This window comes from Sphingobacterium sp. SG20118, assembly GCF_044740685.1.
In the GTDB taxonomy this organism is placed as follows: Bacteria; Bacteroidota; Bacteroidia; order Sphingobacteriales; family Sphingobacteriaceae; genus Sphingobacterium.
This window is the reverse complement of record NZ_CP172826.1, coordinates 3,171,931-3,229,601: the sequence shown is the minus strand read 5'-3', so window position 1 is coordinate 3,229,601 and position 57,671 is coordinate 3,171,931. Positions and strand designations below refer to the sequence as shown.

39 protein-coding genes (2 of these 39 only partly in view) are annotated in these 57,671 nt (G+C 39.3%); 32 read left to right on the top strand and 7 right to left on the bottom strand.

Features of this window, described 5'->3' with window-relative positions:
• The 3 genes from ACFX5U_RS14970 to ACFX5U_RS14960 all read right to left on the bottom strand — a co-directional run.
• Positions 1-559, bottom strand: the 5' portion of a protein-coding gene (locus ACFX5U_RS14970; protein WP_051959969.1) for an FUSC family protein. It extends 494 nt beyond the left edge of the window; 559 of the gene's 1,053 nt are visible here — the first part of the coding sequence; it begins with the start codon at positions 557-559; the stop codon falls past the left edge of the window.
• Between the two features lie 43 nt (positions 560-602).
• The gene (locus ACFX5U_RS14965; RefSeq protein ID WP_400263606.1) at positions 603-833 is read right to left on the bottom strand and encodes a DUF3861 domain-containing protein; all 231 of its coding nucleotides are present in this window, start codon (positions 831-833) and stop codon (positions 603-605) included.
• 275 nt (positions 834-1,108) lie between these two features.
• The gene (locus ACFX5U_RS14960) at positions 1,109-1,285 is read right to left on the bottom strand and encodes a PLDc N-terminal domain-containing protein (protein ID WP_400263605.1); all 177 of its coding nucleotides are present in this window, start codon (positions 1,283-1,285) and stop codon (positions 1,109-1,111) included.
• Between the two features lie 559 nt (positions 1,286-1,844).
• Here ACFX5U_RS14960 and ACFX5U_RS14955 point away from each other — a divergent pair.
• The 17 genes from ACFX5U_RS14955 (at position 1,845) to ACFX5U_RS14875 (ending at position 29,799) form a co-directional block, all read left to right on the top strand.
• A complete protein-coding gene (locus ACFX5U_RS14955) occupies positions 1,845-3,038 on the top strand; it encodes an FAD-dependent monooxygenase (protein ID WP_400261235.1) in 1,194 nt (397 codons plus the stop codon).
• A gap of 262 nt (positions 3,039-3,300) precedes the next feature.
• Positions 3,301-4,944: a DUF6377 domain-containing protein gene (locus ACFX5U_RS14950; RefSeq protein WP_400261234.1), complete on the top strand. Its 1,644-nt coding sequence runs from the start codon at positions 3,301-3,303 to the stop codon at positions 4,942-4,944.
• 224 nt (positions 4,945-5,168) lie between these two features.
• Entirely contained in the window at positions 5,169-6,575 is a 1,407-nt protein-coding gene (locus ACFX5U_RS14945) for an SGNH/GDSL hydrolase family protein (RefSeq protein WP_400261233.1), read from the top strand.
• Between the two features lie 10 nt (positions 6,576-6,585).
• Positions 6,586-9,132, top strand: coding sequence for a glycoside hydrolase family 38 C-terminal domain-containing protein (locus tag ACFX5U_RS14940; RefSeq protein WP_400261232.1), 2,547 nt, complete (start codon positions 6,586-6,588; stop codon positions 9,130-9,132).
• Between the two features lie 25 nt (positions 9,133-9,157).
• Complete coding sequence (locus tag ACFX5U_RS14935) at positions 9,158-10,999, top strand: GH92 family glycosyl hydrolase (protein WP_400261231.1); 1,842 nt, start codon at positions 9,158-9,160, stop codon at positions 10,997-10,999.
• Positions 10,887-11,495: a glycoside hydrolase domain-containing protein gene (locus ACFX5U_RS14930; protein WP_400261230.1), complete on the top strand. Its 609-nt coding sequence runs from the start codon at positions 10,887-10,889 to the stop codon at positions 11,493-11,495. The genes ACFX5U_RS14935 and ACFX5U_RS14930 overlap by 113 nt, the downstream gene beginning before the upstream one ends.
• Positions 11,496-11,529: 34 nt before the next feature.
• Entirely contained in the window at positions 11,530-14,637 is a 3,108-nt protein-coding gene (locus ACFX5U_RS14925) for a discoidin domain-containing protein (RefSeq protein WP_400261229.1), read from the top strand.
• Positions 14,634-16,919 carry a GH92 family glycosyl hydrolase gene (locus ACFX5U_RS14920; protein WP_400261228.1) on the top strand — a complete coding sequence of 762 codons (2,286 nt, stop codon included), beginning with the start codon at positions 14,634-14,636 and terminating at the stop codon, positions 16,917-16,919. The genes ACFX5U_RS14925 and ACFX5U_RS14920 overlap by 4 nt, the downstream gene beginning before the upstream one ends.
• Before the next feature lie 217 nt (positions 16,920-17,136).
• A complete protein-coding gene (locus ACFX5U_RS14915) occupies positions 17,137-18,864 on the top strand; it encodes a RagB/SusD family nutrient uptake outer membrane protein (protein WP_400261227.1) in 1,728 nt (575 codons plus the stop codon).
• 9 nt (positions 18,865-18,873) lie between these two features.
• Positions 18,874-19,320: a DUF5004 domain-containing protein gene (locus ACFX5U_RS14910; protein ID WP_038699632.1), complete on the top strand. Its 447-nt coding sequence runs from the start codon at positions 18,874-18,876 to the stop codon at positions 19,318-19,320.
• A gap of 5 nt (positions 19,321-19,325) precedes the next feature.
• On the top strand, positions 19,326-20,318 hold the full coding sequence (locus tag ACFX5U_RS14905; protein ID WP_400261226.1) for a DUF4961 domain-containing protein: 993 nt from the start codon (positions 19,326-19,328) through the stop codon (positions 20,316-20,318).
• Positions 20,319-20,377: 59 nt separating this feature from the next.
• On the top strand, positions 20,378-22,822 hold the full coding sequence (locus ACFX5U_RS14900; protein ID WP_400261225.1) for a SusC/RagA family TonB-linked outer membrane protein: 2,445 nt from the start codon (positions 20,378-20,380) through the stop codon (positions 22,820-22,822).
• Positions 22,797-23,474 (top strand): hypothetical protein, encoded by a 678-nt coding sequence (locus ACFX5U_RS14895; RefSeq protein ID WP_400261224.1) that lies wholly within the window; start codon positions 22,797-22,799, stop codon positions 23,472-23,474. The genes ACFX5U_RS14900 and ACFX5U_RS14895 overlap by 26 nt, the downstream gene beginning before the upstream one ends.
• Positions 23,475-23,490: 16 nt before the next feature.
• Entirely contained in the window at positions 23,491-25,176 is a 1,686-nt protein-coding gene (locus tag ACFX5U_RS14890; protein ID WP_400261223.1) for a RagB/SusD family nutrient uptake outer membrane protein, read from the top strand.
• A 30-nt stretch (positions 25,177-25,206) separates the two neighbouring features.
• Positions 25,207-27,807: a SusC/RagA family TonB-linked outer membrane protein gene (locus ACFX5U_RS14885; protein WP_400261222.1), complete on the top strand. Its 2,601-nt coding sequence runs from the start codon at positions 25,207-25,209 to the stop codon at positions 27,805-27,807.
• Positions 27,740-28,255: a hypothetical protein gene (locus ACFX5U_RS14880; protein WP_400261221.1), complete on the top strand. Its 516-nt coding sequence runs from the start codon at positions 27,740-27,742 to the stop codon at positions 28,253-28,255. The genes ACFX5U_RS14885 and ACFX5U_RS14880 overlap by 68 nt, the downstream gene beginning before the upstream one ends.
• Positions 28,256-28,677: 422 nt before the next feature.
• Entirely contained in the window at positions 28,678-29,799 is a 1,122-nt protein-coding gene (locus ACFX5U_RS14875; RefSeq protein ID WP_400261220.1) for an acyltransferase family protein, read from the top strand.
• A 173-nt stretch (positions 29,800-29,972) separates the two neighbouring features.
• Here ACFX5U_RS14875 and ACFX5U_RS14870 read toward each other — a convergent pair whose 3' ends face one another.
• Complete coding sequence (locus tag ACFX5U_RS14870; RefSeq protein WP_038699622.1) at positions 29,973-30,659, bottom strand: phosphoribosylaminoimidazolesuccinocarboxamide synthase; 687 nt, start codon at positions 30,657-30,659, stop codon at positions 29,973-29,975.
• 431 nt (positions 30,660-31,090) lie between these two features.
• Between ACFX5U_RS14870 and ACFX5U_RS14865 the strand changes: the two genes are divergently transcribed.
• The 13 genes from ACFX5U_RS14865 (at position 31,091) to ACFX5U_RS14805 (ending at position 49,636) form a co-directional block, all read left to right on the top strand.
• Positions 31,091-32,374 carry a Gfo/Idh/MocA family oxidoreductase gene (locus ACFX5U_RS14865; RefSeq protein ID WP_280566341.1) on the top strand — a complete coding sequence of 428 codons (1,284 nt, stop codon included), beginning with the start codon at positions 31,091-31,093 and terminating at the stop codon, positions 32,372-32,374.
• Positions 32,375-32,741: 367 nt separating this feature from the next.
• Positions 32,742-32,915, top strand: coding sequence for a dihydrodipicolinate synthase family protein (locus ACFX5U_RS14860; protein ID WP_400261219.1), 174 nt, complete (start codon positions 32,742-32,744; stop codon positions 32,913-32,915).
• Positions 32,875-33,642, top strand: a complete 768-nt coding sequence (locus ACFX5U_RS14855; protein ID WP_400261218.1) for a dihydrodipicolinate synthase family protein — start codon at positions 32,875-32,877, stop codon at positions 33,640-33,642. Before ACFX5U_RS14860 ends, ACFX5U_RS14855 begins: the two co-directional genes overlap by 41 nt.
• An 8-nt stretch (positions 33,643-33,650) precedes the next feature.
• Positions 33,651-35,111: an aldehyde dehydrogenase (NADP(+)) gene (locus ACFX5U_RS14850; RefSeq protein WP_400261217.1), complete on the top strand. Its 1,461-nt coding sequence runs from the start codon at positions 33,651-33,653 to the stop codon at positions 35,109-35,111.
• 19 nt (positions 35,112-35,130) lie between these two features.
• Entirely contained in the window at positions 35,131-36,129 is a 999-nt protein-coding gene (locus tag ACFX5U_RS14845; RefSeq protein WP_400261216.1) for a 4-hydroxyproline epimerase, read from the top strand.
• Positions 36,130-36,157: 28 nt separating this feature from the next.
• Complete coding sequence (locus ACFX5U_RS14840; protein ID WP_400261215.1) at positions 36,158-37,420, top strand: NAD(P)/FAD-dependent oxidoreductase; 1,263 nt, start codon at positions 36,158-36,160, stop codon at positions 37,418-37,420.
• 30 nt (positions 37,421-37,450) lie between these two features.
• Positions 37,451-39,223 (top strand): DUF885 family protein, encoded by a 1,773-nt coding sequence (locus ACFX5U_RS14835; protein WP_400261214.1) that lies wholly within the window; start codon positions 37,451-37,453, stop codon positions 39,221-39,223.
• Positions 39,224-39,227: 4 nt separating this feature from the next.
• Entirely contained in the window at positions 39,228-40,652 is a 1,425-nt protein-coding gene (locus ACFX5U_RS14830) for an APC family permease (protein WP_400261213.1), read from the top strand.
• Positions 40,639-42,876: a DPP IV N-terminal domain-containing protein gene (locus tag ACFX5U_RS14825; RefSeq protein ID WP_400261212.1), complete on the top strand. Its 2,238-nt coding sequence runs from the start codon at positions 40,639-40,641 to the stop codon at positions 42,874-42,876. Before ACFX5U_RS14830 ends, ACFX5U_RS14825 begins: the two co-directional genes overlap by 14 nt.
• Positions 42,877-43,176: 300 nt before the next feature.
• On the top strand, positions 43,177-46,314 hold the full coding sequence (locus tag ACFX5U_RS14820) for a SusC/RagA family TonB-linked outer membrane protein (protein WP_400261211.1): 3,138 nt from the start codon (positions 43,177-43,179) through the stop codon (positions 46,312-46,314).
• 4 nt (positions 46,315-46,318) lie between these two features.
• Positions 46,319-47,932 (top strand): RagB/SusD family nutrient uptake outer membrane protein, encoded by a 1,614-nt coding sequence (locus ACFX5U_RS14815; protein WP_400261210.1) that lies wholly within the window; start codon positions 46,319-46,321, stop codon positions 47,930-47,932.
• An 18-nt stretch (positions 47,933-47,950) separates the two neighbouring features.
• Positions 47,951-48,634 (top strand): hypothetical protein, encoded by a 684-nt coding sequence (locus tag ACFX5U_RS14810; RefSeq protein WP_400261209.1) that lies wholly within the window; start codon positions 47,951-47,953, stop codon positions 48,632-48,634.
• Positions 48,635-48,643: 9 nt separating this feature from the next.
• Positions 48,644-49,636 (top strand): hypothetical protein, encoded by a 993-nt coding sequence (locus ACFX5U_RS14805; protein ID WP_400261208.1) that lies wholly within the window; start codon positions 48,644-48,646, stop codon positions 49,634-49,636.
• Between the two features lie 63 nt (positions 49,637-49,699).
• Here ACFX5U_RS14805 and ACFX5U_RS14800 read toward each other — a convergent pair whose 3' ends face one another.
• The 3 genes from ACFX5U_RS14800 to ACFX5U_RS14790 all read right to left on the bottom strand — a co-directional run bounded on the left by ACFX5U_RS14800 (position 49,700) and on the right by ACFX5U_RS14790 (position 53,552).
• Positions 49,700-51,370 carry a M1 family metallopeptidase gene (locus tag ACFX5U_RS14800; protein ID WP_400261207.1) on the bottom strand — a complete coding sequence of 557 codons (1,671 nt, stop codon included), beginning with the start codon at positions 51,368-51,370 and terminating at the stop codon, positions 49,700-49,702.
• A 9-nt stretch (positions 51,371-51,379) separates the two neighbouring features.
• On the bottom strand, positions 51,380-52,111 hold the full coding sequence (locus ACFX5U_RS14795; RefSeq protein WP_400261206.1) for an alpha/beta hydrolase family protein: 732 nt from the start codon (positions 52,109-52,111) through the stop codon (positions 51,380-51,382).
• A 193-nt stretch (positions 52,112-52,304) separates the two neighbouring features.
• On the bottom strand, positions 52,305-53,552 hold the full coding sequence (locus ACFX5U_RS14790; RefSeq protein WP_400261205.1) for a DPP IV N-terminal domain-containing protein: 1,248 nt from the start codon (positions 53,550-53,552) through the stop codon (positions 52,305-52,307).
• Between the two features lie 759 nt (positions 53,553-54,311).
• On the opposite strand from ACFX5U_RS14790, the gene ACFX5U_RS14785 reads away from it, so the two are divergent.
• Positions 54,312-55,193 carry an AraC family transcriptional regulator gene (locus ACFX5U_RS14785; protein ID WP_400261204.1) on the top strand — a complete coding sequence of 294 codons (882 nt, stop codon included), beginning with the start codon at positions 54,312-54,314 and terminating at the stop codon, positions 55,191-55,193.
• Positions 55,194-55,372: 179 nt separating this feature from the next.
• Positions 55,373-57,671, top strand: partial view of a SusC/RagA family TonB-linked outer membrane protein gene (locus ACFX5U_RS14780; protein WP_400261203.1) — the 5' portion only. Its footprint extends 944 nt past the window's final position; 2,299 of the gene's 3,243 nt are visible here — the first part of the coding sequence; the start codon lies at positions 55,373-55,375; the stop codon falls past the right edge of the window.

Genomic DNA, 57,671 nt, shown 5'->3' with positions numbered 1-57,671 from the left:
CAAAAATCAAGGATTCAACGATATTGGTATAGCCAGATTTATGATGGATCAAATTTTCTGGTTCCTTATTTTTCTTAAGCGTGAGCAGACTGTATATTAAACCAATACCACATGTTAAGATCGTCCCAATAGCGAGATATCCAATTTTTTCAGGTATGCTTTCTAGATGAAATGGGGTACAGATCGCGGTAGAGGCCAACATTATAAAAAAGAAGTTGCCCGGAGGTCGAGTCAGTTGAAGCTTATGTAATGAGTAATGTACTCCGAATGACAAAAGCCCAAATGCAATTGGTGCTATAAATGAATTGAATGAAAAAAATAATCCTATTGTAAAAGAGACCATGATTCCAAAGCAACAGGTCATGAGTAATATCATTCGTTCGACGAGCTTATCCGATTGAATGTATAAAATTGATAATCCGGCTAATGACGCGAGTTTACCGGCTTCGATATTATCAATGTACCATCCCAAAATCATAGGTATGCCTACGCTTAGCCCTGCTACTATGGGTAGGTGCCACTGTCTGTTCGATTTATTAAGTTTAAAAAATGAATCCATTAGCTCTTTCTTTATACTGTTAGTGCCTAATAGCGTTAGTGGATTAGCTTTTAAGTTTTTTCATAAATTCAATGAAAGCAGGGGAAAAATTTTCAAAAAGAGGATTAGTCTTGTTCTTTAGCATAACCTCACTGAACATTTTCAAACCTATAGCAAATTCTACAGATTGGTTTTCATCATTGAAAAGATTCTTTTTGCGCAATACTTCTATTATATTGAAAATCTCATCGTGGTTCTCAAATTCTAATACGATTGGTTTCGGACAGTGTAGCATCATCTTTTCTCACAGAAACCTGCTCTAAAGTGAGCTTATATTTATTTGTTTTTTTTCCCATATTATTTATATTATATACAATATTGCGATTATTTTATGGTATTTGTATCAATCCATTTTGAAAATTAGTTTATAAAATTCAACGCAACGGATGTCGCAATAGGAATTTGTGTACAATTTATATTTTCCAAATCAGAACGCAATATCTAGTAAAAGATGATACTAGGAAAATCAGGTGATGTAAATTGATCCTTTCATTTATTTTTGAATATATATCATATATTCTTTGATTTATCTTTCCCGAACCACCAATAAAATATGCATCCGACGAAGTTGAACAGTAAAACTGCGATTATCCATAATGGTTTTTTGTTGCCTGGGATATTATTATTGGTGATAATGTGATAAATGGTGTAAATAACGAATATGAAAGGAATCAATAGAAAATACATTTCTGTTGTTCCGATGTTGATGAATGATAAATTCATGTTCTATTAGTTTTGGATTGGTTAATTTCTAATGTATTAAACCTTGAAAAAGTGAAATAAGTTTTAAGATTACAGCTAAAATAAAGAAAATACCGCTATGAAGTGCTATTCCTGTTCGGAAAGCGACTTGATAATATAGGAAGAATATTGGGATAGGAAAAAGAGCAAAATTGCAGAAAAATACAATGCCATGCTTTATTTTTGGCAATGTGTTATGCACAGAGCCATCATGTTGAAGTTAATAGTGGAGCTCTAAAAGGAGCAGCTCTATTCAGTCTTCTAACAATCTGAAATGACTTGAATGATTTTGTAAATGTGCTTTTCCTGTTATATCTTGTACAGATTATCTGATCTTCAAACAATATTTCAAAAAATGGACAACTAAATTTGATGAGAATGATGTTTTGGTATCTAAAATAAATGGACAATTTTATTAGGTATATGGATAGGATAACGGATCAAAATATAAGTTGTAAATAGCAGTAACTTCCCATGCATGTCAGAATTATATAAACATAGATAAATGAAAAAAAGAACGGTACTTGTATCAGGAGCTAGTATTGCTGGGCCTACCTTAGCATTTTGGTTACATCGATTTGGTTTTGACGTAACCATCGTAGAACGTGCCGACGAGCTAAGATTGGGCGGTCAGAATATTGATGTTAGAGATGAAGCACAGAAAATAGTTCAGATGATGGGCTTGGAGAGTAAAATCCGAGCGGCAAATACGGGGGAATTGGGCGTCCGTTTTGTTGATGCAAATCATCATATCAAAGCAGAATTTCCTAAGGGAAACTCAGGCTTCGGAACCACAGAGCTTGAAATCCTACGCGGAGATCTTGCTAAAATTCTGTATGATGCGACCAAAGAAAATGTTTCATATATTTTCGGTGACTACATTACCGCTATAGAAGATGCCGAAAATGAAGTTACAGTTACCTTTAAAAATACTTCGCCACGTTCCTTTGATTTAGTCATTGCGGCGGATGGAATACGTTCGACAACTAGGAAATTGATGTTTGGAGATGAACCTGTGGTGAAATACATTGGTGTTTACTGTTCATATTTGACCATCCCACGTATTGAATCAGATAATGCTTGGGCTTACTGGTATAATGCCCCCGGGTCAAGGGTTTTGAACATACGTCCGGATAATGAGGGAACCACCCGTGCTTCATTTTCTTTTCTCTCTCCGGAAAAAGGTTATGAAAAGCTCGATATAACTGAACAAAAAGAAATTCTTAAACAAAAATTTACCGATGCTGGTTGGCAATCAGTCCGGATTTTGGATGCTCTGATAGCGAGTAAGGATGTTTATTTTGATAGTATAAGCCAAGTGAAGGCACCAAGATGGACCAAAGGAAGGTGTGCAATGGTAGGAGATGCTGCTTATTGTCCAACTCCGATGACAGGAATGGGAGCAAGTCTTTCCATAGTCGGGGCCTATGTATTGGCTGGTGAATTGTCTAAATATAAGAATCATCATGAAGCCTTTGAAGCATATGAGAAATTATTGCGGCCTTATGTTCAAGATATTCAGAATTTGCCTCCAGGAGTACCTTGGATGGCGCATCCTAAAACAAAGATGGGGATTGCAATATTCAATACTGTCCTTGGTATAGCATCTAGTAAAATGGTAAAGAAAATTTCTAAACTATTTAGTGGTAAAGAAAAAAAGAAATCAAAAGAGCGAATCCAGTTGCCAAAATATGACTAATCAAAAGCGATTAAGTAAAAATTATCTTTTACTTAATCGCTTATCTCTGATAATGAGGTATAGATTGTGTATTGAGCTTATGTTGATATATCTAAATCTATATGATATTCGCCACTTGCTAATTCCGATACCTGTACATCCTTAACTTTCTGACCATTCGACTTGCGTAAAATAGTCTTTTCAGGTGGAGGGAAGGAACATGTGGCTCTCGTTTATTAATAACGAATATGTATTGTGTATTTAACCAAATTTATCTAAGTTTATGCACAACCATTTTTATAGACCAGTGAAGGGTAACATTAGAACAGTATTACTAGCCATTTTTTGTATTATATTTTTCTGCCAAAATGTCTATGCAACTAAGGAAATAGATTCATTATTAAAGGTGTTGGACAAGACCATTGCAGACCGCGAAGGCTATACGGCCAGCAAGGAAACACGTATTGATACGATAAAGAAGAAACTGAAAAATCAGGGTTCTCTGGAGGATCAATACCGACTAAACGACGATATCATATTAGAATACCAATCCTTTAAATGCGATTCGGCACTTGCGTATATTGAACGCAATATTCAGATAGCAAAGGATTTAAACCATGCAGATTATCTTTCAGAGAGTAAGCTGAAACTGGCTTTTATTTCTGCTATGTCGGGACTATTCACGCAGGCGGCAGAAATTTTTGATACCATTCATTATGACAGTCTTCCTCTTCACCTCAAAGTGCTGTACTGGTGGAGCCATATCCGTTATAATGAAAATCTTGTCAAGTATAGCGATAGTCAAAAGTTTGAGCGGGTATATGAACAGGAAAATAAAAATTCAAGAGATGTATTAATGGGTCTATTGGATCCAAAAGGAGAAATGTACCTCAAAGAGATGGCCTTTAAACTAAAAGGCGATGGTGATTATACCGCCTCGGCTAAGATACAGGAGCAGCTCTTTAAACTTGCAGAACCAAATTCGCATGGGTATGCCATGAGTGCAATGGGGCTGGCTATGGTCAATAAAGAGTTGAACAATGCTAATCTCGAAGAAAAATATTTGATTCTTGCTGCGATAACCGATACTAGACTTGCTGTCAAGGAAAATGAATCATTATTGACCCTGGCTATACATCTCTACAATAAAGGTGAGGTTAATCGTGCATATAATTATGTCCGGGCCTCTTTGGAGGATGCCAATTTTTATAACTCTAGGTTCAGGAATGCAGTTATTGCGCGTACACAGCCAATCATTGAGGCTACTTACCTAGCTAAGATAGAACAGCAGCGCAAGAATCTGCATCTGTACGCGCTGTTAATCAGTATATTTGCCGTTGTACTGATTTTGTCCCTGTACTTTCTCTATCGGCAGATTAAAGTCGTTTCTGCAGCAAAAAAGAGTCTCAGTCAAACCAATAATCAATTGATTTCAGTGAATCAGCGTCTAGACGAAGCTAATCTCATTCGCGAAAAATACATTGGTTATTACATCAATCAATGTGCTGTTTATCTGGATAAATTGGATGAATATAGACGCAATGTGAATCGAAAAATAAAGGCAGGGCAAGTCGAGGCTTTACAAAAACTGACCACCTCGACCAGCACCCTGGAAAAAGATGCACAGGAGTTGTATCAGGATTTTGATAGTACCTTTTTGGAGGTGTATCCTACCTTTGTCGACGAGTTGAATCTTTTACTACGGGAAGAAGAGCGTTTTAGTCTGAAAAAGGGACAATTAAATACGGAGGTTCGCATTTTGGCACTCATACGGCTGGGTATTACGGATGTCAGTCAGATTGCTACTTTTTTACGTTATTCAATACAGACCATCTACAATTATAAAAGTAAGATGAAAGGAAAAGCACTTGCTGAACATGATAATTTTGAAGATAGGGTGAAGAAAATTGGCAGTTTTGTCCAATAGAATTTTCTATTTCATTTACTAAGTGGCTCTTTTTTGATGATTGTAACATGTTGTTTTAGTGTTTGTTGTGTGTTTTAATTCTTTAAAATAGTTTACCGAGACGCCTACCTGTATATACAGGTAGGCGTTTTGATGTATAGCTTTGTTTTACACTTGCTTCGGAATGGAAGGGAACACCTTCAAACAGCAAGATGAGGACCATTTTATAAATTATAAACCATAGCATGAAAAAAAACTATTCAACCTCTTGGTGTTTAGTCATCAGTTTTTCCGTTTTACTGCTGAACGGATTTGTCGGAAAAGCCCAACAGATTACTCCATTTAAGCAGGGAGATCGGGTGGTATTCTTAGGCAATAGCATTACCGATGGCGGACATTACCACGCGTACATCTGGCTGTATTATATGACCCGTTTTCCGAATATGAATCTGGAGTTTCTAAATGCAGGTATAGGTGGTGATAAGGCCAGCGATATGGTGAAACGCCTGGATGGTGATGTCTTTAGTAAAAAGCCAACCGTTTTAGTGAGTACTTTTGGTATGAACGATTCGGGTTATTTTGAATACAACGAATCGGAACCCGAAAAGTTTGCCAATGAAAAAGTGAAAGAATCTCATGATGCTTTCAAACAGCTGGAAAAACGCTTTAAAGAGCTTCCAAAAACCAGGATTGTCTTGGTGGGCAGTTCGCCATATGATGAAACTGCAATGATTGCAGGCAATACTGCTTTTAAAAATAAGAACAAGGCGATGTTGCGTATCGTTGATTTCCAAAAGCAATCGGCACAAGCTAACAAATGGGAGTTTTTCGACTATAATACGCCTATCACAGCCTTAAATAAACAGTTTCAGCAGACAGATCCTGAGTTTACAATCTCGGGTAATGATCGCATCCATCCTGATAATGATGGCCACATGGTGATGGCTTACCTTTTTCTAAAGGCGCAGGGATGGGTTGGGCAAAAGGTAGCGGCTATGTCGTTGGATGCTAAAAACATGAAAGCTTCTGCAGTGGAAAACTGTAAGATCTCCAATATTAAGAAAGCTTCGGACGGAATGAGCTTCGATTATCTTGCTGGATCGCTTCCTTACCCTTTGGATACGGTAGCTCGTGGATGGGGTAGTAAAAAGAGCCAATTTATGGCCACCAAGGTTGTGCCCTTTATGGAAGAAATGAATCAGGAGCTTTTGACAGTTAAAGGGTTGGAAGGATCTTATCAGCTTTTTATCGATGAGGAGACTATTGGTACGTGGTCTGCAGCTGATTATGAAAAGGGGATCAATCTAGCCAATTTGAACCAGACTCCACAGTATCAGCAAGCGATAAGGATTATGCATCTGAACGAGGAACGTTGGGAGATTGAACGCCGTTTTCGCGACTATGCCTGGGTGCAATACAATTTCTTTCAACCTAAAGGTTTGCTAGATGCCAATAACCGAAAAGCCATTGAAGTCTTGGATCAATATAAAGAAAAGGATGGTTGGCTGAATGCAAAACGCGATTTGTATAGCAAAGCGATGTTCCCTGAAGTAAGAAAGGCATGGCAGGGGGAAATGGATGTTTTATTAGCGCTGATAAAGGAAACCGGACATCCATTAAAGCGGAAGTTTACACTCGTGAAAGTCAGCTAGTCAGCATAGGATGATGAAACGTATATTATTTCTAATATTAGGTTGTTATTTGCTTCCGATTCGTTCGGAAGCACAAAAAGCCTATTTTGTGGATGGTTATCATGGTGGAATCTATGGGCACTACCCACTTTGGGTAACGCAGTTTATGGTCGATAACCTGGCGAAGCATCCGGAGTGGAAGCTGGGACTTGAAATTGAACCCGAGACCTGGGATTCTGTAAGGGTACAGTCGCCAGTGGATTATGCCAACTTTAGCCGTATAGCATTGGATAATCGGATTGAATTTACAAATCCGACCTATGCACAGCCCTATGCTTATAACATTTCTGGTGAAAGTCTTATACGTCAATTTGAATACGGTATCAAGCGCCTGCATGAGCATTTTCCCGGATTGACATTTAGTACTTATGCGGTGGAAGAACCCTGCTTTACGAGTAGTTTACCACAGCTTTTAAAGCAATTTGGTTTTAAGTATGCTGTGCTTAAATCACCCAATACCTGTTGGGGTGGTTATACACGGGCTTATGGTGGACAGCTGGTCAATTGGATAGGACCTGAAGGCAGCAGTATTTTGACAGTACCACGTTATAAAAGTGAAGCGCTGGAAGAAAAATCTACCTGGCAAACCACCGCTTGGAACAATTCAACGACCTTTTTGCAATCGAGTTATGCTTCTGGTATCAATGATCCTGTAGGGATGTGCTATCAAGATGCCGGATGGAAAAATGGTCCATGGTTGGGATATGGTGATAATATCAAAAATCAATCTACCTATGTGACCTGGAAAGAATATTTTGAAGAAATTTCTGCGGGTAAAACGGATGATAACTGGCGTTTCTCTCAGGAGGATGTACTAGTCAACCTGATGTGGGGCAGTCAGGCTTTACAACGAATAGGGCAGCAGGTGCGTAACGCAGAAAACATGATCGTAAGAAGCGAAAAAATAAGTGCGATGGCCAACATAGATCATCAATACAAGCCTACAGAGGATATGTTTTTTGATGCTTGGCGCACTTTAATGATGGCACAGCATCATGACTCTTGGATTGTACCTTACAATCAGTTAAATACCAAACAAAACTGGATTCAGGCTATAAAAGGTTGGACTGATCATACCCATGCAATTGCGGGTCAGATCGCGGATCAGGCTATAAATGGTTTTGCCACAGTGACCAAAACAGGGGCATCTGGATTAGGTTTTATTCGGGTTTATAATAGTATAGCGAGTGCAAGATCTGAGGTGATTTCGTTACCCCTTCCAGATAGCCTTGCTTCGGACAATATAGATATCTACAATAGTAAAGGTGAGTTGGTTTTATCTACGATGAGGCTACAGGATACTGTTCCTGTCGTGACATTCCAGGCAACAGTACCCGCAATGGGGTATGCAACCTATCAGATTCGAAAAAGTAAAACGAAGCAGAAAAACGGAAAACATGTGATCTTCGACTATAATGGTAACTGCGTTTTGGAGAATGATCAGTATAAAATGGTACTGGATAAATCTAAAGGTGGAATAATCAAAACGCTGATTGCTAAGCACGTGGATGATAAAGATTTTGCTGGTCAAGATAAAATTTATGATATGGGTGAAATATCTGGGTTTTTCTATGAGGATCAACAGTTTTATTCTTCCAAGCAAACTCCCGTCAGTATCGTCGTGCTGGAAGATAATGGGTTAGTGACTAAGGTGGAAGTTCGTGGGACAATTGCTACGCATCCATTCAGCCAGATTATTACACTTGAGGCGGGACAAAATCGGATTGATTTTGATCTGACTATCGATTGGAAAAATAATGTTGGTATTGGTGAATATAAGCAGGGGTCCAATTGGACGGATAATAGACGGGCCTATACCGACGATCGTTATAAACTGAAAGTGATGTTTCCAAACAGTCTAGGTAAGACTAAGCTGTTTAAAAATGCACCTTTTGATGTCTGTGAGAGTATATTGGACAACACGTTTTTTGGCCAATGGGATTCCATAAAGCACAATGTTATCTTGAATTGGGTAGATATCAACCAGCAGGATGAAGCCTACGGCTTGGCCTTATTGTCCGATCATACGACCTCTTATTTGCATGGTGAAAATTATCCTTTAAGTCTGACAGTACAGTATTCGGGTATTGGACTTTGGGGTATGGATTATAAAATCAATGGGCCGACAAAGATGAAATATGCGCTGATTCCGCATCGCGGAAAATGGGACGATGCTCAGGTAGCAAGCCAAAGTACCTATTGGAATGAACCTTTAGTAGCTATGTATCAGCCAGCGGTTGCACTACAAGATCATTCTTTCGTTAAAATATCTGGGTCGGGTTACGAGGTAACTACTATGAAGGTGGTTGATGGGGATATTTTACTTCGACTTTTTAATGCGGAAGCCGATGCTTCCCCAAAAATGATTGCCTTAGGTTTTCCAGCAACTGCTGTTACTGAGGTTTTACTTAATGGTGATCAAGTGCAAGATTTATCGCTGACCAAGATAGGTCTGGAGCAAACCTTTACCGTGCAACTGCCACGCTACGGAATAAAAACATTACGGATAACTAAATAAACGATAAGATCTTAAGTTGATATTGATGCTGAACAGAATTATTTTATATACGATTTTTTGCCTATTTCTTTTTGGAGTTTCTTGTACTGCTAAAAAACAAGGAAATTCTATTTTTCCGAGCGCCTATGTAAATCCCTTTATTGGGGCGAGTACGAGTGTTGGCGCTGCAGGAGTATATCATGGTCTGGGAAAAACATTTCCTGGTGCTACGACACCTTTTGGTATGGTGCAGGTGAGTCCGAATACCATAACAGGAGGGGATAATAGTCCCGGCTATAGCGACGAACACCGTACAATCGAAGGATTTGCATTTACACAGATGAGTGGAGTTGGGTGGTATGGTGATCTTGGGAATTTTTTAGTCATGCCGACGACAGGTGCGATGAAGACTATCGCAGGTAAGGAAGATGGGAGTATCGCAGGGTACCGATCTGCTTACAATAAAGCAACAGAAGTTGCTCAGGCGGGATACTATGGTGTAGATCTGGTGGATTATAGGATTAAGGCTGAAGCAACAGCCGCTCCACATAGTGGAATGCTTAAATTTACATTTCCACAGGATAAGTCCTCCCGGATTCAGATTGATCTGGCGCGACGTGTTGGAGGGACTTCTATCGAGCAGTACGTCACTAAGGTCGATGAGCATAGCATCAAAGGCTGGATGAAATGTACGCCAGAGGGCGGAGGCTGGGGAAATGGTGAAGGTAAAGCTGATTATACCGTTTATTTCTACGCATACTTTAGTAAACCATTGACGAACTACGGTTTTTGGCGTGCAGATATCCCTGTTAACCAGTCCCGTAAACGTGATGATGTAGTGAGCATACCCTACCTGCAGAAGGTCGAAAATGCCGAGATTATCCACGGAAAGGATGAGCTGCAAGGAAAGCATTTGGGGTTCTTCTCGGATTTTGCTACGAGGCAGGATGAAGTGGTCACGTTACAGGTAGGTATTTCTTTTGTGGATATGGATGGTGCTGAACGAAATTTTAGAGATGAGATTAAAGGTAAAGCATTTGAACAAGTACGTGAAGAGGCAAAACAATTATGGGATCGCGAATTAGACCGAATGCAGGTAAAAGGAGGAACGGAGGAGCAGAAAACAATCTTCTATACTGCCCTGTACCATACGATGATAGACCCACGTACTTTTGCAGATTTGGATGGTCGTTACCGCGGTGGTGATCAGGAAATCCATAGCAATACCACTTTTACAAAACGTACCATATTCAGTGGTTGGGATGTATTTCGGAGCCAGTTTCCTTTGCAGACTATTATCAACCCGAGACTGGTCAGCGATCAGTTAAATTCATTGATTACATTGGCTGAGGAATCTGGACGTGCATATTTTGAGCGTTGGGAATTATTGAATGCCTACTCAGGTTGTATGATTGGTAATCCAGCCTTGTCGGTGTTAGCGGATGCTTATGTCAAAGGAATTCGGGATTATGATGTAGAGAAGGCTTACGCATACGCGAAAAATACATCAAAGTTATTTGGGAACGATAAATTGGGCTATTCTGGTCCGCCACTCAGTATTTCGAATACGCTTGAATACGCTTATACCGATTGGTGCATCGCGCAGGTGGCCAAAGGTTTGGGCAAGATAGAAGAAGCTAAGGTTTTCGAGCAAAAGGGGCAGGCCTACCGGAATATTTTTGATACAGAAAAAGGTTGGTTTCGACCACGCTTGGAAGATGGTTTCTTGGGAACCATGGCCTGCAGAAGGTCGTGTCAAGGAATGGTACGGTACAATGGAGTCGAATGCCTACCAACAAGGTTGGTTCGTACCTCAAGATATACCGGGGATGATAGTGCTTATGGGGGGCAGAGAAAAGGTGTTGGCCGATCTTACGGATTTTTTTAACAAAACACCTGAGAACCTATTGTGGAACGATTACTATAATCACGCCAACGAGCCCGTGCATTTGGTACCTTTTCTTTTTAACCATCTTGGTGCCCCTTGGATGACCCAAAAATGGACCCGTCATATTTGCGAGAAAGCGTATAAAAATGGTGTTGAAGGAATTGTGGGGAATGAAGATGTAGGGCAGATGTCTGCTTGGTATGTGCTGAGTGCTTCGGGCATTCATCCTTCTACTCCAGGAAGTACCCGCTACGAAATTACCAGCCCCGTTTTTGATGAGATTACTTTTCCGTTGGATAGGGCTTATTATACCGGTAAGGATTTCGTCATCAAAGCACATAATAATTCCGAGAAGAATATTTACATCCAGAAAGCTCTGCTGAACGGAAGACCTTACGATCAATGTTACCTCGATTTTAAGGATATCGTATCGGGGGGGAAATTGGAGCTGTTTATGGGCGAACAGCCGAATAAGGAATGGGGACTAATCAAATAGAGTCAAGGAGACGTCAAACTTGCTTAAAAAAACTATGAGAAGAGTAACGCTGTTATTACTAAACCTGATGTTGATAAATCTATATTGTATGGGACAACTGAAGAAAATATCGCTAAATAGCGACAATCCAGATATCGTCTGGCAAGTGAAACCGCAAGCGGAATTGCCGTATACTGGACAGGAAATATCTCGTCCGGATTTTAAGATGGAGAAAGCGGTAAAAGGTGTTGTGCCGGGCGTCGTTTTCACGGCTTATGTAGAAGCAGGCCTTGTACCTGATCCTAACTTTGGCGACCACATCCATCAAGTCGATGAAACGTACTACAACCGTCCTTTTTGGTATCGAACAAATTTTAAATTGCCGGCCAACTACAAATCGGGAGAAAGGCTTTGGTTGAAGTTTGACAATACCAACCGCTATGCTGATTTTTATGTCAATGGTGTCAAACTATCAGGAACTGCTGGCTCGACGAAAGATGTTTCGGGTCATATGTTACGAACGAAATACGAAATCAGCCATCTGGTTAAGTTAGGGGAAGAAAATGCGGTAGCAGTGCTGATCACTGATGCTGATCAAAAGAAAACCCGACATGCCAAAGATCCTTTTGGGATAGTGGCTAGCCCAACTTATCTATCTGCTGCTAGTTGGGATTGGATGCCTTATGTCCCTGGTCGATTGGCAGGTATCACCGGTCATGTATCATTGAATACAACCGGTGATGTAACCATGGAAGATCCCTGGGTACGGTCTGAACTGGAGTCTAACGATATTGCTTACCTATTTTTATCTACTGAGCTGAAAAATAGTGGAGATCAAGCGAAGGAGGTAATGCTTTCCGGTGTGATTCAACCTGGAAATATTCGTTTTAACAAAAAAGTTAAAATTGATGCTAATAGCAGTACAAAAGTGTACCTGAGTCGTACTGAAGTCAAAGAATTCATACTCCGTAAACCAAAACTATGGTGGCCAAATGGATATGGCGAACCTCATTTGTACACGTGTACTTTATCCACGACCAGCGATGGACAGCTTTCGGATCAAAAGGAAATCAGTTTCGGAATCCGTAAGTATGAATATCAATATGTAGCTAACAAGGCGGGTTGGCCAGTGCTTACTTTTTTGATTAATGGGCAAAAGATTTTTCTGAAAGGTGGCAACTGGGGGATGAGCGAATACTTGCTGCGCTGTCATGGTGAAGAGTACGAAAAGAAAATTAAGCTCCACAAGGATATGAACTACAACATGATCCGTCTGTGGACAGGAACGGTTACTGACGACGAGTTTTATACCTATTGTGATCGTTACGGTATCATGGTATGGGATGATTTCTGGCTGTATGTAGCCTACAATGATGTCGCTAATGATGATGATTTTAAGGCTAATGCGCTGGATAAAGTTAAAAGATTGCGTAATCACCCAAGTATAGCATTGTGGTGTGGGGCGAATGAAACGCATCCAAAACCGGAACTAGATAACTACCTGCGATCAATTGTGGCTTTGGAAGATCATAACGATCGTATGTATAAGTCCAGTTCTAATCAGGACGGACTTTCGGGAAGTGGTTGGTGGGGCAATCAACCTCCTAAACATCATTTCGAAAGCTCTGGGAGTAACCTAGCCTGGAATGATCCAGCTTATCCTTACGGATCGGATCGTGGTTATGGCCTGCGGACGGAAATCGGTACAGCAACCTTTCCCAATTACGAGAGTGTGAAGGAATTTATTCCTGCCGATAAACTCTGGCCCTTGCCGACAGATGAACAATTGGAAAAGGAAGAAGACAATGTATGGAACAAGCATTATTTTGGAAAAGAAGCTTCCAATGCGAGTCCAATCAAATATAAACAAGCCGTCAATACTCAATTTGGGGAATCCAATAATCTGGAAGCATTTTGTGAAAAGGCACAGTACCTGAATCTGGAAGTGATGAAGGGTATGTATGAAGCCTGGAATGATAAAATGTGGGACGATGCTACCGGTATGTTGATTTGGATGAGTCAGTCGGCATATCCATCTTTTGTATGGCAGACCTATGATTATTATTACGATGCGACAGGTGCATACTGGGGTGCAAAGCAAGCCTGTGAACCTTTACATATTCAGTGGAATGCATCAAACAACAGCGTTAAAGCAATCAATACTACGGCTAAGGATCTGCATGGCGCTTATGTCACTGCGCAGGTCTACAATATAGCAGGTAAAGAATTGCCGATGTATACTGCAACGGCTAAATTGGATTTGCCTGCCAGCAATCGAAAAGAAGCTTTCCGACTGAAATTTAATCAGGGAAATTTGGCTTTTGAAAAACCGGCTTATGCTTCTTCTGAGCAAGGTAACGGAAAATCCAGTTTTGTAACTGATGGGGCGAGTGCTAGCCGATGGGAGAGCAATTCTACGGATCAAGAATGGATTTATGTGGATTTGGAAAAATCACAAAAACTGGAGACCGTAAGGATCAAATGGGAGCAGGCCTATGCGAGTAAATATATGCTGCAAGTATCTCATGATGCGAAGAACTGGAAAACTGTTCATCAAAATGAAAATGCGAAAGGCGGGACGGAAGACATCGCTTTAAATGGCGTAAAAGCCCGCTATGTAAAAGTTTTGGCAACCAAGCGCGCATCAGATTATGGATTCTCTATTTTCGAAATTGAAGTTTTTGGAAAGGAGAAACAACATATCGAATTATCGCCCTTACATTTTATAAAATTACAGCTTAAGGATAGCCTAGGTATGGTGCTGTCTGAGAATTTTTATTGGAGAAATGGAGAGAAGGATCTGGATTATACCGATCTGAATGCTTTGCCGCCTGCACAATTGACTTTTGAGCTTCTTGAACTGACTGTGGGGGAAAGTTCAAAAGTGCGGATCAAGAATGCAGGGACTACAGTAGCTTTTGGAAATCGTCTTCGCTTGCAGGATAGTCATACGGGTGAACGTATTTTACCGGTGCTCTTCTCGGACAATTATTTCACTTTATTGCCAGGTGAAGAAAAGATCATCAGTCTTGATGATCTGAAGCCGGTGCAGTTAGAAACATGCGTCATTGTTATGGAAACAATACGGTCAGGCGGAACAGACGATGTTACAATTGGGCAAATAATAAAAGTATGTTTTATAGAAACACAAATCATCAAATGAAAAGAAATATTATATTTTATTTTGCAGTTCTATTCTTAGGGTTGACCCCAAGTTATGCGCAACAGACAGATCTGGTTAAGTATGTCAATACTTTGCAGGGTACAGATTCGGAGTGGTCCCTCTCTTATGGGAACACCTATCCGACAGTAGGTTTGCCTTTTGGCGTACACTTTTTCTCCGCACAAACAGGTAAGAATGGAGACGGTTGGAAATATCAGTACAAGGCTAATACCATCCGTGGCTTTCAACAGGTACACCAATGCAGCCCTTGGATGGGAGACTATGCGGTCTTTTCGCTGATGCCTGGAATGGGTAAGCTACAAGTAGAGGAGGAAGCGCGTGCCCTGTCCTTTAGTCATGATCATGAAGTGGCTAAGCCTAATTATTATGCGGTCAAGTTTGATAATGGTATTCAGGCAGAGGTCAGTCCTGTAGAGCGAGGTGGACATATGCGGTTTAGTTTTCCTAAAAAGGAAAATGCCTATCTGATACTTGATGGTTTTATCAAGGATAGTGAAGTAACGATTATCCCAGAGGAACGCAAAATCGTCGGTTATGTCAACAATGGTCGTTTCGTACCCGAGAATTTCAGGAACTATTTCGTACTCGTTTTTGATCAGGATTTTAAGGCTTATGGCACTTGGGAAAATACCGATAACAGTACCGAAGGAGGAAATAACCATGCCGTAGGAAAAGGTGTCGGTGCTTATCTGGAGTTTAAGCAAGGGACAAATGTGGAGGTAAAAATTGCATCTTCCTATATTAGCGCAGCGCAGGCAGAACGTAATTTTGAACTTGAATTGGCTGGTAATAAGAATTTTGAAGTGACTAAAAAGAAGGCTTTTGAAACTTGGAATTCATTGTTGAATAGAGTGTTGGTGGAGGGTGGTACAGAAGCGGAAAAGGCAACTTTTTACTCCTGCCTATTCCGTGCAAATCTCTTTTCGCGAAAGTTTTACGAGGTAGATGAACAAGGGAAACCATATTATTTTAGTCCTTACGATGGCAAGATACATCAAGGTTATATGTATACTGATAATGGCTTTTGGGATACTTTTAGGGCTCAGTTTCCTTTGAGCAATATCTTGCATCCAGAAATGCAGGGGCGCTATATGCAATCTTTGCTGACAGCGCAGCAACAGGCCGGTTTTTTTCCGACTTGGTCCAATCCAGGGATGTCAGGAGTGATGATTGGTAACCATGCCATTTCTTTGCTGGCAGATGCATGGGTAAAGGGTATTCGTACTTTTGATCCAGACAGTGCCTTGAATGCTTATTATCATGAAGTAACGAACAAAGGGTTTTGGGGTGGATCCAATGGTCGCCAGGGATGGGAAGATTATTTCACAAAAGGCTATATCCCGTATAGTGAAGATAACCATGAAAGTACGGCTAAAACATTAGAGTATGCATATGATGATTTTTGTGCTTACCAATTGGCCGATCTGACCGGTAATGAATTTTATAAAAATGTTTATGCCCGTCAAATGTACAACTACAGAAATGTTTTTGACCCAGCTGTAAATTTTGTTAGTGGACGCTTGCCTAATGGTGACTGGATACCAAATTTTGATCCCGTTGAATGGGGAGGAGCTTTTACAGAAGCAAACGCCTGGCAATATACCTGGTCTGTACTCCACGACATCAATGGATTGATTAATCTTGTCGGTGATGAGAAGCGCTTCAACGCCAAGCTCGATTCTTTCTTTACTATGGAACAGACGATAAAATATGGCTCCTATAAACAGGAAATCCATGAAATGCGGGAAATGTTACTGGCCAAGATGGGACAATATGCGCATGGCAATCAGCCGACACAGCACGTATCTTATCTATATAATTTTAGTGGACAGCCTTGGAAATCGCAAAAACAAGTACGTATGGTAACTTCTCAATTGTACAATGCAACTGAAAGAGGATATCCAGGGGATGAAGATCAAGGTCAGATGTCTTCTTGGTATGTCCTTAGTGCATTAGGCATCTATAGTGTATGTCCAGGTACCGATCAATATGTTATCGGAAGTCCTGTCTTTCAGAAAGCGACTATTACATTGGAAAATGGTAAACGTTTTGTAATCAACGCTAAGCAAAACAATGCTAAGAATGTATATATACAAACTGCACGTCTGAACGGAGTTATCTATGATAAGAATTTTATTACTTACAAGGATATCTCTGAAGGCGGCGAATTGAACTTCGAAATGGGAGATGCGCCAAACTATAATAGAGGAGTCACGCAAGAGTCTAAACCATTTTCACTGAGTCAATTAAAAGAAAAGTAATGATAAGCAAAATAAAGAAGCTGACGACACATCGCATGAGTATGTGCCGTCACCATTATGGTGGACCATAAAAGATGGGACGACGGGTACAGTCTGATTTGATGGTAGCTGTCTAATGATGTACATAACCATTTTCATTTTTGTGTGTTCCAATTGATTTGAATAAAACCAATTATACCGAAGTAAACCATTGGGATACCTATTTATAGATCTAATTATGAATAAGAGATTTTTTATTTATGTAGCTATTGCTATACCTATTTTTTTGGCCTGTAATAAACAGGGTTTCCTGGATCAGACCCAATCATCAGAATTGAATGAGCAGGTCGTATTTTCCGATAGTGCCTATACTATTAATTTTTTATCGGGTATTTATAGCGAAATCGGTTTTGCCACCTGGCCGAAACGCTTTGGGGGAGGCGGTTTGGATGCGAGTACCGATGAAGCCGAAGGCGCTGGGTTAGGGAGCGTCAATACATTTATTCAGTTTGCAACCGGAACGGTTAATTCCAATATGATTACCAAAGATGCTTGGACGACCAGTTATACCAATATCCGCCGAGCTAATATTATGCTCAAAAATCTGCCAAACGCTAAGTTTGGGGACAATATAAAAGTACGGACGAAAGCCGAAACACGTTTTCTGCGGGCCTACTATTACTTTATGTTGTTGGAGCATTATGGAGGTATTCCACTGTTGGGGGATAGTGTTTATCAAGCCGACAGTGTTATCCCGTCTACACGGAATACTTATGCGGAATGCATCGATTATATCGTGCAGGAATGTGATGCTGCAGCAGATGATCTTCCGTGGAGCCATAACGGAGAAAATTATGGCAGGATCAATAAAGCGGCCTGCTTTGGCTTAAAATCCAGATTGCTTCTTTATGCAGCCAGTCCGCTATTTAATGGTCAGGGACTAGTTTCTGAGGGACCTTTACAAGCTGTTGTAGCTTATCCAGATCAAGATAAAAGCCGTTGGGAACGTGCGGAAAAAGCGGCAGAACAGGTGATGGAATCTGGTATGTATGCTTTACATCAAGGAGATAATAGTGAGGCTGGTTATGGTTTTTATCAAGTTTTCCAATTGCGTAAAAACTCAGAATACCTATTAGCCCGTATGCAAAATACCAATCGGGATCTGGAAGGAATCTGGAACCCGCCAACATTCGGCGTATCCAATCCAGGAGCGTATCCGTATCTCGAAACCGCTAATGCTTTCGGTATGAAAAATGGACTATCTATAGATGATCCTAATTCTGGATACGATCCAAAACAGCCTTATAAAGACCGAGATCCCCGATTTGGCAATACCATCACCCGTGATCAATCTTTGGTTTTTCATCGTGATGGTCTGGCTAAAAGACCGGTCAACATTTATATCGATAAAACGAACCCTAATCATGTAGTTTCTGGTCAGGATGCGGTATATAAAGGTACACCAACGGGTTACTATACCTACAAAATGATTAATCGCGATGTTGCTGCCGATTGGTTCAATACGGTTACTCCACGTTGTATGCCAATCATTCGCTATGCCGAAATCTTATTGAACTATGCTGAGGCGCGAAATGAATACTTGGGTATACCAGATGAAAAAGTTTATCAGGCTGTGGAAGATATCCGCAAAAGAGCCGGACTGTCTCCTTATACTCTAACTCCAGGGTTGTCCCAGCAAGAAATGCGGAAGATCATATGGAATGAAAGACAAAAAGAACTGGCTTTTGAAGGTCATCGTTTCTTTGATGTACGCCGTTGGAAAATTGCTGAAAATATGGAGAACCGTCAATTGCATGGTACCGAGCCGGTGCGGACTGCAGGCGATACCCAATACATGACTATCAATGTACGTAAGCGTGTCTTTGATAAACGCATGTACCTCTGGCCAATACCACAGTCTGAAGTGGCAAAATCTATCGACTTATTACAAAACCCTGGTTATTAGCAAAACTGAATGATGAATATCAAAATATTAATGCCATTGGTCTTGACGGCACTAAGCGTCATGACTTTTTCATCTTGTAAGGATGAGATGGCTAAAATTGTAACCGATGAATCCGTGAAAGATATCAGTGGTAGTTGGAAAGTGGTTCAGCTGACCCGCAATGGTGAAGATTTAGGAAAGCGTATGGATCTTGCAAATTTTAAGATTAATTTTAAGTCCGATGGTACCTATACACTAGCCGATCAGCTTCCTTTTATTGTGGATGTTCCGGGTAAGTATGTTTTTAATGATCCCCAATATCCTTTTAGCTTAATCTTAACACCTGAAGATGAGAAAAAGGATATCGCACTCAAGTTTCAGTTTCCGGTTATTGCGGGAGAAAGACAGCTCAGTCTTACTTTTAGTCTTGGTTGTTCCAGTAATATCTATCAATTTAATTTTGAACGCGAAAATTGAAACCTATGAAAAGTTTACTCCAAAAATTGATCCATCCTCTTATGGTTGTTGTCATGTTGTTAACCCTTTTGTTAGTTCAGTGTGGTCTTAAGTCCTTGACAGTAACAGTTCCCAAGCAAGCTAAAGCTGGCCAGCAGGTTTCCTTTACGATGCATAGTGGAGCTGAGCCGCGGATTGGGGGCGACGGTAATAATTATACAACTCAGTTGTTGGCAGGTATCATGGTGCCTAAAGGCTGGAATGCACGTAAGAATGCAGTTCTGACTTTCACTAGTCCTAAAGGAAATGGTACCCTGCGAATGATTCCAGATGCTGAGATTGAACCTGTTTCGGGACTTAATTGGCATCAAGCGGCTAAAAAAATGTTTGGTATTGGGCCCAACTTGATTGATGACTTTGAGTGGATTGTTTATAGAAGTACACAGTCATATACTTTTGTCAATAATGAAGATATTGATTTTGATGTTAAAGTTTCCTGCCTTGTTGGCACAGAAAATATGTTGGTCAGTCTGGGGTTTTATGTCGGTTCTTCGATTGAAAATTTACGTCCTGAAGATACTGATTATAAAAAATTTGCTTTTTCGGATGCATTTGAGGTAACTGATGGTGAAGGCGATTTGGTTGATTTTATCAACCCGCAATTGGGTACGGTACAGCCAGTCAAGAGTTTGGACAATGATATCATCACGTTAACTTTTGACGGCGGTGTGACCAGTACCGTATTGGATGGGGTACAACAGGTTTACCTTCAGGTGAAGGCCTTTGATGAAGTAGGAAAGTTGATTGGGGAGGTCAATGAAAAAACAGAACGTACCCAATTGAAGCCTACAGGAGGTAAAAAATTTCTAGTGGACTTATGGCCAAGGGGATACTTTAACCTCAACAAGGGGTCGTATATTGCCTATTTGGAATACTACTATACCGATGCGACGGGTTCTAAAATAGTAGGCTATGGTAATACGGATAAACCTTTCAAATATACGTTCCGCTGCGACTAACCATCGATAGCAATTGATCCAATAAGAACCTAAAAATCTTGAAAATGTTGAATTGTTCCATGAAAATAAATGCAATAACGATTCTCCTGCTTTGTTCAGGTGGCGTTATTGTCCCAGCAGCAGCTTTCCCGATAATAGGGAATAAGCCAATGCTATATAAATATCAGAAAAAAGAACCCATCAGGGTGCTGGATGAATATGGTAAACCTCTGGAAGGGGTCAAAATCTATTCAATCCAACAGCAATTGCTCGGTAGTACTGATGAAGAAGGGCGTACCCAAATCGCTGTGACAGATGTGGAAATGGAAATTTTGATTTCTCATCCAGGTTATTATACCAAAAGGATTCAAGCTACAGTAGCTGGTGTGGTTTCTTTAATACCTAATTACTTGGCTGAGGAACCTCTGGTCAATGTGCTGTATGATAAACGGGAAAAAAGTAGTTTGCTCGGTTCCGTGGCTGTTGTATACAATAGTCAATTAAAAAGTACACCCACATCGTTGTATTTGAATGCTTTGACTGGACGGTTGCCAGGGTTTTATACGCAGGAAACCAATGGTTTTAGGAATGCTCGGACAGCCGCTATCACTTCCTTGGATTTAGCGGGATCTTTACCGACCGATGCGACCAAGTACAGCTCCAGTATTAGTGATAATACTGAACTGTTTTTTCAGTTGCGTGGACAAAATCCGGTAACCATTATTGATGGAGTACAGCGGGAAATCTATGCTATTGATCCGGAAAGCATTGAATCCGTAACGGTCGCTAAGGATGCCTTATCGGCGATATTGTTGGGGCAGCGGAGCTCAAGGGGGGTGTTGCAGATAACCACTAAAAAAGGAAAAGTAGGACCGCCTCGGATTTCATTTTCGGCACAACATGGTGTACAGAATCCTTTGAAACAACCGAAACCTTTACATGCAGCACAATACGCCTATCTCTATAATGAAGCACTTTTGAACAGTGGTCGGCAGCCAGTCTATGGACAAGAAGATTTTGATGCATTTAACAACGGTAGTTCGCCTTTGCTTTATCCAAATGTAAACTGGTATGATGCGGTACTAGGGGGGAGTAATCCGATGAGTAAATACAATTTAGGGGTAAACGGTGGGGTGAAAAATGCACGTTATGCACTTTCTTTAAGTTATTTACGCCAAGATGGTATGTTTAAATCTTCGGATGAATTTGATTATGATACGAATTTGGGTCAAGGCCGGTATCTGATTAATAGTGCTATTGATGTGGATGTGACTAGTGATTTCACCATTGGTTTACAGCTTTTTGGACGTATTCAGGATGGCCGTCAGCCGGGTGCGGGAACCCAGAATATCTTGCAGACTTTATACAATACGCCGAATAATGCCTACCCGATATTTAATGATGACGGTACATATGGTGGATCTTCGGTTTACCGGACCAACCTCTATCAACAGGTAACCGGATCGGGTTATTTATTGGACAATACCCGTGATCTTTTGGCCAACTTAGATCTTAACTATAAGCTTGATAAGTGGCTTCCAGGTTTGTACGCTAAAGGGAAAGTCAATGTGTCGGCGACCTCTTCGAGCTTTATTGATCGGAATCGGAAGCAACCCGTCTATGATGCACGCTACAATGATCAGGGTGAATTGGTGTACGTGCGCTACGGTACGATTGCCGACCAACCCAATTCTTTTGCTACTACATCTACCGCTAATTTTTTCTACTTCCAAGGTGCATTGGGGTATGATCGCCAGATTAATGGAGATCATACTGTGGGTGGAAAGATTTTCTTTGATCGGCAAAATTCTAATTATCAATTTGATCTACCAGCCATTTATACCAATATAGCCGCGACAGGAAACTATGCATACAAGAAAAAATACTTTGCAGAACTCGCGATGAACTACTCGGGATTCAACCGTTTTCAGCCGGGTAGCCGTTATGGACTGTTCTATGCTGCAGGATTAGGCTGGGATCTAGCGCAGGAGGGTTTTCTGGAGCAACAAGAAAACTGGCTGGATCAGTTGAAACTGCGCGCTACCTTTGGTCGTACGGGAAATACCAATGAGGGAGCTTTGGGCTATTACAGCTGGCGGGCTTCTTATGGTCAGGACGGTAACAATGGTTATAATTTTGGATCCGAGTATGCTTATGTAAACAGCTTGGTGGAGAAAGGCTTAGCCAATATCGATGCAACCTGGGAAAAGGGTGATAAATTTAATCTCGGCCTAGATGCATCTCTATGGAAAGGTAAGTTTAAGTTATCGGCAGAATATTTCCGAGATCATTATTTTGACCTGTTGCAAAAGCGTGGTTCGGACATCGAATTGATCGGTATCGGATATCCGACCGAGAATATCGGTAAGAACTTGTATACGGGTCAAGAGTTAAGTTTGACCTATCAAGATCGCTTGAATAATTTTAATTATTTCATTACGGCAAATGCTTCTCGCATGCGGACTGAGGTACGTTATATGAATGAGGTGTTTCAAAAGTATGATTGGAAACCGCCGTACGGGTAAGCCTGTCGGACAGACTTTTGGTTATTTAGCCGATGGTTTGATCCGAAGCCAGGAGGAAGCTGATAAAGCTCCGAGATTGGGCGGGGATCCCGTACAGCCTGGAGATGTACGTCTGGTGGATTTGAATGGAGATGGTCTGATCAATATTTATGATCAAACTGCTATAGGTAATACTAATCCCATCTTTTATTATGGTGCAACAATGGGCTTTAATTATACCGGTTTTGATTTCAGTGTACTCTTACAAGGGGTGACAAATCGTAGTTATCAGCAAACAGATTATGCTTTTGGTGCTAATGGTGATGCACAGGGGTACGATTTTCTACTGGGGCGTTGGACACCGGAAACGGCCGAATCGGCAACTTATCCGCGTTTGAGCATCGGTTCAGATCCGACGAATACACCTTATCTGAATAATTCAAGTTATTGGACACGTTCAGGTTCCTATTTACGGATTCGGAATATAGAATTGGGTTATACGTTGCCGTTTCATATCACGCGAAGCATCAACGTATCCTCGTTGCGTTTTTTTACGAATGTCCAAAATCTGTTTACATCCACATCTTACAGTAGATTGGACCCAGAGATCAATGCCAATGGTGCCTATCCTGCACAGCGTGTTATCAATTTTGGTGTGCATATCAAATTATAAACTTTAGACACAAATAATGATGAACTATATAAATCTAAAATGGTTTGGCTTATTGGGAATAGTTGTGCTTACTTTTTCCTGTAAGAGTGATCTTGAAACAGAGCCTATTGAGTTACAGACGCTTGATCAAGTGTTTGATAAGCGGGATTCTGCCGGAGTAAATGCGAACCGATTCTTAGCGGATTGTTATCGCTTTTTGCCCAGCTTAGGCAATCGTGTAGGGGGTGATTATCTGGATGCAGCTACTGATGATGCGGTATCTTCAAACCCGACGAATACTTCTGTGCAGCAACTGGCTACAGGTACTTATACTTCCGATAGCTACCAAGATGATCAGTGGTCTTCTAACTATCAAGGGATTCGTCGAGCGACGGTCTTTATCAATAATATCGATTATGTTCCATTGAAAGGGAAATTGGAAAATGGTACTCCTTTTAATCGGGTTTGGAAGGCTGAAGCCCGTTTTTTAAGGGCCATGTTTTACTTTGAGTTGGTCAAGCGCTATGGCGGAGTTCCCTTATTGGGTGATAAAGTCTATCAGCTGAATGATGATATGGAGCAGCCAAGGAATAGCTTCCAAGAATGTGTGACTTATATTGTTCAGGAATGTGACCAAATAAAGGATAGTCTACGTATAGATCCGATGAACTTGCAGTTTTTTGGGAGACCTACAACGGCTGCGGCGCTGGCCTTGAAATCCAGGGTGCTCTTGTATGCGGCTAGTCCTTTGTTTAATGGAGGCAATATCGAGCCTGGAAATGAATTAACAGGGTACATGGATTTCTCCATAAACCGTTGGCAGGCTGCTGAAAATGCAGCTAAAGCTATTATGGACATGGGGGTTTACAAGTTGGAACCTGAGTTTAAAAAGGTGTTTACCACCCGAAATATGGAACGGATATTTTCCAAACAAGGTGACAACAACACCAGTGTGGAGAATAATAATGGTCCAGTAGGGTATTCTGTGGGAATCAACAATGGCAGAACAAGTGCTACCCAGGAACTTGTGGATGCCTATGGTATGGCCAATGGTTTTCCGATTAATGATCCGAATTCGGGATATGATGCCGAAGATCCGTATTCAGGAAGGGATTCCCGGTTCTACGCAACGATTTTTTATAATGGTACAATGTGGTTAAACCGTTCAGTACAAACTTTTGAAGGTGGAGCCGATAAGCCAGGGGGAACTATCCAGCAGACTAAAACGGGTTATTATGTGCGCAAGTTTATGGGGGATTTTGAAACATCGACAAACTATAGTAACGTAAACCACGACCATATTCTCTTTCGCTATTCTGAAACGCTGTTGAACTATGCTGAAGCTCGGAATGAACGGTTGACCGTTCCTGATGCCTTGGTCTATCAGGCTGTCGAAGAAATTCGGAAACGTGCGGGAATAAATCCTTTCCAGCTGTCTTTAGGAATGAATAAGGATGAGATGCGTGCTGTAATCCAAGATGAACGACGTAAAGAAATGGCTTTTGAAGAACAACGCTTCTACGATGTAAGACGATGGAAAATCGGAGAGGCAGTCTTCAATAAGGAGTTGCATGCAGCGGTCATCTACCAGACTGGCACTGGTCAGATCCGCCAGATGGTTCCAGTGCTGAAGATGAATTTTGAGAAGAAAATGTACTTAGCACCGATACCATTTAACGAAGTGATTAAAAATCCGATGATGGTGCAAAATCCAGGTTGGTAATCCAATTAATTTCTATTAGCGAACATACGCATGAAAAAAGGTAAATATCTATTACTAATCATATTTAGTACGCCATTCCTTAGTTTGGCGCAGGCTGTGGTCTCTGGTCTGATCAAGAATACGGCCGGTCCCTTGGAAGGGGTGACCATTTTAGAGAAAGGGGGCAATAATCAGGCTCAGTCGAATCAAAATGGGCGTTTCAGTCTGTCCCTGAAAGGAAGTAAAACACTTGTATTCCGTAGCATAGGTTATGCGACACAGGAACGGAAAGTCAAAGATGGAGAGCATTTGGAAATTATTTTGCAATCTAATAGTCAGGATATCAACGAAGTGGTAGTTGTTGGTTACGGTACCACAAAAAAGCTCACGAGCACGGGTGCTGTGAGTTCCATAAAAGGGGCCGAAATAAGACAGGTGCCAACTTCGAGTGTGCAGAATGCACTTTCTGGCCGATTGCCAGGTTTTGTTTCTGTGCAACGTTCGGGACAACCTGGACGTGATGCTTCCGATTTTTATATTCGCGGTGTCAGTTCGCTCAATCCAGATGGTAATCAGCCTCTGATTATCGTTGATGATATCGAGTACACCTATGAGCAGCTATCTCAGATTAATATGAATGAAATCGAAAGCATTTCTATTTTAAAGGATGCTTCTACGACTGCTGTTTTTGGAATCAAGGGTGCGAATGGGGTATTGGTCGTTAAGACGCGACGTGGAATGTCTGGAAAACCCAAAATCAATGTTCGATTGGAATCCGGTATGCAAAGCCCGGTGAGCAAATTGGATTTTTTGAATGCCCATGAGAGCGCGCTGCTCTGGAATGAAGCAATTGCCAATACGGTTGGAGACAATACCTATCAACCGTTTAGCGCCAGTTCACTGGAACATTTTCGTACTGGGGATGATCCTTATGGACATCCTGATATAAACTGGTATAGTAAAATATTTAAGCCAAGAAGTCTACAGTATAATAGTAATGTCGATATCTCTGGTGGTAGCGAAAGTATTAAGTATTTTATTTCTGGTGGAGCTTTCTCCCAAGATGGTAATCTTCATAATTTTGAGAACGAAGGAGACAAGGTCAATAACAATTACTATTATCGTCGCTTTAATCTTCGGTCTAATCTGGATGTACAGGCTACAAAGAGCTTAAAATTACGATTGGATTTTAGAGCCAATTTCAATAATATAAATAATCCGCGTGCGGGAAATATCGTTGGCGAAATATTCAGTTTCAATAAGATACGTCCGTGGTCTGCACCATTCCTCAATCCGAATGGTTCATACGCTTATGCAAGCGATACACAGGAACTGCTGCCAACGATCAATGCACGTTTGGCAACCTCTGGTTATAGCTTGAATCGCCGGAATGATATCAATATCCTGTTTGGTGGAACTCAGGAGCTCAATGCGATTACTAAAGGCCTGTCTTTGTCCACTCGCATTGCCTATGCTAGTATCGAATCGAATGGTCGCGAACAGAGCCGTGATCAAATCCCGGTGTACAAGTACTTTCCTGAATCCGACGCTTATCAGTTAAAAGGTGGAGCGCCTTATGTCTTGGATAACTACACTTTGCGCGCCTATCAGGGGGATTACAATAGCCGAGTGAATGTACAAGCAAATTTGAACTATACTCGTGCGTTTGGCGATCACCATATCAATACTTTATTGTTATATAATAGAGAGTCTTACAAGACAAAAGGAGATAAGATGATCAATTGGATTCCTCAGAATTTTCAAGGGTTTACCTTCCGTACAGGATATGATTATCAAGAGAAATATCTGGTGGATATGACCGTAGCTTACAATGGCTCTGATCGTTTTAAATCTGATAAACGCTATGGTGTGTTTCCTGCAATTTCAGCAGGCTATAATCTCGCTAAGGAAGGGTTCTTTCAAGATAACTTTGCTTTTGTCGACCTATTCAAACTGCGTGCCTCTTATGGAATCGTTGGCTCGGATAAAGTAGCAGGTGATCGCTATCTATACCAACAGGTGTACAATGAAGGCGGGGGTTATTCTTTCGGCGAAACGCATCAACCTGTAGGGACAATCTATGAGGGAAATTTAGGAAATAGTAATGTGACTTGGGAAAAGCAAAAATCTTTTGATGTTGGATTAGATGTCAGTGTGTTCAAAAATAAATTTTCTTTGGTACTGGATTATTTTAATAATATCCGTTATGATCAGCTGGTGAGTTCACAATCATTGCCTTTGCATATTGGGGTAGGGGTTTCACCGACTAATATCGCGCGCGTACGAAATAAAGGTGTTGAGTTTGAATTGAACTATAATGATCATATTGGTGAATTCAATTATAATTTGAAAGGGGTATTGACTTATTTCAAAAACAAAGTGTTGTTTCAGGACGAGCCTATGCCGGCCTTTCCGTGGTTGCAGGTGACTGGGCATCAGGTTAATCAGCCTTTTGGGTATTTGTCCGATGGTTTTTATACGGAGGATAACGTGGAGGCGAGTCCTAAACCTGCTGGTGCTTATGAGGTGCGTCCAGGTGATTTGCGATACAAAGACTTAAATGGGGATGGACTGATCGATGATTATGATAGAAACTGCAATTGGGAAGCCGAATATTCCGAATACAAGCTTTGGTTTAACTTTGGGAGGTAGCTATCGTGGGTTTAGCTTTAGTGCTTTGCTTCAAGGTACTACGGGTTATAGTTTTAGTGTGCAAGGTGCAGGCATAGAGCCTTTTCAAAGTCAGTTTCAGCCGATACATCAGCAACGTTGGACACCGGAGACAAGGGCTACTGCAAAGTTTCCACGCTTGACAACTAATCCGACAACAATCAATAGCCCATCGTCTTATATGTCTGATTTTTGGTTGATAGATGCGACATATCTACGGTTGAAATCCTTGGAATTTGGATATCAGTTGCCGGAGCGCTGGTTGCCTTTCAAGATGAATAATGCGCGTATCTATTTGAGCGGTTATAATTTGTTTACGTGGACAAATTATTCACTTTATCAACAAGATCCTGAAGTGACATCCAACACCGCAGGTGATGCCTATCAAAATCAACGTGTTGTTAATTTAGGAATTTCAATAGGACTTTAGTGATAAGGTTGTAGCATGTGAAGTTTAAATCAACTGTCTGTTTTTGCGTCATCACTAACTATGTAGATAATTATAATCATTAATATTTTTTAATTAAAAGCGCTTGAAACAGCATGTCGTTTTAAGCGCTTTTTTAATAAGATTGGAAGACCAAGTTAATATAATTGAGTTTCCTCATTTTTATAGCTGAAAAGCTAGTAACTAAAAGTGTTTCTGTTTTTTTGAAAGCTTGGAAGGGAGCTAAGTTGAAAGTTACTTTTCCTTTTGAATCATACCGCTTTAGATAGTAAAACCAGGTAATAGTTTTGTTTTTCTAAATTTAGTTATATTTTTGAAATGCAGTTTTATGCTTGACTATTAAAATGACCAATTAAACAGCTATCGCTTCGTTGATTTTTTACTACATCTTTTAAATAACCTAAATGAATAGCGTACCTAATAAATCATATCGATTAGAATCGTTGGATATACTCCGCGGGTTTGATCTATTTTTACTTGTTGGTTTGCAACCTATATTGGTCGCAATCGGCCAGGTCTGGGATAATGAGTTTTATCATGGCTTTTTGTATCAATTTGATCATGAAATATGGGCTGGTTTCCGGTTGTGGGACCTGATTATGCCCCTGTTTTTGTTTATGACTGGTGTAACAATCCCTTTTTCATTGGATAATAAGAAAGGGGGCGCAGGAGGACCGATTTACCGCCATATTTTAAGACGGTTCTTGATTTTATGGTTATTGGGAATGGTCATGCAAGGAAATCTTTTGTCTTGGGATTGGCAGCAATTTAAATTGTATTCCAATACATTACAAGCAATCGCCATGGGTTATGCGGTGACAGCTGTCCTATACTTTAATCTAGGCATCCGGAAAATCGTTATGATGGCAATTTTCTTACTGGTTGTATATGCAGTACCATTTATGTTGGATGGCAATTTTTCGGAACAGGATAATTTTGCAATCCGATTGGACCGAATGCTGTTGGGTAGATTTATGGATGGGGCATATTGGGGAGATGGGCAAGTGGTTTTCTCTCAGTATTATAACTATACATGGTTGTGGAGTAGTTTAACTTTTTCAGTCACTGTTATGATGGGTTGTCTGGCCGGAAAGCTGATGAAAGATGGGGTAAAGGTTATTCCAGAACGGGTGTTTCGTCAGTTAGTATTGTTAGGCGTGATTTGTATCGGACTGGGATTATTGTGGAGTATACAAATGCCGATTATAAAAAGGATATGGACGAGTAGTATGACACTTTTCTCTGGTGGAATTTGTTTTCTGCTGATGGGGTTATTTTACTATATCATCGATTTAAAGAAAATAGTCAAACCTTTTCAATGGCTTAAGATTTATGGTATGAATTCCATTGTTGCTTATTTTTTGGGAGAAATGCTCAACTTTAGATCAGTGGTGCATTCCCTGACTTATGGTTTGGAGAGTATGCTACCTCAATATCAAGAGTTGATTTTAACAATAGGTAATTTTACGCTTGTATTTCTAATGCTATTAGCACTATATAAAGCGAAGGTTTTTGTGAAAATATAGTGTTTTAGATGAGTTTTTAATTTTTATTAGAAAGGCAATATCTAAGCTTTATGTACAAGAATTAATCTATTACCGTATAACACACGAAACGCGCTACTTTGCTCATGGCAAAACAACGCGTTTCGTGTGTTATAAGTATATTCTTTAGGTGTTACTTCGATATTGTAGCTGAATTAAACGCCTAGAAAATCTTTTTCTAAATCTAAAGGTGCAATGTACGTTCCATTTTTATAAACACGCATATTACCACCTGAAATTTCATCGATCAATAGTAAATCTCCTGTAGCTTTGTCTCTTCCGAACTCTAATTTAATATCGTATAGTTCCAAATCTTTTTTCGCTAATTCTGTTTTAATAATGTCACAGATTTTTTTAGTTAGCGATTTTAATTCTTGATAATCTGCTTTTGGTAAAATACCTAACATTTCCAATGCATCATCTGAAATCGTAGGGTCACCTCTTTCGTCATCCTTAATCGTTACTTCAACAAATGCATCTAATGCATCGCCTTCTTGGCAATATGCAGCGTATCTTCTCAAGAAACTTCCTACGGCACGGTATCTACAGATAACCTCTAAACCTTTTCCAAATGGGGCGGCTTCTTTAACTACCATACTCACCTCATCCAAATCAGCAGATACATAGTGGGTGGCGATACCGAGTTTGCTTAAGCGTTCAAAGAAGAACTTAGTCATTTTTAAACCCGATTTCCCTGCACCATCAATGGTGAGTCCAACCGTGTTTGCTCCTGGATCGAATACTCCGTCTTCGCCAGTAACGTCGTCTTTAAACTTTAGTAATACTTGATGTTGTCCTAGGCTATAGACATCTTTTGTTTTGCCTTTGTAAATTAATTCCATATTAAAATAAGAATGGTCACTATTTTTCTTCAAAAATAGTGTAAAAATAACAAAGTAAGCTTTGTTTGATTGAAAAATTCTGAATTTATTTATACAGTAAATTATATTGCTACTTTAAACTGTGTATATCTGGTGTAATGTCTTAATCAAGCAAATACTCGGATTTTAAACAGTATCTATGCGTAACAATTATATTATATTTTACAGATAAGTGTGTGTGAATAATGTTCACTTTGAAGAAGTGTCTTTTTTTTATATATTCGTATATAAACTAAACTTTGACCTAAAAATCATTTCTTTTTTGTTAGTGATAACATCAATATAAAAATCGAAGCGTAAGTTGAATCACATCTGTAATGCCACAGAGCTTAGGGGTGGATTATGATGCTTGTCCTTCTTGATATGATAAGCTAACTCTTGTAAACAATATTATGAATAGACAGAAATTTATAAAGACCTCTAGCTTTTTAGCTGCTTCGGCGCTATTATTTAATCGTCATGGCGTTTTTGGAAACACACAAAAAATTCGTGTTGGCGTCATTGGCGTAAATGGGATGGGGTGGTCAAACCTGATGGCTATACTGAAAAATCAAAATGTAATCTGCACAGCTCTTTGTGATGTTGATGAGCATGTATTAACAAAGCGTGTCGATGAATTAAAGAAACGTAGCATATCTGTTAAAACCTATATTGATTATAAAGAATTGTTGGCAGATCGTCAAGTTGATGCGGTAATCATTGGTACTCCTGATCATTGGCATTGCCTAATGATGGTTGCTGCTGTTGAAGCAGGAAAACATGTATATGTCGAAAAACCGATTGGTAATTCAATTAAAGAATGCGAATTGATGGTGGCTGTTGCTCAGAAACATAATGCGATTGTTCAGGTTGGACAATGGCAACGTAGTCAGCAACACTTTCAAGATGCGATGAAATTTTTGCATGCTGGTAATTTAGGAAAGATAAGAACGGTTAAAGTCTGGGCGTATATTGGTTGGAAGCAAGATATACCGATTGTGCCTGATACTGCTATTCCAGCGGGAGTTCACTATGATAAGTGGTTGGGACCTGCGGCCAAAAGACCTTTTAATGCTAATCGTTTTCATTTCAATTTTCGTTGGTTTTGGGATTATGCTGGAGGGTTGATGACAGACTGGGGAGTGCATATGTTGGATTTTGCACTGATTGGTATGAAAGTATCGGATCCTCGTTCGGTGATGGCTGCTGGTGGAAAATTTGCTTATCCAGACGACGCAGAAGAAACACCCGATACACTGACCACTTTGTACGAGTTCGATGGCTTCAATGTCCAATGGGAGCATACAATAGGTATTGATTTGGGACCTTATCAAAAGGGACATGGTGTGGCGTTCATTGGAAATAACGGAACATTAGTGCTGAATAGGGATGGATGGGAAGTGTTGGCAGAAGGCGATCGGATGGCTGCTGTTCCTTTTCAAAAAGCTAAGGACAATGGACTTGAACGTCACATGGATAATTTTGTGGAAGCTATCCTGACTAAAAATAAGGAGATATTGCGTGCTCCTGTTGAAGCAGGGTCACATATTGCTATTTTAGCCCAAATGGGAAATATTGCATATAGAGCTGGGGAGAAATTATATTGGGATAAGAATAAAAGACAATTTACGGACAAAGAGGCTAACCAATATTTAGCTGCAGCTTATCATAATGGTTATGTATATCCAAAAGTGTAGACTGCTATCAATAGCATATGAAAAAGCATCCCAAATTTATTGGGATGCTTTTTTGTTTTCTGCTTAAGGAAAGGTATTGGGCATTTGGAATGATATGCTGTAAATTTCTTTTTTAGTTTTTCATCATTAATTTTTTTATTCAACATTTAAATGGTGGTAATTTAGTTTACGCTTTAGCAGCTACTAACTTTTTTGTTAACCTCCTATCTCCGTTATTTTTGAAACCAAAAGTTATATTATTATGGTATTTATTTTTTAGGAGAAATTAGTAAAAGTCAATATTAGGTCAATGTTGATTAATTCACGAGAAGAATAAGTATGGTATTCCCTATAGATTTGTGTTATCGAATTATAAAAAATAAAAACTATGGCACAATTAAATTGGAAAGGAATCTATCCTGCGATGTTGACATCTTTTGATGAAAATGGTCATTTGGACTTAGCGATGTTCAGTAAAAATATTGAAGCACAATTAGCTGCGGGAGTTCATGGATTGATCATTGCTGGAAACCTTAGGGGAAGCGAGTGTATTGACCAATAACGAAAAGTATGAATTATTGAAACATGCTTTGTCAGTTGTCGCTGATCGGATTCCTGTTTTATTGAATATTGCAGAAAACACGACAGCAGCAGCTATAGAAGTGGCGCAGACGGCCGAAAGTTTAGGAGCAGCTGGACTGATGTTGTTACCTCCAATGCGTTATAGAGCAGATGATCGTGAGGTAGTTGCGTTTTTTCGTGCGGTAGCACAAAGTACTTCATTACCGATCTTAATCTACAATAATCCTATTGATTATAGTACCAACGTGAGTATAGAAATGTTTGAAGAATTGTTATTAGAGTCAAATATTCAAGCGGTTAAGGAATCTACGAGAGATCTTACAAATGTAACTCGTCTTAAAAATAAGTTTGGAGACCGTTTAAAAATATTAGGGGGTGTAGATACCATAAGTTTGGAAACATTGATGATAGGTGCAGATGGTCTGGTCGCGGGTTTGGTGGATGCTTTCCCGAAGGAGACTGTAGCGATGTATAACCTTGTTAAAAAAAGGGAGTATGAAAAGGCTGTGGCTATCTATCGTTGGTTTATGCCGCTACTGGAATTGGACATTCATCCGAAATTGGTGCAGTATATCAAGTTGGCCGCAACTGCTGAAGGTATTTGTACGCCACATATTCGTGCACCTCGATTACCCTTGATCGGTGAGGAAAAAGAGCGAGTATCTAAAATTATTAGCGATGCTAGAGCAAGCAGACCACAATTATAACGCAAAAGATGATGAACTGGAATAAAAGTGAAATTGATGTTGTTGTCAAACATGCCGAAGATGGTTTTCATTTTTTGCAAACATTAAATTGTGTACAACGTGCGCAATTGATGCATGCAATTGCGGATGAAATTGATGCAATCGACGAAACATTGATTGATACAGCACATCTGGAGACAGCCTTACCCATAGGCCGTCTCCAAGGTGAAAAAGCAAGAACTGTCAATCAATGGAGAACATATGCCGATGCTGTTGCAACAGGAATGTATGCGGAAGCTCGGGTCGATAAAGGAGGAAATGGGCCATTTGATTTACGTAAAATGAATAGGGGTTTAGGACCTGTCGTTGTTTTTGGAGCCAGTAATTTTCCTTTTGCTTTCTCTACAGCTGGTGGCGATACGGCTAGTGCTATTGGAGCGGGTTGTTCCGTAATTGTAAAGGCACACCCGGCCCATTTGAAAACATCACACATGATGGCTGAAGCGATTCAACGTGGCATTGCAAACTATGGTGCGCCAGAAGAGATCTTTGGACATATCGCTTCTGGGTCTTTTGAAGTGGGGCAGCAGCTGGTTCAACACAAATCCGTAAAAGCAGTAGCTTTTACCGGGTCATTTATAGGTGGAAAGGCCCTATTTGATTTGGGGCAGAAGAGAACCGAGCCTATTCCTGTGTTTGCGGAAATGGGCAGTATAAATCCGGTGTTTGTATTACCCAATTATTTACAGCTTCATGTCGCAAGTTTTGCTAAACAATACGTAGCTTCTTTAGTGCTAGGTGTGGGCCAATTTTGTACAAATCCTGGGGTATTAGTTGCACTTGTTGGTCCGGATCTTGAAAAGATGAAGGATTATATAAAGCAGGAGATTGCGAATGTACCAGCGGGTAAAATGTTACATGTGGGTATTGCCGAAGGCTATAATCATCATAAAAATGAGGTTTTGCAGTATGAGCAGGTTAGTCTCATTGGAGTAGGCGAGGCCGCAACTGAGGTTGGAGAAGCACAAGCTACAATTGTCGAGATAAAAGCTTCATACCTCACTAAAAATCCCAACCTAATGGAAGAGGTTTTTGGACCTTTTGGCTTGCTGATTTCATGTGCTGATGAGTTGGAAATGAAAGAAGTTATGCAACATTTGGCTGGACAACTCACGCTTACATTTGCGGCCACAGATGAAGATATCAAACGACAAATCATATTATTTCAATTGGCGCAAGAAAAATGTGGACGATTGCTGTTCCAAGGGATGCCGACAGGTGTAGAAGTTCAGTTTGCGATGCAACATGGAGGGCCTTATCCAGCGACAACAGACCCACGGTTTACCTCAGTAGGACCTGATGCGGTTAAACGGTTTTTAAGACCTATTAGTTTTCAAAATTGGTCGAATGATTTCTTGCCGGATGAACTGAAAGATGGTAATTCACTGCAAATAAATAGATTAGTGAATCAACGATGGACGAAAGATTAATGAATATATATAACCTGCTATGAAGAAAACTTTTTTTTGTATTGATTCGCATACCTGTGGTTGTCCCGTCAGGTTAGTTACTGGAGGGGTCCCTCTGCTTGAGGGAAATACAATGATGGAGCGAAGGCTACATTTTATGCGTGAATATGATTGGATACGCAAAGGATTGATGTTCGAACCTCGGGGTCATGATATGATGAGTGGCAGTATTCTTTATCCGCCATGCGATCCGAAAAATGATATTGCTGTCCTTTACATTGAAACGAGTGGCTGCCTTCCTATGTGCGGCCATGGTACCATTGGTACTGTAACAATTGCTATAGAGGAGGGGTTGGTGCAACCAAAAACTCCAGGGAAACTAAGGTTAGAAACTCCTGCAGGATTGATTCATATCGCGTATACGCAGGTTGGTCAAAAGGTGAAAAGTGTCAAGTTGACCAATGTCAAATGTTTTCTATATGCAACAGATTTGACAGTAGATTGTCCTGATCTCGGAAATATCTCTGTTGATGTTGCCTACGGAGGAAATTTTTATGGTATTATAGATCCACAACCCAATTTTAAAGACATCAGTACACTAACAGCAAGCCAGTTGATCCACTACGGTAAGATCATTCGGAAACTCCTTAATGAAAAATATACATTTGAGCATCCTGAAGATCCTAATATATATGGCTTGAGTCATATTCAATGGACAGGTTCTCCTACTCAAAATAATTCTTCGGGAAGAAATGCCGTTCTAGTAGGTGAAAATGCATTAGATCGTTCCCCATGTGGAACGGGTACTTCTGCACGTATGGCACAATGGTATGCTAAAGGTAAGCTTCAAATCGGACAGGAGTTTGTCCACGAAAGTTATATAGGATCCCAGTTTACTGGAAAAATCGAGGAAGAGACTACAGTAGGTGGACGACCAGCTATCATACCTTCAATAGAAGGGTGGGCCAGAATAACGGGATACAATACCATTTTCATCGATGATGAAGATCCTTATTTTGGAGGTTTTCAAGTAATTTAATTTTGATAATTGATTAGCATTTAAAAAAGTGAAAGAAAATAGAGGAACTGCTGTTGTAATTGGAGCTGGTATAGCTGGATTAGCATCGGCCTATTATTTGGTTAGAGATGGCTGGAAGGTAAAGATTCTTGAAAAGGGTTCGTTGGATAACAATTGCTCATATGGCAATGCTGGAATGATTGTCCCCAGTCATTTTACACCTTTGGCAGCACCCGGTATCGTTGCTCAGGGTGTCAAATGGATGTTCAATAGCAAGAGCCCTTTTTATGTCCGTCCATCCTTGAATCCGAAATTATTAAATTGGGGACTTAAGTTTCTTAAACATGCCAATAAATCGCATGTTGAACAACATGCGACAGCTATTCGTGACCTCAATCTATACAGTAGTAAATTGTACGATGAATTGGATCAACAGGAAGGCTTTGATTTCGAATTGAAGCAAAATGGAATTCTGATGATGTACAAGACGAAGGTGGTCCAACAGGAAGAGGTAGAGCTTGCACACCGCGCGCAAGATTTGGGTCTAGATGTAGCTGTATTGCAAGGTAATGAGGTGCAGGAATTGGAGCCAGATTTAAAAGTGGATGTATTGGGCGCTATACTTTATCGTTGTGATGGTAAGCTTTACCCTCCTAAGCTGATGCAACAACTCATTGTTTATCTAAAGGCACACCAGGTGGAATTCCATGAAGATACAAAAGTGAACAAGTTTATAACTTCAGGACATAAAATCAAGACCGCGGTAACTGAAAAAGGAAATTTTGAAGGAGATGCTTTTGTATTAACCGGAGGAGCCTATCTACCAGAGTTAACATCCAAATTACAGGTCAATACGCCATTAATGCCCGGGAAAGGATATTCGTTTATGTACCAACCTCAGTCACACCAAAGTTTGAATCATGCGGCTTTATTACTTGAAGCACGTGTGGCTGTTACTCCTATGGATGGTAAAATCCGTTTTAGTGGAACGATGGAATTAGGACCAGCAAATGATAGGATATATACCAATCGGGTAAGAGGAATTGTCGAAGCAATTCCTAAATATTATCCTGAACTAACGGTGGATTATCCAAAGGATAAAATTTGGTACGGTTACAGACCTTGTTCTCCAGATGGTCTACCTTATTTGGGAAGATTGAAGAAATATACCAATGTCATCATTGCTGGTGGTGGTGGCATGATGGGCTTGAGTCTCGGACCTGCTTTTGGCAAAATTGTGTCGGATATCTTATCGGATCGAGAAGTGGAAGCTGCAATTGCAGGATTTAAACCAGATAGATTTGACGGTTGATTTATTGGCTAACGTATTAAACCTGAAATTATGATAGCATCACCTAAATTAAAAACAAAAAAAGCACTGCTTTATGGTATGCTTTTATTCTTACCTTTTCCAATGAATGCGCAAAACTTGGACCTGTATAACCATACAACTCCACTGGAACCTATAATAGTTCAGTATGGACATGATATCGAAGCAATCAATTATTATTATGGTCCTATGCCTAAAGGTTGGGGCAGCCAATATGCGGCTGCCTCCCCGGAACAGATTGAAAGGTTAGAAAAATTAAATCAGGACTATTTGAAAAAACTGAATGTATTTCCATACTCTAGATTGGAAACATCGGGTCAGGTAGATTTTATTTTACTAAAACGCAAAATCAAAAAGAATCTGGAGGTATTGGAATCAAATAAAAAACAATATAATCAATTGGCAAGTAACCTTCTATTTGCGGATAAAATTTTTGCACTGGAAAAACTGAGAAGACGCGGCCATCATTTAGACGGTGAGGCTGTGGCCAGAGAGCTGGCGACTGTTGTTAAAGACCTGGATCAGGCAACCCGTAACCTTCAAATTAAAACAACTTTGCCGAATGTGGATGTGGATTACCTCAATACGCTTTTGTATTCTCTAGATCTTCGTCTCACGAGTACTTTTGACTTTTATAATGGTTATGACCCACAATTTACCTGGTGGGTACCAAAAGTCTTTCAAGAGGTAAAGGATAAGTTGAAAAAATACAAAGAATTATTGAATTCAAAAAGTGATTGGAAGGTATTTGACGATGGTAGTCAGATTGGAGGAGCACCTATAGGTAATGAAGAATTGAATCGACAGCTTAAAAGCGAAATGATCAGTTATACTGCAAATGATCTCTTGCGATTGGCTAATCAAGAATTTGCATGGTGTGAGGCCGAATTACTAAAGGCTTCGCGAGAAATGGGATTCGGGAATGATTGGAAAGCAGCTCAAGAAAAGGTTAAAAATACCTATGTGCCTATCGGAAGACAACCGGAGTTGATTATGAAGCTCTATGATGATGCACAAAAATTTATTGCACAAAATGACCTCATGGATATCCCAAGTCTGGCTGATGAAACTTGGGGGATGATCATGATGAGTCCCGAGCGACAATTGGTCAATCCATTTTTTACAGGAGGTCGGGAAATCAGTATTTCCTATCCAACAAATAGCATGGAGCAAGAGGATAAATTGATGAGTATGCGAGGTAATAATCCTTATTTCTCGAGAGGCACTGTGCAGCATGAATTGATACCCGGTCACCATTTGCAATATTTTATGAACAGACGCTATAAACCCTATCGCGAGGAAGCTTTTAACACCCCTTTTTGGACGGAGGGCTGGACCCTCTATTGGGAATTGTTATTGTATAACAAAGGGTTTGCAACAACACCGGAAGAACGTATAGGTATGTTATTTTGGAGGATGCATCGTTGTGCTCGAATTACTTTTAGTATAAAATTCCATTTGGGAGAATGGACGCCCCAACAATGTATCGATTATTTGGTGGATCGTGTAGGTTTCGAGTCAGCCAATGCTCATGGTGAAGTGAAACGATCTTTTGAAGGGTCTTATGACCCACTATATCAATTGGCTTATTTAGTGGGGGGATTGCAGCTTATGCGTATAAAGGAAGAAGTGGTCGATGAAGGAAAAATGAGCTTCAAGCAATTTCATGATCGGGTTATTAAAGAAAATTATCTCCCTATGGAAATGTTGAGAGCAATTTTACGAGGGGATAACTTGCCATCTGATTATGAAACAAACTGGAAATTCTACAACTTCAAAAATTAATCTGATGAGTCAAGATAATCAATCTTTTCAAAAGTCCTTGGGGCTTTTGGATGCAACCATGTTGGTGGTAGGAAGTATGATTGGGTCGGGGATTTTTATTGTTTCGGCAGATATAGCGCGACACACAGGATCCGCAGGTTGGATGATGGTGGTTTGGGCAATATGTGGTTTTATGACTTTGACAGCTGCCTTGAGTTATGGAGAATTGAGTGCCATGTTTCCAAAAGCGGGTGGCCAATATGTATACCTACGCGAAGCATACGGACCTATATTGAGTTTCGTATTTGGATGGACTTTTTTTGCTGTTATTCAAACTGCGACCATTGCAGCAGTAGGCGTGGCTTTCGCAAAGTTCACCGCTTATTTATTCCCTTTTTTAGATGAAGATGTTTATCTGTTGCAGTTAGGTGATTATCACGTTTCAGCGGCTCAATTATTGGCAATAGGTATCATTGTTTTATTGACGTTTATAAATTCTAAGGGAATCAATAGCGGGAAACGAGTTCAAACGACGATTACTTTAGTTAAAATATTGAGTTTACTGATTCTGGTTCTTTTTGGCTTTATAGCCTTTAAATATGAAGTCTGGAACTGGAATTGGAATCGTGATTCTTTATGGGATATGCGTCATCTAAATGCAGATGGTACGTATGTTCCATATGACGGTTTTGCAGTGATGGGTGCATTTTCAGCAGCTATGGTGGGTGCTCTATTTAGTAGTGACTCCTGGCATTCTTCGTCTGCTGTGGCTGGCGAGATTAAAAATCCACAACGTAATATTGGTTTGAGTCTAGCATTGGGCACAATCTTGGTCACCATTATTTACTTGTTGACCAATTTGATGTATACAGGTGTGATTACCATGGAACAGATGGTCAATGCTCCAAAAGATCGCGTCGCGATGAGTGTCGCACAGGAAATTTTTGGACCATTTGGTATTACTATCATTGCCGTCATGATCATGATCAGTACTTTTGGCTGTAATAATGGAATAATACTCGCAGGCGCTCGGGTTTACTACTCCATGGCCAAAGACGGTCTGTTCTTTAAGCAAGCTGGTCAACTTAATACTAGATCGGTTCCCTCTTGGGCTTTATGGATTCAATGTGCAGCAGCAGGTATCTGGTGTCTAAGCGGTAAATATGGTGATTTACTGGATATGATTACTTGTGTGGTGGTTATATTTTATGTGTTGGCCATTATTGGGATAATTCGATTACGGATTAGAAAACCTCACTTGGATAGGCCTTATAAAGCTTTTGGATATCCCTATTTGCCAATTATATATATCATCATGGGCCTTGCCTTTATCATTTTAATGGTTATTTTTAGACCCAACTATACATGGCCTGGTATTTTGATTGCTTTACTAGGTATTCCAATCTATTATTTGATAAACCCTAAACGAAAAAAAAATGAAATTTCTTAATACGTTCTTACTTTTATTCTGTGTGCAATTGGTGATTGGGCAGGGCACCTTAGGCGATTATAAAAGATCCAAAGATTTAAAGTCACAGTTGACCAACAAAGTGGAAAATCTTCCCGGTCAATTTTTTTGGAATGAGAAGGGAGACTTGTTTTGGTATGATTGTGCTACTGCTAAAGGGAAGGAATATATCTTAGTAATTCCACAGCAAAAGAAAAAGGAACTGTTATTTGATGTCCAAAAGGTGTTAGCTGCGGTCGAGAATCAATTGGGACGAAAGCTTGAATATCGCAGTATCACAAATGATCGTATTACTTTGCTGGATGAACAACAGGTATCTTTGGATTTGGAAGATTTTCAGTGGATATGGAGTCGGAAGCGTAATGAGTTGAAGCAAACTGGTCCAAGTGAACGCAAAGAACGAAATGCAGGTTCAGGATATTGGGGGAGACGTTATGCCGATGATGAGTATAGGGAGATTGAAGCCCCGAATAAACTTCAAGTAGCGTTTATAAGAAATCATAATGTGTTTGTAGCGCCTAAAGGAAAATTAAAAGATGCCCGTCAGGTCACCTTTGATGGAAATAATCAACAATATTATAGTAATCGCATTCAATGGTCTGGCGATAGCGAGAAAATAGCTGCGGTAAAGATTCAAAAAGTTGAGGTAAGGCAATTGACGTTGATTGAATCTTCTCCAAAAGAGCAGTTGCAACCCAAGTTGCAGGCCCGAGATTATGTCAAGCCAGGGGATGCATTACCACAGAAATCACCTGTTGTCTTTAACTTAAAGCGCAATCAACTTTTTGTTTTTGATATCTCTTTGATCGAAAATCAATTTGATATCTCCGATTTGTCATGGCGAAAGGACGGGCGTGCTGTAACGTTCGAATTCAATAAAAGAGGACATCAAGAATACGGAGTCATGGAGCTGGATGCAAATTCGGGTGCCTCTAGGTTTATAATTAAGGAAACTAATAAGACATTTATCGATTATAGTGGTAAAAAATACAGGACGGATATCTTGGATGGAAGTGAAATCATTTGGGCTTCTGAACGTGATGGTTGGAACCATTTATACCTATATGATGGAAAAACAGGAAAAGTGAAGAATCAGATTACTGCAGGAGAATGGGTGGTAAGGAAAGTAATTCATGTGGATGAAGATAAACGGAAAATTATTTTTGAGGGCAGTGGTCGAAACAGAAATCAAGATCCATACTTCATTCAATATTATTCGATCGATTTTGATGGTCAGAATTTGCAAGAATTGACTCATGATGATGCAAACCATCAAGCGGTTTTTAATAACGATTACTCACAATTTATAGATACCTATTCTCGTGTTGATCAAGCTCCGGTCGCAGTTTTACGTGATTATAAAGGAAATGTAATCCTAGAATTGGAAAAAACAAATTTAAACACTTTGCAAACTTTGGGATGGAAAGCTCCTGAGGTATTTACGGCCAAAGCGAGAGATGGGGTGACGGATGTTTGGGGAATTATCATTCGACCTACAAATTTTGACCCCGCAAAAAAATACCCTGTGATCGAGTATATTTATGCAGGACCGCACAGTTCATTTGTACCTAAATCATTCTATGCCAATCCTAGTGGTATGTATGAGTTGGCCGAATTGGGATTTATCGTTGTACAGATAGATGGGATGGGAACCTCCAACCGCTCGAAAGCATTTCAAGATATTAGCTGGAAAAATTTGAAGGACGCTGGTTTCGCCGATCGTATCTTATGGATGCAGGCGGCAGCTAGAAAGTATGAGCAGATGGATATCCAACGGGTTGGAATTTATGGTACTTCGGCAGGCGGTCAAAGTTCTACTGGGGCGCTGTTGTTTCATCCTGATTTTTATAAGGTTGGTGTCTCTTCGTGTGGCTGTCATGATAATAGAATGGATAAAATTTGGTGGAATGAACAATGGATGGGTTGGCCAGTAGGTCCTGAATATGCAGCTTGTTCTAATGTAGAAAATGCAGCTAATCTCAAAGGTGACTTATTATTAATCGTAGGTGAATTGGATGATAATGTGGATCCTGCTTCTACTTTTCAATTGGTTGATGCACTCATCAAAGCAGGTAAAAATCATGATTTCATCATGGTTCCCGGAATGGGCCATTCTTCGGGTGGTGATTTTGGTGAGAAAAAACGTAGAGATTATTTTGTTAAGCATTTATTGGGTGTAAATCCTCCGGCCTGGAATCAATATTGATCTTATCAGGATTGTAGAATATAACCCCAAAAGTAGACAGATATCACATGTTAAAATATAAGTAAGAAGGTTTCAGTTTTTTTGGTAAGTATTTTAAAAGAAAGGATTGCGTCCCTTCTAATTTATCTATAAATTTTAGACAAATTAGAAGGGATGTTTTCTTATGTCACTTTTGTCGATTCATAACTATTTTTTTTGGTTAATAAAATGTTGCAGATGGGTAATAACTAATTATATATGTGTCTTTTTGACTGTTATTTTTGAGTAACCAATTCAATTAAATAACCTAATCAAACAGAAATGAAAAAGACAGTCTTATTTTTGTCTGTATTTTTGATGTCTCTAGTTGCTATGGCCCAACAAATCACGGGTTCCGTGCGTGATAAAATGGGAAAGCAGCTTGCCGGCGTAACGATTAAGAACGTTACCACATCAAATTTTACCCAAACAGATGACCAAGGGAATTTTACAATTCCAGGGAAACAGGGGGACATGCTTGAAGCGAGAAGTATCGGTTTTGAACCCTTAAGGAAACCGACTCCTTCAGATTTAAAGATCACATTTAATTTGAATGAAACATTGAGTACACTAGATGAAGCCGTTGTCATCGGCTATCAAAGTGTCTCGCGGAAAAAGGCTACCGCTGCAATTTCCAGTATTTCAGGAAAAGACCTAGAAAATCTTCCGGCAGCAAGTTTTGATATGCTGTTACAAGGGCGATTGGCAGGAGTCAATGTGCAGAATTTCTCTGGAGCGCCAGGTGCTTCACCAACGTTAGCTGTTAGAGGAACCTCTGCCATTAATCTCAACTATTCGAATGATGATTATTATAATGTGATCAGCAGTCCATTGTATGTTATCGATGGGGTCCCACAACCTACTGAGCAGTTTGTCGGACCTAATACGGGTACGGGCACTAATTACTTGGCAGGACTAAATCCTAATGATATCGAATCTATCGATGTACTTCGAGATGCTTCTGCGGCAGCCATATATGGGTCAAGGGCAGCCAACGGTGTTATCATGATTACGACCAAGAAAGGACGTAATGGCGATCCAAAAATTATGGTGACCGGCTACACAGGTCTAACGGAAAGACCTGAGCTTAGAGAGGTAACGCTAGGAAGAACAGAACGTAATCAAAAAATGAGGATCTTGCAAAATCAGCTGACGCCTAATGATTTTCGTAATCTTCCCATTATGTTGACAGATTCTCTCAATCCTGCCTTCAATGGTAACACAGACTGGCAGGACATGTTCTATCAAAAAGGACAAATAAATAGCGCCGATTTGTCTGTCTCTGGAGGTACAGGCATCAGCTCATACCGATTCAGTGGAAATATGTATGATGAAAAGGGGATCATTAAGGCTACGGGATTTACACGTTATACTGGTAGATTGAATCTAACAAGTAAAGCAATCAATGAGCGTCTAACGATCAACCCGATTGTTGCATATTCTTACAATAAGCGGGCAAGAGGTAGTGGAAATGATAACAGCCCCATTGCATTGAGTGCTGGGAGTATGCCATCTTCTCTACTCACTTTATCAGAATCAAAGAGACAATATATGCTCGGAAGTTATGATAGTAGTCTCGATAATAATGAGTCCAACAATTTAAATACAAACCTCAATCTTATTTTAAACATATTACCCGGACTAACACTAACCTCTCAATCGGCTTATATTAAGGATATGGCAAATAGAGCCTATAATCGGCCAAGTGCATTGATGAGCGGTGCAGGTAATTATTCTTCTGCTTTTTCTTACGAAAGTAATCAAGTCCGAATTTCAAACTTCTTGAACTACGCAACGCAATTGAAAAAACATTCTTTAAGTGTTTTGTTGGGGCAAGAAGCTGAAAAGAATAAATTGCAATCTATTGATGCGTGGGGAAGTCAAGGGGTATCTGATCAGATACAGGTTGTAAATGGATTTTTGCAGAATAATATTGGCGTAAAATCTGATTTACAAAAATGGTCACAGCTGTCCTATCTGGGGCGAGTATCGTATGATTTTGATAGTAAATATCTTTTTTCAGGAGCTATTCGTGCTGACGGATCATCACGTTTCGGTGAAAACAACAAATGGGGGTATTTTCCTTCAGCTTCTGTGGGTTGGATCTTGACTGAAGAAGAATTTTTAAAAAATAATCCGTTCTTAACGCTTTTGAAAATTAGAGGAAGCTATGGATTGACAGGTTCACTACCATCGAACAACTATTTGCAATATAATCTCTATAATGTAAATAACGCCGGATATCAAGGGAATAATGATGCAACCTCTTATAATGGTCAAGTTTCGATTACGCCTAATTTTCAGAATGGGGTGGCGCAACGGAATCTGAGTTGGGAGCGCAATCGTCAATGGAATATTGGTCTAGATATGGAGCTGGCAAAAGGGCGTGTTACAGCGATGATAGATGTCTTTAATAAGGAAAACTACGACGGATTATTTGATGTTATGCTACCGGTAACGACAGGTTATGATTATGCGAAAACAAACTCTGTTGGGGTTCGTAATTCTGGTGTTGATATCCAGCTTTCAGCAGATGTTTTTTCGCGTAGCTCGGCAATCAGTTGGCGGTCAAATTTTAATATTTCTTATGTGAAAAATAGAATTATGAATCTACCTAACGGTGGACGCGATATGATCATGGATGGAGATCGATTTGACAAGTCTCATATTCTATCGGTAGGAAGTCCAATAAATGCATTCTACCTTTATAAGAATTTGGGTGTTTTTTCAACCAAAGATGATATACCGGTCAACCCTTATACAGGAGAACTGTATCGCAATTCAAACGGAACTTTTAATCCTGGAGATTTTCATTTTGCAGATCTAGATGGAGATTACTTTGTAGATGTTTTTAATAGTGGTATCAATCCTGATAAAACCGCTATGGGTGATCCCAATTTTAAATGGACTGGTGGATGGAATAATGTTTTTGCATACAAAGATTTTTCAATGACTTTATTTTTCACTTATGGTTTTGGAAGAGATGTACTTAATTTATTTGAAGCTGACCAATTCGGTAATTCTTCTTCTGGAGATGCAGCGAGTAATTTCATACAGTATTCGATACGAGATTTGGATAAATTAGATATGTGGCGTCAGCCTGGAGATCAAGCTGAATATGCGAAGTATGATATTGGTAGCTACCGATATTACTATACTTCTGCTCAAACTTTCTTCTTAGAGAATGGATCATATGTTCGATTTAAAAATATCATCATGTCCTACAATTTACCTGAAAGAATTAGTAAAAAATGGAATATTTCGAAAGTTAGATTTTTCGGTATTGCAGATAACGTTGCCAGTTGGCAAAAGTCTAAGCGTTTGCCTGATGCGGAAGCTGTAAACCCGTATGGTGAGTTCAATGGTGGGGGATACCCAATACCAAGAAAATATACATTCGGCCTCGAGTTAACCTTTTAAAATTATGAAAAGAGCTATTATAAATTATAAAATTGTGACCCTTTTGTTGCTGGTTGTTACGTTGGGGTCATGTAAAAAATTTCTAACAGAAGAACCCATTAATTCCACTTTTTCTGAGGCTTATTGGAAAAGTTCAGGAGATTTAAGAAGTGCTCTATCCGGAAATTATGCTTTGGTTAGGGATGTGATGAATTCGGGAAATTGGAACCCCAGTCCGCGTTATTTTATGTATGGCGATGCTGTAGCAAAGTCATATTTTACCATCCAATATAATGGGGATGGTTTAGAGGGTATTCAAAATGGCGATTATACGTTTCAGTACAATGTCGAGAATTTTGCAGACTGGAGCAAATTTTATAAAGCCATCACGATGAGTAATATCATCATTAACCGTGCGGCAAAAGTAGGTGATGAACTGCTTACGGATGTCACTAACCCAACAAAATTTAAAAATGAAATTTTGGGTGAGGCTCATTTTTTAAGAGCATTTACCTATTTTATGATGTTACGTGTATGGGGAGAAGTACCTGTAGTAACAGAGGAGTATGATGATCCGATTTCTGCGCCCGAACTACCTCGAAGTACAAAAGAGGAAGTGATGGATCAGATTGAAAAAGATGCTCAGATGGCTCATGAATTATTGCCGTGGCAGTATACGATGATGGGTAATGCTAAAGTGACGGCCAACAAAGGGGCTGTAAATGCACTATTAGCGCATTTTTATCTATGGAAAGCAACTATGTCTAATCTGAGTTCGTCTCAACCAGAAATAGAATCATTGGATAAGGCGCAACAGGCAATTTCAGAAATTATGTCTAGCGGTATGTATTCGCTAACAGATACTGCAAACTATTACAAAACTTTTGAGGGATTGTCCAAAGAGGGGATTTTTGAAATAGCGATGAGTGAAAACACAAGGGAAGGGTCAAATCAACATATTGCGAATATGTTTTTACGTACCGCTCAACTATCCACCGTTGGTACTGACTCCAGATGTTTTGTGACCCCAGAATATTTATCGAATCACTTTTATAAAATAGAGGAAGTTTGGGATTGGTACTGGAATGCTACTAAGAATGAATGGGAATGGAAGGGATTGCCTTCTCGTGTGTTTGATGATAGCGACATACGGTGCAAGAGAAATTTCACAGATTTACAAAGTGATAAACCAACTTGTGTCAAATATCAGAATGTAGTTTATCGTAATGCTTCTCAGAAACTAGACCCTTATATCAGTAATAATATGATTGTCTTTAGATTATCCGATATGAAGTTGTTAGAAGCGGAAATAGCTTTGTATAAAAACCAAATTTCCAAAGCTGTTGATATCATTAATGATTTCAGAAAGCGTAATGGTTCGGATGAGACTACACTTTTAAGCAATGCGCTTAGTAAAGATGAGGTCATGTATGAATATGTAATCGAACGAGGGAAAGAGTTATATCTTGAAGGACAAATATTGTATGACTTGCTGCGAACACGTCAATTTGTGAATTTCGTTCCATGGTTGTCGGAGTCTAGATTCTTGCAGGGAGGCTTTTATTGGCCTATCAATCCGGCATTGTTCAAGAATAATAATAAGTTGATACAAACTTCTTTTTGGAAAGGTAAAGTTTAAATTTTTAATATTGAATTTATGAAAAAGATTGTAGGACTATTCGTATTGGCGTTCATGATTTTTTTATCATGTAGCAAAGATAATTATAAAGTTGATGGCGGAGTTAGTGACCCTAAAGTTAATCGCTCTACCTATGACTTTTTGAAAGAGCATGGTAGCTTCGACTCATTGGTGAGAATTATTGATCATGCGGGGTTGAAAGATGTCATCAATGGAGATGTTACTTTTTTTGCCACGACTGACTACGGAGTAAGAGATTATGTGGCAGCAAAAAAGCAACAAAAAATCATAGAAGTAGGCGATGAGAATATCTCATTTGGTATCGATAATATACCAGCAAAAGAATTGAGAGATTCCATGATGATATACCTATTTGATGGGAAAATAAATCGTCAAGATTTAACCCCGGATAATAAGTACTTCGTAAGTAAATTCGGCTCAATTCCCAACGTTAGATTTAATATTAAGTTGAGAAGAACCCGTGATTATAGCGACTATTTGGATTATGTGGATTACCTCAACTTCACCAAGGTAATTGGTACATTGGATGCGGAGGAACCTGATTATACTGCAATCCCAAAAGATGAACAAGATAAGTCTTTTGACTGCCAAACCTCGGGCATAGTTACGACGACCGGAGTATTGCATGTCCTGGCCAATTCTCATCGATTATTCTTTAATGCTGGATTAATGGCAAATTAAAAAAATCTTATGAAGACGAAAATATTATCCTGTTATATATTGATTTTTAGTTCAGCAATCATTGGTAGCTGTACAAAAATTGAAAGCGGTTTTTTGAGTGATGATATCCGATATAAGGATAATACCATCTTTTGTAAACGAGGAATGTCATTGACGATGTCCGATCGTATCAATACCGACGGTTCGACTCCCCCGTATCAATTTGAACTCATAAACTTGCGGCAAGAATCATCAGAAGAAGCTGCTCCAAAAGTGTTTTTTGAAGCATTTGATATCCTAACCTTTAAACCTGGTATGGTCTTTAATGCTGAAACTGATACAACGGTAGAACTCTTGAATAAGAAGAGAGAAACGGTCAAAAAACCACCAATGGAATTTAATACGGTTAGTGGCCAATTGGTATTTAACAGGGCTTCTACCAATTTACCCTTGGGGAGATATACATTTGATGTGAAGATGAGTAATCCCACAGGGCAAAAATTATTTCCAAAATTGGCAACAATCGAGATTATAGATCCTGTAATAGAGGATATGTTTGAAGTTACTTATCAAGCAGCAACGGGGTCAAATGCTTCAGAAGTTTTTACAACGATTACTTCTCCGAAATTAAAGTGTACCAAGATATCAAATGAAGGAGCACGTGTAATTTTAAAAATAGTGGATAAAAATGGTAAAGCATTTAATCCCAAAAATGGTGAAGTTGTAAAAAGAGGAGATCGTCCCATGTTTGAATCTCACGTTAAGTTTAATCCTGTCCAAGTAACGGATACGGAGATGATTTGTGACTTTGAGGTAGCGCCATTTCCCTTGGCAAAATTGATAGGTAAGGATGGGACCGACTGGGGATATTTAAATTATTATCGTATCCCGATGCAGTTTGCGCAGGTTGATGGTCTGCCCAATAGCAATGTCAATCCTGTTTTTGGCTTTCGGATACTCATGGAGGGAACATATGAAGTGGAAGTCATGTTGCCGACAGTGACTCGAATTGAAAGAAAATAAAGTTTGTAAAGTAAATAATAATAAGAAAGACCTCGTTAGAGGTCTTTCTTATTTTAGGTAGACTTATTCAATTAAAACTCCGATATAATAATTGTGGGTGTCAATGGCTATATTTTCCTTATTCAATCCTGTAATATTTATTTCTTTGAAGTGTTTATCTAATGCAATAAGTTGTTTAGCGTTGTTGCCTGCACCAATATGGATCGGCATATGGAAGTCTTTGACTTCACTGATCCACCTTCCTAAAACTTTTCCCGTAGTGTCTTGGCGGATTTCGAGTATTGGGATTGACGTGTGTTGGACATACTGCTCAAATACCTTAGACAAGTCTATGCCCGATTTTTGTATGATATTGTTGACAATATCATCGTAGTCCACCTGTTGATGATAATATGTACTGTTTAATCCTCTTAATATAGCACGCCATTTTTCATCATCATTGATGATGGTACGAATCATATTGAGCATAACACCACCTTTAGGGTACATATCTCCCGAACCTTCTTTATTTACATGATAGGGACCCTGGATAGGATTGTCATTTTGGATGCCATTTCGATTGCCATGTACATAAGCTTGGCTAGCTTCTTTACCATAGAAATAATCTATAAATAAGGCTTCAGAGTAATTGGTGAAGCTCTCATGAATCCACATGTCTGCTAAATCAGCTGATGTTATGCTGTTTCCAAACCATTCATGACCAGACTCATGTACGACAATAAAGTCCCATTTTTTTCCCCAACCGGTTCCTGAACCATCTCGACCGCGATAACCATTTTGAAACAGGTTGCCATAAGCAACAGCACTCTGATGCTCCATCCCCAAATGAGATGTTTCTACTAATTTGTATCCGTCTTCATAAAAAGGATACGGACCAAACCAATGTTCAAAAGCTTCAAGTGTCTGATTGGCATTTTTCTGCAAGTGTTGTCTATTTTTGACTTGGTCATGCTCACGTAAGATATAGTAATCGATATCCAAAGGACCTTTTTCACCTTTATATTTTTCTTTAAAATGGATATAGTCACCAATGTTGATAGCTACATTATAATTATTGATCGGATTGTCTACTTTCCAGTGATACTTAGTAAAGCCGTCTTTCATTTTCTCCACTTTAACCAAGCGGCCATTGGATACATTCATGACTTCATTTGGTACAGCTATCGAAATCATCATACTGTCAACCTCATCGGACTGATGATCTTTATTGGGCCACCAGACACTGGCGCCCATTCCTTGACATGCTGTTGCAACCCATGGTTTCCCATTACTGTCTTTTTTCCAATCAAATCCACCGTCCCATGGGGCACGCTTCGCTTCAGTCGGATGTCCTTCATAAAAAACAATAAATTCATCCTGCTTTCCCTTTACAATGGTAACTGGAAACTCGACGAATACTGCATTATATTCTCTGGTAAATGGAAGTTCTTTGCCATGATATACCACCTTATCAACTTTTAAATTGGCAAATAAATCAAATTGCAGGCGGCTGAAATCTTCTGTTGCTATAAAGCGAAATAAATTGGAACCTGATATAAATTTCTTATCCACATCCACCTTGACATCTAAATGGTAATATTGAATGTCGTAGCAAGTTCGCAAAGGTGTTAAATTACCACGTAGAGAATCGTCTCTGGTAAATTCATCTTTTTTTACCATTAACTGAGCGGATACTTCTTGCAAACTTGTTATTAATAGCATGCTGCTCAATGCAAATAATAGTTTTCTTTTCATAGGTGTTAATTATTTAGCGCCAGGAGGGCAGTGTTGTTTTAAATAATTGGTAAATAACGTTTTTAAATGCTCATTTGTACCCTTACCCTCGCTGATTGAATGACTTCGATTTGGGTAGGCCATCAGTTGAAATTGCACCTGATGCTTGATCAGCTCGTCAATGAGTACTTCAGCATTCTGATAATGCACATTGTCGTCACCCGTACCATGGATGTATAGCAGGTTTCCTTTTATATTTTTCGCATACTTAATAGGTGAACCATTTTCAAAATCAGCCAAATTCTCTTGCGGGAGACCCATGTATCTTTCCTGATAAACATTGTCATATAGGAGCTGGTTGGAGACAGCTGCAATTGCAATTCCTGTTTTGTATATTTCTGGATATTGTCCCAAAAGATTCAATGTGCTGGAACCACCACCACTCCATCCCCAAACAGCTATACGGGTGCTATCTACAAAAGGCCACTTTAATATTTCTTTGGCGGCCATTGCTTGATCTTTGATATTCAGTTGTCCAATCTGGCGATAAATGCTTTTACGCCAGTGGCTACCTTTAGGAGCGGGAGTGCCGCGATTGTCCAAGGAAATGTAGATATAGCCATCTTTAGCCATGCTGCCTTGATAGAGTTGATTGTATCCTGCATAATAATTGTCCAAGACAGTCTGTGATGCAGGTTCACCATAGACCATAAAGACTACAGGATATTTTTTAGAGGGATCAAAATCCAAGGGTTTAACCATCCATCCATCTAATTCTACATCATCAACCGTTTTTATTTTAAAAAATTCTGCAATTCCGTCACTTGTATTCTTTTGTTGTTTGATGTCAAAATCCTTTAAAATATGATGTGATGGTAAACTGATTACAGCATTTCTTTTTAATTCACGGTGATTACTGAAATCGAAGATTGCAATCTGACCATTTTTAGAGATGTCATAATGGGCGGTTTCCTGTGTAGGATGCTGGGGTTAATCTTTTGGGAGTGCCGCCTTCCGTCGATACGCTATATAAATATTTTTGAGTTGCATTGTCTGGAGAAGCTGTGAAATAAATTGTCTTATTTTTTGAATCCAGAAAATCAAAATTAATGATATCATAATCAGCTTTTGTAATCAATTTTTCATTACCCATCAGGTCCACCTGATAGATTTTGCGCCAACCGTCTTTTTCGGATACCCAAATAAAGGCTTTTCCTTGTTGTATCCAATCCCAACCTGCTGGATTGTTATTATTCCATCTTGCTTTAATATCTATCCAAGAGTCACTTTTTTCTGTATGTATATTATTCGCTTTATTGGACTGTAACGCAACGGTGAAGATTTTGCTTTCATTCTGTTTTCGATTGAGTTGTTGCAAGATCAATTGTTTACTGTCCAAGCACCATTCCATACGAGGTATATAATGTTGATAAGGATCTCCGGGAATATTTATTTTAGTGTTAGATTCTGTAGCAAGTTGATAAGTCCAGATTGAACTTGCGCTTGGCGATTGTCCTACCTTAGGATATTCGATTGGAATTGTATAAGAATAAATACTATCGGTATTGTTTATCATCAGGAAATTACGGATGCCCTGTGCATCTAGTTTCCAGTAGGCAATCGACTCGCCATCAGGAGACCATCGAAAGCCATCCTTGCAACCGAATTCTTCTTCATAAACCCAGTCGAATGTGCCATTGATGATGCGATCGGTGCCATCTTTGGTAATTTGTGTGATATCACCATTGGAGAGGTTTTCAATATAGATATTATGATTTTCTTTATTTACATAAGCTACTTTATCTCCTTGAGGATTGAATTTGGCAAACATGAGCTGAGAAGGAGGGAATTGTTTGCCGATTTGTTTTAGTTCCTTGGATATTTGATTATAGACCCAATAATCGCCACGGGTGTTTTCTCGCCAGACCCGCTTACTATTGGTGTAAATCAGTATCCATTCTCTATTATCCGAAAGACTGAATAAATCTACTTTTAGCGGTTTCTGTGTACCTATTGGAATTAGAGATTCACTGGCCAAGAACATGGTCCGATTTGCATTTTTGGGATTGATAATTTCGATACCTCTAGTTGTGAATTCATAATATTGTGCACCATCTTCCGTCCATACCCGTTGGGCCATAAGGTAATGGGGCATATAGCATGAGAGGAATACAAGGATGATAATTTGAATTTTTTTCATCATAATATTTTATTTAACAATTTAATAGATTACAGATTCTTAATGTTTGATGAGTCGCTAAAGTGCAGTTTTATTATCTTAAATCTACTTTGTCTATCTCAAGATCTCTTTTATTGAGATTAACTTTTAAAGAGATTCAAATTTACTTTTGTAGAGCTTATAGTAAGAACCTTATTTGGATTTGCAAGATGTCGTTCATCATAATGGACTAATTTAATCGTATTATTTGACTTTTCCACCGTAAATTCTATTGAAATTTCTTAGGTGATTTTTGTGAAGTTTATTTTCTTTAAGTTACGTGCAATCTTGTTATTCTATTATCATAGGGGTATACATTTTCAGGCTGATGTAACTCCTCTTTAACGGTTTTTAAATATGGATTAGGCAATTCCAAAAAAATGGAAGTCGCAGTCTGTTTTAGTTTTGTTACAATAATATCGGGGCACATGCTCTATTCTAAATTTATTTTATCCTTGAATTGTATAAAGTTGAAAATTATTTTCGGGCAAAATTGATAGAAATTTATCTAAGTTTATTTATATATTAACCTGTTTTATTTTAAAGAGTAAAAATATGTTCAATATATAACATTATGCAAACTGTTTACGCTAGCGGAAGAATATCATATAGGAAGAGGATGGTGCGGATTTACAAGCGAATTATTTAAATGTTTCAATGACATTTGAATTTATTAAAATCTAGTTGTTATATTTAGATTAACCAAATAATAATTTATTGTTCACCTTTCATTATGGAGATTCTATGAAAACACTTCAATTTAATGTACCCTCGATACAAGGTCAAAGTCTGACGGTACAAGAGGATGTGATGGATTATTTCTATCCACATTTGCATAGACACCTAGAAGCGCAATTAATGTGGGTAGTAAAAGGTCGTGGCGTTTTAGTCGTTGAAGATACCCTGCACTCATTTAAAGAAAATGATGTGTTTTTTTTAGGAGCTAATCAGCCACATGTCTTTAAATCCGCAACACAAGATGGATTTACAAATGAATCTCGATCAATTTCCATTTTCTTTGATCCCAATGGAAAATTAAAGTCATTGTTTTCTTTAGGAGAGTTCGATTCCCTAAACCAATTTATTTATTCTAACGCTAGAGGGTTTAAAGTTCCAGAGACTTACTTTGCGCAGATTTCAGAACGTGTATTAAAATTAAAGTCAGCAGATCAGATTGATAAATTGATGCATTTCTTCTATTTGTTGAAATCTTTAGCAAGTATATCCAAAGAGACGGATCCACTTTGTGCGGAAAGAATCGGGGCTAAGGTTGTCGATGGAAAGTGTAGTCGAATAACATTAATATGTAATTATATCAAAAGTAATTTTAAAAAGGAACTTACTTTAGAAGACGTTGCGAATCATGCAAATCTAACTCCACAAGCCTTTTGTAGATACTTTAAAAAACATTGCGGAGTTACTTTTGTGTCCTATCTCAACCGAATTCGGATTAAGGAGGTTTGTCATCAATTGAATGAAGAGTATTTGGATAGCGTTTCATTTATTGCCTATAATTGCGGATTTAACAGTATCACTAACTTTAATCGTGTATTTAAACAAATTGTAGGATGTAATCCAAAAGAATATATTCACAACTATAAGCAAGCACTTACTCCGGCTATGTAATTGTCCGAGTTCAGGTGAGGTAATACCTATTTCTCTAAATTAATACTAAGGTCCTTTTTTAACATTTAAGGTTAAAATACAACTGCTACTTGTTAAAATTCGGTTAACATTCGATTTGCTGTGTTGTTAACTTAGTTATTACATATGGATAATGACTAACCCCTTGAAACTTAGATTTTATGAAGAAAACAGCTATTGCATTTTTAGCGGTGAATTTACTCGCAGGTTCAGCTTTATATGCACAGACCGTACTGAAGGGTAGGGTCGTCGATCAAGATGGTAAGCCCATCCCAGGAGTATCCATTTCCTTAAAAGATGGTACAGGAACTCAATCCGGTTCAAATGGCGAGTATAGTATTCCCTACAGGGAAACAGGAATTATGAGTGTATCTGCGATTGGTTTTAATCCAAAACAAATCAATCTCAGCAATCAAACAAACCTCGAAATTACGTTGAATTCAATTACCCAAAATTTGGATGAAGTAGTCGTTACAGCCATGGGTATTACAAGAGATAAGAAATCTTTGGGTTATGCTGTACAAGAAGTCAAAGCAAAAGAACTGACCGATGCCGGACAAATAAGTTTGACTGGTGCACTTGCTGGTAAAGCAGCAGGTGTTCAGGTTAACCAATTTGGTGGAGCAGTTGGAGCCTCCGCAAGAATATCTATAAGAGGCAATTCATCGCTACAAGCTGATCAGCAGCCTTTGATTGTTGTAGACGGTGTACCTATTAGCAATGATACGCAACGGTCTGGGGACAACACCTATCAAGGTGTTGATTATGGTTCTGGATTAAATGATATCAACCCGGAAGATATCGAAAGCATATCCATTTTGAAAGGTGGTTCAGCAGCATTATATGGTATGCGTGCAGGAAAGGGTGTTATCATGATTACAACGAAATCTGGAAAAAAAGCCAAGAATGGTGTAAGTATCGCTTATGATGGAAGTTTTACAGTCGATCAGGCAGCTACTATACCTAAGTTTCAAAATATGTATGGTCAGGGTTCACGTGGGGATGAGTATAGTTTTGGACTATATGGAAAAGGGAATGGCTTAACTTATCAGCAATATGCGCAAGATAGTTCTTTCTTTTACGTAGATGGAACAGGAGACTCTGATACTGGAGTTAATGATGGTTTTGATGAATCATGGGGTCCACGTATGGACATTGGCTTAAATTTACCGCAATTTGATAGCCCAGTTATCAACGGTGTAAGACAGGCAACTCCATGGATTTCGCATAAAAATAATGTGCGGGAATTTTTTCAAACGGGTTATTCTCAAAACCATAATCTGTCTTTACTGTCTAATGGTGAGCGTTCAACAACTCGTGTGGCAATGTCTTATCGGAATCAAAAAGGTACGGTACCAAATACGGATCAAAAAAAATATGGTGTTCAGCTGAATAATTCCTATACAATATCTGATAAAATATCGTACGATGTGATGGCTAATTATTCCAGAACTGAAAGTGATAATCTAGTGATGCAGGGTTACGACGCAGCGAATCCTATCAATGGCTTTATTTGGTTTGGAAGACAGGTCAATATGAAAAGTTTAAAGGATAACTGGAATCAACTGGATGAAAAAGGAGATTATACGTTTTACAATTGGAACTCGGCATATCATGTTAATCCATACTTTAGTATGAATAAGACAACGAATTCTTTGAATCGTAATCGATTATTTGGAAAAACATCTATGTACTATAAACCTACTGAGTATTTGAAGTTCGAAGGTCGGGCAGGTTTGGATTATTTTAATGCAAAGATGTTCCAATCTAATTACTATAATTATGATAATCCTTATGGCAGTTTTCGAGATATGAAAACTAATAATACGGAATTGAATTTGGATTTCATTGCGACGTTTAATAAACAGTATGGTGATTTTAATATTCTAGCGACAGCAGCAGCAAATTATAGAGATGCACAGGTAGAAAATAGTACTATGGGTGCGGATGCGCTTACAGTACCCGGAGTATATACAATATCTAATCGCGTGGGGGATGCCATAACGCTCATGGATCATAGTCATATTCGTTCAAATTCTGTGTATGGTATGGCTTCAATTGGGTGGAAGGATCAATTATATATGGATGTAACGGCACGTAATGATTGGTCATCTACCATTACAAAATCCTTTTTCTATCCTTCATTAAATCTGAGCTGGATTCCGACGACTACTTTTGAGAATTTAAGAGGTGATGTCCTTTCTTTTTGGAAATTACGTTTCAATGTGGCTGAAATTGGAAATGCAACTTCAGCCTATAGAAATAGGCAGTATTATTTTGCTCAGGCAAGTTCTTTTAATGGAGTGGCTCAAATCTATAAAAGCATGATTTATCCAAACAGAGATTTAGAGCCTGAAAGTATTAATACTTGGGAAGTGGGGACCGAAATCGGACTTTTTAACGATCGCTTACATGCTGATTTTACATACTATCATAAAAATGCACGCAAGCAAATCTTAC

Excerpts from the sequence above, each read along its gene's own strand:
- ACFX5U_RS14865 (WP_280566341.1), top strand. The coding sequence starts at position 31,091 with ATGAATAGACAGAAATTTATAAAGACCTCTAGCTTTTTAGCTGCTTCG.
- ACFX5U_RS14790 (WP_400261205.1), bottom strand. The coding sequence starts at position 53,552 with ATGATGAAAAAAATTCAAATTATCATCCTTGTATTCCTCTCATGCTAT.
- ACFX5U_RS14950 (WP_400261234.1), top strand. The coding sequence starts at position 3,301 with ATGCACAACCATTTTTATAGACCAGTGAAGGGTAACATTAGAACAGTA.
- ACFX5U_RS14925 (WP_400261229.1), top strand. The coding sequence starts at position 11,530 with ATGAGAAGAGTAACGCTGTTATTACTAAACCTGATGTTGATAAATCTA.
- ACFX5U_RS14880 (WP_400261221.1), top strand. The coding sequence starts at position 27,740 with ATGATAGAAACTGCAATTGGGAAGCCGAATATTCCGAATACAAGCTTT.
- ACFX5U_RS14965 (WP_400263606.1), bottom strand. The coding sequence starts at position 833 with ATGCTACACTGTCCGAAACCAATCGTATTAGAATTTGAGAACCACGAT.
- ACFX5U_RS14955 (WP_400261235.1), top strand. The coding sequence starts at position 1,845 with ATGAAAAAAAGAACGGTACTTGTATCAGGAGCTAGTATTGCTGGGCCT.
- ACFX5U_RS14945 (WP_400261233.1), top strand. The coding sequence starts at position 5,169 with ATGAAAAAAAACTATTCAACCTCTTGGTGTTTAGTCATCAGTTTTTCC.
- ACFX5U_RS14890 (WP_400261223.1), top strand. The coding sequence starts at position 23,491 with ATGATGAACTATATAAATCTAAAATGGTTTGGCTTATTGGGAATAGTT.
- ACFX5U_RS14805 (WP_400261208.1), top strand. The coding sequence starts at position 48,644 with ATGAAGACGAAAATATTATCCTGTTATATATTGATTTTTAGTTCAGCA.
- ACFX5U_RS14860 (WP_400261219.1), top strand. The coding sequence starts at position 32,742 with ATGGCACAATTAAATTGGAAAGGAATCTATCCTGCGATGTTGACATCT.
- ACFX5U_RS14895 (WP_400261224.1), top strand. The coding sequence starts at position 22,797 with ATGATTGGAAACCGCCGTACGGGTAAGCCTGTCGGACAGACTTTTGGT.
- ACFX5U_RS14820 (WP_400261211.1), top strand. The coding sequence starts at position 43,177 with ATGAAAAAGACAGTCTTATTTTTGTCTGTATTTTTGATGTCTCTAGTT.
- ACFX5U_RS14835 (WP_400261214.1), top strand. The coding sequence starts at position 37,451 with ATGATAGCATCACCTAAATTAAAAACAAAAAAAGCACTGCTTTATGGT.
- ACFX5U_RS14940 (WP_400261232.1), top strand. The coding sequence starts at position 6,586 with ATGATGAAACGTATATTATTTCTAATATTAGGTTGTTATTTGCTTCCG.
- ACFX5U_RS14785 (WP_400261204.1), top strand. The coding sequence starts at position 54,312 with ATGAAAACACTTCAATTTAATGTACCCTCGATACAAGGTCAAAGTCTG.
- ACFX5U_RS14850 (WP_400261217.1), top strand. The coding sequence starts at position 33,651 with ATGATGAACTGGAATAAAAGTGAAATTGATGTTGTTGTCAAACATGCC.
- ACFX5U_RS14885 (WP_400261222.1), top strand. The coding sequence starts at position 25,207 with ATGAAAAAAGGTAAATATCTATTACTAATCATATTTAGTACGCCATTC.
- ACFX5U_RS14930 (WP_400261230.1), top strand. The coding sequence starts at position 10,887 with ATGGAGTCGAATGCCTACCAACAAGGTTGGTTCGTACCTCAAGATATA.
- ACFX5U_RS14815 (WP_400261210.1), top strand. The coding sequence starts at position 46,319 with ATGAAAAGAGCTATTATAAATTATAAAATTGTGACCCTTTTGTTGCTG.
- ACFX5U_RS14900 (WP_400261225.1), top strand. The coding sequence starts at position 20,378 with ATGAAAATAAATGCAATAACGATTCTCCTGCTTTGTTCAGGTGGCGTT.
- ACFX5U_RS14920 (WP_400261228.1), top strand. The coding sequence starts at position 14,634 with ATGAAAAGAAATATTATATTTTATTTTGCAGTTCTATTCTTAGGGTTG.
- ACFX5U_RS14845 (WP_400261216.1), top strand. The coding sequence starts at position 35,131 with ATGAAGAAAACTTTTTTTTGTATTGATTCGCATACCTGTGGTTGTCCC.
- ACFX5U_RS14935 (WP_400261231.1), top strand. The coding sequence starts at position 9,158 with ATGCTGAACAGAATTATTTTATATACGATTTTTTGCCTATTTCTTTTT.
- ACFX5U_RS14960 (WP_400263605.1), bottom strand. The coding sequence starts at position 1,285 with ATGTATTTTCTATTGATTCCTTTCATATTCGTTATTTACACCATTTAT.
- ACFX5U_RS14830 (WP_400261213.1), top strand. The coding sequence starts at position 39,228 with ATGAGTCAAGATAATCAATCTTTTCAAAAGTCCTTGGGGCTTTTGGAT.
- ACFX5U_RS14870 (WP_038699622.1), bottom strand. The coding sequence starts at position 30,659 with ATGGAATTAATTTACAAAGGCAAAACAAAAGATGTCTATAGCCTAGGA.
- ACFX5U_RS14800 (WP_400261207.1), bottom strand. The coding sequence starts at position 51,370 with ATGAAAAGAAAACTATTATTTGCATTGAGCAGCATGCTATTAATAACA.
- ACFX5U_RS14825 (WP_400261212.1), top strand. The coding sequence starts at position 40,639 with ATGAAATTTCTTAATACGTTCTTACTTTTATTCTGTGTGCAATTGGTG.
- ACFX5U_RS14915 (WP_400261227.1), top strand. The coding sequence starts at position 17,137 with ATGAATAAGAGATTTTTTATTTATGTAGCTATTGCTATACCTATTTTT.
- ACFX5U_RS14910 (WP_038699632.1), top strand. The coding sequence starts at position 18,874 with ATGATGAATATCAAAATATTAATGCCATTGGTCTTGACGGCACTAAGC.
- ACFX5U_RS14795 (WP_400261206.1), bottom strand. The coding sequence starts at position 52,111 with ATGGTTAAACCCTTGGATTTTGATCCCTCTAAAAAATATCCTGTAGTC.
- ACFX5U_RS14905 (WP_400261226.1), top strand. The coding sequence starts at position 19,326 with ATGAAAAGTTTACTCCAAAAATTGATCCATCCTCTTATGGTTGTTGTC.
- ACFX5U_RS14810 (WP_400261209.1), top strand. The coding sequence starts at position 47,951 with ATGAAAAAGATTGTAGGACTATTCGTATTGGCGTTCATGATTTTTTTA.
- ACFX5U_RS14875 (WP_400261220.1), top strand. The coding sequence starts at position 28,678 with ATGAATAGCGTACCTAATAAATCATATCGATTAGAATCGTTGGATATA.